Raw genomic sequence first — 55282 nt, forward strand, 5'->3', positions numbered from 1 at the left:
TTCCCCCTGCGAGAGTAGAACGTTGCCGGGCAGTAGAAAAGCGCAGGCGAGTCGAACAGAAGCGCGAATGTTGGAGACCTGATAAACGAAATTCCGGTCTTGGATTTCGTTATCGGGGCGAAAAATCTCGACGCTTCTACCCGCCGCAGCTAGACAATACCTCACCTTTATAGGTGGGGTTTTTTGTAATTCATTCACGCCCTTGCCTCATCAAGGCTTGTCATACATAGACACATTTTTCTTCCGCAACAGGTACAACAAGGATAGACAAAAGCAGCCGATCCTCATTTGAACTTACGCGTATATCTTCCTAGAAAGCCGCAGCAACACCTTCAATGAGGTCTATTAAAAATGAATCCGGGTCATAATTAGAGAAGAGAGTGTTGTTAGTTGAACATTTCCTTAAAAGTGGGTATAATAAAATTGAATTTAGTCAAAGATAGTCAAAGTCAGTTGCAGCAAGAAGGAGGTGGGCTAGGTGCGAAATATAACGGATCTCATTGAACAGTATTTGAAAACAACACTGACGCGGAGTGGCAAAGAGTTGCTCGAGATAAAGCGAAGTGAGCTTGCAAAACAGTTTCAATGTGTCCCCTCACAAATTAATTATGTCATTAGTACGCGATTTACACTCGAAAAAGGCTATATCGTTGAAAGCAAACGAGGCGGAGGTGGCTATATTCGGATCATGAAAGTCGAATCCCATGATGATGTAACGCTTTTTGAACAAATGTCCCATCTTGTCGGTTTAAAAATTGACCAGCAGACAGCAGAAAACATTGTTATTCGACTGTTTGAAGAGCAGGCCATTACCAAAAGAGAAGCAAATTTGATGATCAGTGCTCTAGATCGGTCCCATTTTAAAGCGACGGTCCCCCATCGAGATGAAATTCGTGCAAACTTGCTAAAAGCGATGCTCCAGACGCTTAAGTATAAAGAGAATCGGTAATAGAGGGAGTGAGGTGAATCGTCATGTTGTGTAAAGAGTGCCAAAAGCGGCAAGCAACGCTCCATTTCACTAAAATCATTAATGGAGAGAAAACGGAAATGCATGTGTGCGAGCAATGTGCACGAAGTAAAGGCGAATCGATTCCCGGTTCAGATAGTTTCTCCATTCATCATCTATTCTCCGGATTGTTTAATTTGGAGGCAAATGAGCCTTCGGAAGGAAGGAAACAACAGAAGGAAAAAGAATGTCAAAAATGCGGAATGACGTATGAAAAGTTTCAAAGAGTAGGTCGCTTTGGGTGTGCAGAGTGTTATACCACCTTTGGAAATAAACTTGACCCGATTTTCAGACGAGTGCATGCAGGGAACGACACGCATTACGGAAAAATCCCAAAGAGAATTGGCAAAACCATTCAAGTTGAAAAAGAAATTCAGAAGCTTCGTGATCAGCTAAAGATCCATGTGGAACGTGAGGAATTTGAGGATGCTGCGGAGCTGAGGGATCAAATTAAAGAGTTAAAGAATCCACCTGAGCAGGCTGGAGAGGAGGAGTGAGCCCCTTTGAGTTCAGACCGGTTTTTGCAAGACGCGATTAGTCCCTGGATGAAAAAGGACGGGGAGAATTCGGATATCGTGCTAAGTAGCCGAATAAGATTAGCGAGGAACCTTAAAGACTATACGTTTCCGCTACTAGCGTCTACAGAAGAGTCTTACGCTGTGGCTAACTATGTGAGTGAAGTCCTGCAAACGGATGATCACAGCGTGTTCGGGGCTATAGAGCATCTGAAGATGGATGAAATGAAGACCAACGACAAGCGCATTCTGGTGGAGAAGCATCTTATTAGTCCCCACTTAGCGGAGCGCTCGAAGTATGGAACAGTGTTGCTGAGCGAAGATGAATCCATGAGCATTATGATTAACGAAGAAGACCATCTCCGCATCCAATGCTTGTTTCCAGGATTTGAGTTAGAGCAGGCGTTGCACGCCGCCAGTTCCGTCGATGATTGGATTGAAGAACATGTCACCTATGCGTTTGACGAAAAACACGGATACTTAACAAGCTGTCCAACAAACGTAGGGACGGGGATTCGTGCCTCTGTGATGATGCACTTGCCAGCGCTAGCCATCACCAAACAGTTAGGAAGAATTTTGCCAGCAATTAATCAATTAGGGCTTGTTGTTAGAGGAATTTATGGGGAAGGCAGCGAAGCTTTAGGAAACCTGTTTCAAATCTCGAATCAAATGACGCTTGGAAAGTCGGAACAAGACATTGTCAATGATCTCCAGGATGTCGCAGGTCAGCTGATTCGTCAAGAACGTGGAGCAAGGGAAGCGCTGATGGAAAATTCCAGTTTGAAGCTTGAGGATAGGGTGAAACGATCGTACGGCATATTGGCGTATAGCCGCATTATCGAATCGAAGGAAGCGACACGCCGGCTCTCAGATGTTAGGCTTGGGATTGATCTTGGGTTTATTGAGAATGTCTCCGGAAAGATTCTCAATGAGCTGACCATCTTAACGCAGCCTGGGTTCCTGCAGCACTATGCCAATTCTGTTCTTACCCCTGAGCAAAGAGACGAACGAAGGGCCACCTTAATTCGAGAACGGCTTAACATGGAAGAAGAAAAACCAGCAGACTGATTACTATGGAGGTGGGCAAACATGATGTTTGGACGTTTTACAGAAAGAGCGCAGAAGGTACTTGCCCTTTCACAGGAAGAAGCCATTCGATTAAGCCATCATAATATTGGCACAGAGCATATTCTCCTTGGTCTTATTCGTGAAGGAGAAGGGATTGCGGCCAAAGCGCTGCAACAGTTAGGGCTTGGTTCGGAGAAGTTACAGAAGGAAGTAGAGGCTCTTGTAGGCAAGGGTCAAGAGGGAAAAAAAAGCATACATTCAACCCCACACTATACGCCGCGTGCCAAGAAAGTGATCGAACTTTCTATGGACGAAGCGCGTAAACTCGGTCATTCCTATGTCGGCACAGAGCATATTCTTCTAGGCCTTATAAGAGAGGGAGAAGGCGTAGCCGCTCGTGTCTTGAATAATCTAGGGGTTAGCTTAAATAAAGCGCGTCAGCAAGTGCTTCAACTGCTTGGGAGCAACGAAGGCGGGAGTTCCTCACAGTCGAGTGGTTCGATGTCCAATGCGAATACGCCAACGCTTGATAGCTTGGCTCGAGATTTAACCGCTATTGCTCGAGAGGAAACGCTTGATCCAGTCATTGGCCGTAGCAAAGAAATTGAGCGCGTCATTCAGATTTTAAGCAGAAGAACGAAGAACAACCCTGTGCTCATTGGGGAGCCCGGTGTTGGGAAAACGGCGATTGCTGAAGGGCTTGCACAGTCGATCATCGCGAATGAGGTCCCAGAGACGCTTCGCAACAAGCGCGTCATGACCCTTGATATGGGAACGGTTGTAGCAGGGACGAAATACCGTGGGGAATTTGAGGATCGCTTGAAAAAGGTGATGGATGAAATTCGCCAAGCGGGCAACGTCATTCTCTTTATTGATGAGCTTCATACACTGATCGGCGCAGGCGGTGCAGAAGGCGCAATTGATGCTTCAAACATTTTGAAACCTTCCCTTGCTCGTGGAGAGCTTCAGTGCATTGGAGCAACAACATTGGATGAGTACCGCAAATATATTGAGAAAGATGCCGCTTTGGAACGTCGTTTCCAACCCATTCAAGTCGATGAGCCAACGCTTGAAGAGTCCATGCTGATTTTAAAAGGGTTGCGTGATCGCTACGAAGCGCATCACCGTGTGACCATTACCGATGAGGCGATTGAAGAATCGGTCAAACTATCGGATCGGTACATTTCTGATCGGTTCCTTCCTGATAAGGCGATTGATCTTATTGATGAAGCTGCTTCAAAAGTGCGTTTGCGTTCGTATACGGCTCCGCCAAATCTGAAAGAGCTGGAGTCGAGACTAGAGGAAACGCGCAAAGAAAAAGACGCATCTGTGCAAAGTCAGGAGTTTGAAAAAGCAGCTTCGCTTAGAGATTCAGAGCAGCGCCTACGTGAAGAGCTTGAAGAAATGAAGAACGAGTGGAAGAAAAAGCAGGGCCAAGAAAACACCGAGGTCGTCGTTGAAGATATTGCTCAAGTCGTCGCGCTCTGGACAGGAATACCCGTTTCTAAACTAGCAGAGGAGGAGACGGAGCGTCTTTTGCGGATGGAATCTATTCTTCATGAACGCGTGGTCGGTCAGGAGGAAGCCGTTAAATCGATTTCCAAAGCCGTACGCCGCGCGCGTGCTGGGTTGAAAGATCCTAAACGCCCGATTGGTTCGTTTATCTTCTTAGGTCCAACCGGTGTAGGGAAGACGGAGCTTGCTCGCGCTGTTGCTGAGACATTGTTTGGGGATGAGGATTCCGTTATTCGCATTGACATGTCCGAGTACATGGAGAAACATGCGACGAGCCGCCTCGTGGGTTCCCCTCCAGGTTATGTGGGGCATGAAGAGGGCGGACAGTTAACGGAGAAAATTCGCCGTAAACCGTATTCGGTGATTCTATTTGATGAAATTGAAAAGGCTCACCCTGATGTGTTCAACTTACTGTTGCAAGTATTGGAAGACGGTCACTTGACCGATTCGAAGGGGAGAACCGTCGATTTCCGCAACACTGCTGTAATTATGACGTCCAATGTTGGTGCTTCCCAGCTTCGTCGCAACAAGTACCTTGGGTTTACGATTGAATCGGAAGACCAGGAGTACAAAGACATGAAAGATCGTGTGATGTCAGAGCTGAAAAATAGCTTCCGTCCGGAGTTTTTAAACCGCATTGACGAAATTGTAGTCTTCCACGCGCTTGAGAAAAAACATGTGCGGGAAATTATTACCATGATGGCAGATCAGCTTAAGGCAAGGTTATCAGAACAAGGCATTGAATTTGAGTTGACCGAGGAAGCGAAGGATAAGATCACCGATATTGGGTATGACCCTGAGTACGGGGCGCGTCCTCTCCGTCGCGCCTTGCAAAAAGAGGTCGAGGACCGTTTGTCAGAGGAACTCTTAGCTGGAACCATTGTCAAAGGACAAAAAGCAGTAATTTATTTGGAAGATGGAGAGCTTGCCGTTCAAGCAAAAGAGAACGCAAAAGTGTAGAAACAAAAACCGGGGGATTTACATAATCCGCCGGTTTTTTCTAAAAGTGATTTCAAGCGCGGGTTCCTCTTTTTTGATACACTAGAAATAGAAATACGTAGAGGAGAAAGGCATGTCGAAACATAAGTCGAAATTTGTCTGTCAAGAGTGTGGGTATGAATCAGCGAAGTGGATGGGGAAATGTCCTGGCTGCCAAAGCTGGAATACGATGGTCGAAGAATTGCAGCAAAAGACGGCGCAGAAAAGCCGAAGCTTTGTCACTTCTGGAGAAACGGTCTCGAAGCCGCAAGCGATCACGTCCATTGTCAGTGAGCAGGAGCCCCGCATAAGCACGACGATGCCAGAATTGAATCGTGTGCTGGGTGGCGGTATTGTACCTGGATCGCTTGTCCTTGTAGGGGGCGACCCTGGAATTGGGAAGTCAACGCTACTTTTGCAGCTTTCGGCAAAACTAGCGAAGACGAAAGAGCGTGTCCTTTACATTTCTGGTGAGGAATCCGTGAAGCAAACCAAGCTAAGGGCGGACCGTCTTGAGCTAGCCTCCGAAGATTTGTATGTACTTGCAGAGACGGACGTCGCATTGATTGAGCGCGCCATAGACGAGGTAAGCCCTACGCTGGTCGTCATCGACTCGATCCAAACCGTGTACCAAGAAGAGATCACATCTGCTCCAGGCAGCGTTGCGCAAGTTCGAGAGTGTACATCGCTTTTCATGAGACTTGCGAAAACACGTGGGATGGCTATTTTCATTGTTGGGCATGTGACAAAGCAAGGTTCGATAGCGGGACCGAAAATGCTTGAGCATATGGTGGATTCCGTGCTTTATTTTGAAGGGGAGCGCCATCATACGTACCGGATCTTGCGAGCTGTTAAAAACCGTTTTGGTTCAACCAACGAAATGGGGATCTTTGAAATGAAGGAGCTCGGGCTTGAAGAGGTGTTGAACCCTTCGGAAATCTTCTTGGAAGAACGTTCGCAGGGAGCGTCAGGGTCTGTGGTGGTAGCGTCGATGGAAGGGACGCGGCCTGTTCTTGTGGAGCTTCAAGCGTTGATTTCTCCCATGGGTTTTGGAAATCCTAGACGAATGGCAACTGGGCTTGACCACAACCGTGTGTCGCTTCTAATGGCTGTGCTTGAGAAGCGCGTCGGCATGCTTCTGCAAAATCAGGACGCGTACCTTAAAGTGGCAGGCGGAGTGAAGCTCGATGAACCAGCGATTGACTTGGCGATCGCGCTGAGCATTGCTTCGAGCTTTCGCAATCAGCCAACCGAAGCGATGGACGTTGCCATTGGAGAAGTCGGGTTGACAGGAGAGATTAGACGTGTCTCTCGAATCGACCAGCGCGTGAATGAAGCGGTGAAGCTCGGGTTTAAACGAGTTATCATTCCAGAAAAGAACATTGGCGGGTGGCGAGTGCCAGAAGGGATAGAAGTCATTGGGGTACCGACTTTGGAAAGGGCCCTAGAGGTTGTTTTAGGGAGGTAGAGACGATGGAAGAACGGAATCGAGGCATGTTTGTTCAACAGTTATTAACGCTCATAGCCCCGGGCACCCCGCTTCGTGCCGGGATTGATAACGTCCTTCGAGCAAACACCGGGGGGCTCATTGTTCTTGGCTACAACAATGAAATGATGAACATTGTAGACGGCGGATTTTTTATCAATAGTGATTTCTCGCCCGCCTATCTATATGAACTGGCGAAGATGGACGGGGCCATTATTTTAAGCGAAGATGGAAAGAGAATCTTATATGCCAACACGCAGCTTGTGCCAAATAACGGGATCGAATCGAGTGAGACGGGGATTCGTCACCGCTCAGCTGAACGCGTCGCGAAACAGACGGGAAACCTGACGATATCAATTTCCCAACGTCGAAACGTTATAACGCTGTATCAAGGGGAATATAGGTATTCCTTAAAGGATATTGGCGTCATTCTAACGAAAGCCAATCAAGCCATTCAAACGCTTGAAAAATATAAGTCCGTACTTGATCAAGGGATTACGAATTTAGGTGCGCTTGAATTTGAACAGCTCGTTACATTCGGGGACGTCGTGCAAGTCATTCATCGTGTGCAAATGGTTCTCAGAATTAAGCGCGAAATTCAGAATTACATTCACGAGCTTGGCAACGAAGGCCGACTGATTACGATGCAGCTAAAGGAGCTTGTCACCAACACCGAAAAGGAGGCTCTTTATTTACTACGTGACTACGTGAAAGATCGGTCTCAGGATGTTTCCAAGACATTAGATGAGCTAACGGCATTGCAAACCGAAGATCTCCTTGATGAACAAGCGATTGTGAAGGCGCTCGGGTATGGACGAAGCACGAATCTTCAGGAACAATCCCTTTCGCCACGAGGGTACCGTGTCTTAAACCGAATTCCCCGCTTGCCAGCACAGGTCATTGAAAATTTAATTGATGAGTATGGACATCTTTCAAGTATGATGGTCGCGACCATTGAGCAGCTGGATGAAGTAGAAGGTATCGGCGAGGCACGTGCCAAGATGATTAAAGATGGACTCAATCGCATCCAAGAGCAATTGTTTGTCGATCGTCATATTTAGTTTTTTGCCACCTAAGAGGGTTCTCCCTCTTACTAGGAAACTGTTTCAGAAAGTTCGGTCATTATAAACGTATTTTTTATAGGAAATTCAGTTTGCTAGGTTTGAGAGTTGCGATCTTGTCTATAATACCTAAAAGGAGGTGGATGTGTGAATGCTTAAGTGGATTGTTCGTTTGTTTTTCATTTTGGCTGGTGTGACCCTTGGTTCCGTTTATATCCCAGATTTATTTGAGGCGATTTCGTTGGATGTCCCTCAATGGATGATGAGTGCTTATTTTGGAGGCACGGTTGGGGCACTCGTACTGTATGGCGTTTCCGTTTGGTTATCAGACCTTATTGTTAATTCATTTCGATATATAGAGGAAACGGTGGTAAAAGCTCCTGTCGCAGATGTCTTTTCTGGGTCTATGGGGTTGATTGTCGGTTTGGTTGCTGGCTACTTGCTGGGTAGCCCGCTGAGTGGTCTGCAGATCCCTGTTGTGAACAATATCCTTCCTGTTTTTATTACGATACTCGTTGGATACCTCGGTTTCCAAGTAGGGTTTAAAAAGAGGGATGAATTAATGCAGCTATTCATGTCTGTTCGAAATAGCTCAAGGGATACAAAAGAGAAAAAGAAAGAGGAAACGGAGTCAATAGAGGAAAAAGGGGATCTAAAGATACTCGATACAAGTGTGATTATTGATGGACGAATTGCTGATGTTTGTCAAACCGGGTTTCTAGAAGGAACGCTTGTCATTCCGGGCTTTGTGCTAGAAGAGCTTCAGCATATTGCAGATTCCTCAGATGCCCTTAAGCGCAACCGCGGACGAAGGGGTCTAGATATTTTAAATAAGATTCAAAAAGAATTGCCGATTCATGTGGAAATTTACGATGGGGATTTCGAAGAGATTCAGGAAGTCGACTCGAAGCTCGTGAAGCTAGCGAAATTAACTTCCGGGATGGTGGTCACCAACGATTTTAACCTGAACAAGGTTTGTGACCTTCAAGGTGTTCAAGTACTAAACATCAATGACCTTGCGAACGCCGTCAAACCCGTTGTTCTACCAGGGGAGAACTTAAATGTTCAAGTCATTAAGGACGGGAAGGAACATCATCAAGGCGTCGCCTATTTGGATGATGGCACCATGATCGTTGTAGAAGGCGGCAGGGAATACATCAATAAGCATATTGATGTGATTGTCACTAGTGTTTTGCAAACAAGCGCCGGACGTATGATCTTTGCCAAGCCCAAGTCCTTAGAAAAAGCCCAGTGACAAAAAAAGCGGAGGCGGGTTGGACAGGAGCGAGGATTTTGGAAGGCCTGACAAGAAATCCTGGTTTTGGATTTCGCGTCAGGACTGAAAAATCCCGAGCTTCTACCCGCCGCAGCTAGACAAAGAAAAGCGGAGGCGCCCTGCACACGAGCGACAAGTTCTGGAGCGACGGCAGGATCAAGCCCGGTCTTGGCTTGATCTAGCGGCGTGAAGAAACCTCGAGCGAGTGGGGGCGGGCGGGATTTTCTAAAGGTATACAGCTAGTGAACAACGTGCTTTTCGTCCAGACGAAAAGCACGTTGTTTTGAATAGAAGGCTACCTATGTGTAACTCCCAAAATCATGCTAAAATAAGAAGCAATGAAGAGCAGGATAAGGGGAGTACATATGAATTATAGCGTCATTGTTTTGGCCGCTGGACAAGGGAAGCGGATGGAGTGCGGATACAATAAGCAACTCATAAAATTAGCGGGAACCCCGCTGATCGTGCATTCGCTGCGAGCGTTTCACGACGACCCGCGCTGTGCGGAGATTGTTCTCGTGGTCAGCGAGCCCGAAAAGCGAGAAATGGAGGCTCTTGTAAAGGAGTACGCCATACAGCGGGTCACGCGTATTGTGATTGGCGGAGTGGAGCGACAGAACAGCGTGTATGCCGGCTTGCAGCAGGTTAGCGCCGCAGAGATCATCCTCATCCATGATGGAGCAAGGCCGTTCGTCCGCAAGCGCGTGGTGCACGCACTTGCGGACGCAGCGAGGGAACACGGGGCGGCGATTGCCGCGGTACAAGTGAAAGACACGGTCAAAGAAGTAGAGCAAATGACTATTCAAAAGACGGTTGATCGCTCAAAGTTATGGGCGGCACAAACCCCACAGGCTTTCCAAAAGGATCTTATCTGTAAGGCGCATGAGGAAGCGGCTAGCGAAAAGATCATAGGAACGGATGATGCAAGTCTGGTAGAGCGCCAGGGGAAGCTTGTGGCCATTGTGCAGAGCGATTACACCAATATTAAATTAACCACGCAGGAAGATGTTTTATTTGCGGAAGCGATTTTACAACAAAGGAGTTAAGAGACTATGATTCGGATTGGACAAGGATTTGATGTACATCGACTCGTGGAGGGGAGGCCGCTGATTCTAGGTGGAGTGACGATTCCCTATGAAAAGGGGTTGCTAGGCCACTCGGATGCGGATGTGCTGCTTCATACGATTACAGATGCAGCGCTTGGCGCCATAGGGGCGGGTGATCTTGGCAAGCATTTTCCTGACACGGACGAAGCGTTTAAGGACGCAGACTCTAAGGACCTCTTGCGTCAAGCCTGGTCACTTGTGAAAGAAGCAGGGTATAAAATTGGCAATGTGGACTGCACAGTGATGGCAGAAATGCCAAAGATGGCTCCGTACATCGGAGAGATGCGCACACAAGTTGCCGAACTGCTGGAGACTGATGCAGCAAATGTAGGGGTAAAGGCGACAACAACAGAAAAGCTAGGGTTTACAGGCCGCGGTGAAGGAATTGCGGCCCAGGCAGTGCTTCTTCTTGTGAAGGCAGAGTAGCCTTTTTGTAGTTCTTGTGGTTTAATGCTAGAATAGATGAAGAAATTGAGGACGACGGGAGTGTATAGCAGGATGGCAAACGATGTACGCGTACGTTTTGCTCCGAGCCCAACCGGTCATTTGCATATAGGTGGCGCTCGCTCAGCACTGTTTAACTATTTGCTTGCCAAAAATACTGGAGGCACCTTTGTACTCCGGATTGAAGATACCGACCAGGCACGAAATGTGGAGACAGCGACAGAGAAACTGATGGAGAGTCTGAAGTGGCTTGGCCTCGAGTGGGATGAAAGTGTAGATACCGAGGGAGAATTCGGCCCGTATCGTTCGATGGAACGGATTGATATTTACAAGAAATACGTTGATCAGCTTTTAGAAGAGAAGAAGGCCTATTACTGTTACATGACGGAAGAAGAGCTAGAGGCGGAGCGAGAAGCACAGAAAGTACGGGGCGAGATGCCGAAGTACAGCGGGCGTGACCGCGATCTAACGGAAAAAGAGAGAGCGGCTTATGAAGCGAAGGGCATCGAGCCTGTGATTCGCTTCCGGGTCCCAGAAGGGCAGACCGTGACATTTGCCGATGCTGTTCGTGAAGAGGTTTCCTTTGAAACGGAGGGAATCGGTGATTTCGTCATTGCCCGGAAAGATGGCGTGCCGATGTACAACTTTGCCGTCGTTATCGATGACCATCTGATGAAAATCTCCCATGTGATCCGGGGGGAAGAGCATCTTTCCAATACGCCTAGGCAAGTGCTTTTATTTGAAGCATTTGGGTGGGAAGTCCCTACATTTGCGCACGCTTCGCTTATTTTGAATGCAGAACGTCAAAAGATGAGCAAGCGGGACGAGTCCATTATCCAATTCGTTGAACAGTATAGAGACCTTGGGTATATGCCAGAGGCGATTGTGAACTTTCTCGCGCTTCTTGGGTGGTCTCCGGTTGGCGAGGAAGAACGATTCTCCCTGCAAGAGCTCAGTGAACAGTTTAGTTTAGAACGTGTCTCCAAAGCACCTGCGGTTTTCGATACGGACAAGCTCGCCTGGATGAATAACCAGTATATGAAACAGGCAGAGTTAGACACTGTCGTCGACCTTGCTCTCCCTCATTTAGTGGCAAGTGGCCGGGTTTCAGAGGAGCTAAACGAAGACCGCCTCGAGTGGGTTCGCCGCCTGATTGGACTGTACCAAGAACAGTTGCACTACGGGGCTGAAATTGTGGAGCTCACGGAATTGTTCTTTAAGCGAGAAATTGAGTATAATGAAGAAGCACTTCAGGTTTTGAATGAAGAACAAGTATCGGAAGTATTAACGCAATTTGACAAAGAGCTTGAAGAGGTGGAGTCGTTCACAGCCGCAGACATCAAAAAAGCGATTAAAGCGACACAGAAGGCGACAGGGCAAAAGGGCAAGAAGCTCTTTATGCCGATTCGAGTGGCTGTAAGTGGCCAAACCCATGGCCCAGAGCTTGGCGATACGATTGAGCTTCTCGGGAAAGCGGTGGTCTCCACACGTCTTCAGGCTGCTGTTCGTCCATCATAAAAGGCAAAGCGTCGAAAGGGAAAAGTAAGATGTCGCGCACCTGCACAGAGAGAGTGGCCCCGGCTGAAAGTCACTTCAGAACGCGCATTTGAACATGCACCCTGGAGTCTTTTCTCGAACGTGTGACTAGTAGAGAGAAGCGGTTGGCTGCGTTAAAAGCCGTTAAAGAGTGTAATGATTGTTATTACATCTGACAGAGTGGAACCGTGCAGTGGAATGCGCCTCTGTACCCGAGTGGGGTGCAGGGGCGTTCTTTTCGTTTAGGAGAAAAAGCGGCCGAATCTTCTTTGTCTATGAAGAGTTTAAAGAGGGGAGGGAAGGGCATATGAGTATTTGGCGCACGCTTATGAACGACGTTGATGTCGTGTTCGATCAAGACCCAGCGGCAAGAAACCGGCTTGAGGTTATTTTTACGTACTCAGGGGTTCATGCCATTTGGAGTCATCGTCTCGCTCACTGGCTCTGGGGGAAAAAGGTCTTTTTTCTGGGTAGGCTTCTGTCACAAATCAGTCGCTTCTTCACGGGCATCGAAATTCATCCGGGCGCTGTGATTGGCCAGCGTGTCTTTATTGACCATGGGATGGGCGTGGTGATTGGAGAGACGTGTGAAATTGGCAACAACGTGACGATTTTTCAAGGGGTCACGCTCGGAGGAACAGGAAAGGAAAAAGGAAAACGTCATCCGACTGTTGAAGACGGAACCCTTATTGCCTCTGGTGCAAAGGTATTAGGCTCTTTCACCATTGGGAAAGAAGCTCGTATCGGTGCAGGTTCCGTCGTCCTTAACGAAGTTCCACCCCATTCGACGGTGGTTGGAATTCCTGGCCGGATAGTTGTCCAGAATGGAGTGAAAGTAGACCGAGCTCACTCGCTCGACCACGATCGGTTGCCAGACCCGGTGGCGGACAAATTGAAAGAGCTTGAAGCTGAATTAGAGAAGCTAAAAACGGAATACGATGAACTGCGAAAAAGCAGCATCATGGACTAGTCTATTGTCTATGATGTAGTAGAGAGCACGAGGCAATCAAAGCGGAAGGGACGAACGAACCATGATCCGGCTGTTTAACAGTTTAACGAAACAAAAAGAAACTTTTGTGCCAATCGAAGAAGGCAAGGTAAGCATGTACTTCTGTGGACCAACGGTATACAACTACATCCATATCGGAAATGCTAGACCACCGATCGTCTATGACATGGTGCGCCGTTACCTGCAGTACAGAGGCTATGAGGTAACGTTTGTGTCCAACTTTACAGACGTGGACGATAAGATCATTCGCGTTGCGGCTGAACTTGGGGAGGGAGTGTTTGATGTCGCCGAGCGCTTTATTGACGCCTACCACTCGGATACAGAAGCGCTTAATGTAAAAGAGGCCGATATCCACCCGCGTGTAACCAACACGATGGAAGAGATCCTCTCGTTTATTCAAAAGCTCGAGGAAAAAGGGTTTGCGTACGCTTCAAGTGGAGATGTCTATTTCCGAACGCGCAAGTTTGACACCTACGGCAAGCTCTCTGGCCAGCCGCTTGATGAGCTTAGAAGCGGAGCCAGAGTGGATGTTGACGAGCGAAAGGAAGACGCTCTTGATTTTGTTCTCTGGAAAGGGGCGAAAGAGGGAGAAATCTCCTGGGAGAGCCCGTGGGGATTAGGGCGACCAGGTTGGCATATTGAATGTTCAGCGATGATCAAAAAAAATCTAGGGGAAACGATTGATATTCATGCAGGAGGAAAAGACTTGACGTTTCCTCATCATGAGAATGAAATTGCTCAATCCGAAGCACTTACCGGAAAAAAACTAGCGAATTATTGGATGCACAACGGCTTTGTTAACATAAACAACGAGAAAATGTCGAAATCCCTCGGAAACTTCTTGCTTGCACGTGACATCGTTCAACAGCATTCGCCAGAAGTTGTGCGGTTCTTCATGCTCACGGCCCATTACCGGACGCCGATCAATTTTAGCGATGAATTGCTTGAAGGGGCGAAGGCTGGGCTTGAGCGACTGCGGACAGCGGTCACTTCTCTAGAGCATCGGTTAAGTGAAACGATCGATCTCGGTGAGGTGGCAGGCTGGGTCGAGCAAAACGCTGAGACGAAGAAGCGTTTCATCGAAGCGATGGACGATGACTTTAACAGCGCGAACGGTATTAGCGTTTTGTTTGATTTGGCGAAGGAAGCGAATCGGTACACGCGCGAAGAGCAAACGTCGAAACAGGTGCTTGAGTCCTTTCTCACCTTGTTCGATGAAATCGCAGGCGTGCTAGGAATTTCGCTTCGTGCAGAAACGGAATTGCTGGATGAAGACATAGACGCACTGATCGAGGAGCGCAATGAAGCACGCAGGCGACGGAATTTTGCACGTGCTGATGAAATTCGCGATGAGTTAAAGGAACAACAGATTATCCTTGAAGATACACCTCAAGGCGTTCGCTGGAAGCGAGGGTGAGATGAAAAAAGCCAACTCAAGTACAGACTGGCGCCAGTTAAACGGTCTTGCACTCGCTTATATGGGGGACGCAGTATTTGAAATGCACGTCCGCTATGAATTGCTCGCTCGTGGGAAAGTTCGACCAAACCGACTGCATAGGGAAGCAACCTCTTTCGTTTCAGCAAAGGCACAGGCAAACATCTTGTACCGCCTTGAAAATGCCGGTCTCTTGAGGGAAGAGGAGCTGGCGGTGGTCCGCCGAGGTCGTAATGCAAAATCTCATACCGTGCCTAAAAACACAGACGTAGCAACCTATCGAAACTCAACAGGCTTTGAAGCACTCTTAGGTTATCTCTATGTCACGGACAAGGAAGAGCGTCTAGATGAGATTCTAGAGGCGGCCATGCAAGGAGCTTTTGAGATTGAAGGAGAGAATCAACATGAAAAATGAGTCGAAGGGTGAAATGATTATTGGAAAAAACCCGGTCATAGAGGCGATTAAATCCGGGCACACGATTCATAAACTATGGATTGCTGACAACTCTGGGAAGGGGCAAATGGGAAAGTTGATTACGCTCGCTAAACAACATGGAGTGATTATACAAAACGCCCCTAAACGAAAGCTGGAGCAGCTTGTTGGTAATGCGAACCATCAGGGAGTCGTGGCTTCCGTTGCCGCCTATGAGTATGCCTCCATCAATGATCTGTTCAGGCGAGCCGAAGAAAAACGAGAGGACCCCTTCTTTCTTGTCCTTGATGAGATTGAGGACCCGCACAATTTAGGTTCCATTATGAGAACGGCGGATGCAATCGGTGCCCATGGCATTATTATTCCCAAACGACGTTCGGTCGGACTCACGCAAACGGTAGCAAAAGCCTCAACCGGAGCGATTGAGTATGTTCCTGTCGTGAGAGTGACGAACCTTGCACGGACGATGGATGAATTAAAAGGGCGGGGCGTTTGGTTTGCTGGAACGGATGCCGAGGCGAGCGATGATTATAGCAAGGCTTCCTTTGATTTACCTCTTGGTTTGGTCATTGGAAGTGAAGGAAAAGGAATGAGCCGGCTAACAAAAGAGAAGTGCGACTTTCTCCTTAGCATCCCGATGCGCGGGAATGTCACCTCGCTGAATGCTTCTGTGGCGGCTAGTCTACTCATGTACGAAGTGTACCGCAAACGCATGAGATCTGGAGAATAGCGATGAAGGATATTTTGCTTGTCGATGGCTACAACATCATAGGTGCATGGCCATCCCTGCAGGCACTTAAGGAGTCAGATTTAAGCCTTGCAAGGGACAAGCTCGTTGACTTAATGGCTGAATATGCAGCGTATACAGGCGAGGAAGTCAAGGTCGTGTTTGATGCGCACATGGTTTCTGGGGTTGGAAAGGCCTACCATCAACACCGGGTCGATGTCATCTATACACGGAAGAAAGAAACGGCTGATGAGCGGATTGAGAAGCTGGTTCATGACTTAAAGCGGATCGACCGTCGCATTCATGTGGCCACATCTGACTTTGCGGAGCAATCCTTGATTTTCGGCAGTGGTGCTTTGCGTAAGTCTGCTCGTGAGCTTTTCATTGACACTGAGCTTGCGACAAAGGGTATCGACAAAATCGTACAAAAAACGCGAAATCGACAGAAATCGACAAAATTACAGCTTACGGATGAAATTGCTGAAACTTTTGAGAGATGGCGTCGAGGGAACAAATAGCAGGTTGACCAGTTAGAAATTTGTGCTATATACTGAAAATAACTTTTCACAACATTAAGTCGAGGCTAACGCGAGGGGTGAAACGTTTTGAGCGCAAAACTATTTGAGGAACCTGTAATCTTCACAGAGAGGCATTTTGCTGAATGGGAGGACGATCTCATCATTCATGAGGTGCACAACGGAAACACGCTGGCCCTGGAACATCTGATTTCGAAGTACAAGAGTTTTGTTCGCGCAAAAGCGCGGTCGTATTTTCTCATTGGAGCTGACCACGAAGACATCGTGCAAGAAGGAATGATTGGGCTCTATAAAGCTGTCCGGGACTTCAAAGGGGACAAGCTGTCGTCCTTTAAGGCATTTGCTGAGCTATGTATTACCCGTCAAATTATTACGGCCATTAAAACGGCTACGCGCCAAAAGCATATCCCTCTCAATTCATATGTATCCTTGGACAAGCCTCTTTATGACGAGGAGTCAGAGAGGACGCTTCTAGATGTGATTTGCGGAAACCGTGTCACGGATCCGGAGGAACTGCTCATCAACCAAGAGGAGTTCGCTTTCATCGAAGGGAAAATGAGTGAAATCTTAAGTGAGCTGGAACGACAAGTTCTCACGCTTTACTTAGATGGTCGGACGTACCAGGAGATTTCCGTGGACCTAGACCGGCATGTGAAATCGATTGATAACGCTCTCCAACGGGTAAAGCGTAAGCTGGAGCGTTATGTAGAACTGAAAAGTGTTGTCTTATAAGGGGGAGATGGTGCCTGATCGGGTGCCGTCTTTTTTTGAAGAGGACTCGAGGTGTGTAAAATATAAGGCATTGCTGTTACCGGATCTCCAAAATCCTCGCTCCTGCCCAACCCGCCCCCGCTTTTCTGTGTGTCTAGCTGCGGCGGGTAGGAGCTTCGGGATTTTTCGCTCCGCTAGCGAAATCCAAGATCGGGATTTCTTTTATCGGGTCTCCAAAATCCTCGCTCCTGTTCGACCCGCCTCCGCCTTTCTGTGTCATTGACACTTTTTTTGTGCTGTGCTAGAGTCAAAGAGTATGTGCTATAGTAGCGGGGTGCCGTGTTGAACAAGAAATGCAGTACGGGCTTGCGATGTTTGTAAGTCTTGTAATTATGCAATGCCTAAACAAAATCAATGCGATGTGAGCCGCCTAGAGGTGAAGAAGTTTTGCAAACGATGTACCGCTCATACGATTCATCTCGAAACGATTTAGTTGAACTAAAGAGCGGTTCTTTTTTTATTGGTGCGATTTAATGATACGGCTATTCATTCGATAGACGCTAGCCTTATGAAAGGCGTCTATCTTGTCTATAATGTGTAGTGCTGGAGGTGTACGGAAACATCATGGCTAGCGAGAAAAAAGGACCTGTAACGTTCTTGAAAAGTGTTGGACAAGAAATGAAACGTGTGACTTGGCCGACGCAAAAGGAACTGACAAGGTATACACTTGTAGTACTGGCCACGCTTGCTTTTATGGTCGCTTTCTTTTATGTTGTGGACCTTGGTATTTCAGAACTTGTCCAGCTTCTACTTTAATAGTGAACAGCATAAGTAGCAGCGAAAAAGGAGGGAAGGACTCAACCGTCCTGAACAATGGAGAAAAATTGGTTTGTAGTGCACACATATTCTGGCTACGAGAACAAGGTGAAAACCAATCTTGAAAAACGAGTAGAGTCGATGGAAATGACGGACAACATTTTTCGAGTACTTGTTCCGGTGGAAGAAGAAACAGAAACAAAGAATGGAAAAACGAAGCAAGTGACACGCAAGGTGTTCCCAGGCTATGTGTTAGTGGAAATGGTCATGACGGATGATTCCTGGTACGTGGTTCGTAATACGCCGGGGGTCACAGGGTTTGTCGGATCAGCAGGAGCTGGATCCAAGCCAACCGCGCTTATGCCAGATGAAGTGGACAATATCCTCAGGCAAATGGGTGAAAATGAGCTTCATACAGAGGTCGACTTTGACATAAAAGAATCAGTGAAGGTGAAAACGGGGCCATTTGCAGATTTTGTTGGCACGATTGAAGAAATTCAAGTGGAGAAGAAAAAGTTAAAAGTCCATGTTAATATGTTCGGTCGTGAAACGCCGATTGAACTAGAGTTTAATCAGGTCGAAAAGATTTCTTAAAAACAGCTTGATCTTTGGGCTTTTTGGTGATAAGATTCTCATGTTTAGTATGGAATATCCAAACTACGCAGTCGGATGCGCAGCTAGCATCCGTTTTTTTGAGTGGGAGGGTGCGCGCGTAGTACCCGGGAACCACATCACGGACTTAAGGAGGTGTGTCACGTGGCTAAAAAGGTAATCAAAATGGTTAAATTGCAAATTCCTGCGGGTAAAGCCAATCCGGCACCACCAGTTGGACCGGCACTCGGTCAAGCAGGTGTGAACATCATGGGATTCTGTAAAGAATTTAACGCTCGTACGTCTGATCAGGCGGGTCTTATCATTCCAGTTGAAATCACTGTGTTTGAAGATCGCTCGTTTACATTCATTACAAAAACGCCACCAGCTGCAGTTCTTCTTAAGAAAGCAGCAGGAATCGAGTCTGGTTCTGGTGAGCCAAACCGCAATAAAGTTGCAACGGTTAAGCGCGATCAAGTACGCGAAATCGCTGAAACGAAAATGCCGGATTTGAATGCGGCGAATGTCGATAATGCAATACGCATGGTAGAGGGTACGGCTCGCAGCATGGGTATTACGATTGAAGACTAATGAGTCCGTTTGCTGAAAGGTTGCGCTCGTCTAGGGTCGCAGCCTTTCAAATAGTGGGAGGTTCTGCCGTTACTACCACATACGAGGAGGAAATAGTATGGCTAAAAGAAGCAAGAAATACACAGATGCTTTGAAGCTTGTAGACCGTGATGCGTCCTATCAGGCGGAAGAAGCAATCGAACTAGTAAAGAAAACATCCATTGCTAAATTTGACGAGACGGTTGAAGTAGCGGTTCGTCTTGGTGTTGACCCTAAAAAAGCAGACCAGCAAATCCGTGGAGCAGTTGTTTTGCCGAACGGTACAGGTAAAACGCAGCGCGTGCTTGTCTTTGCAAAAGGTGATAAGGCAAAGGAAGCGGAAGCTGCGGGCGCTGACTTCGTTGGGGAAGACGATTTGATCAACAAAATCAACCAAGGTTGGTTTGAGTTTGATGTGATCGTTGCAACTCCAGACATGATGGCTCAAGTGGGTAAACTTGGTCGTGTTCTTGGACCAAAAGGCCTTATGCCAAACCCTAAAACGGGTACCGTAACGTTCGATGTGGAGAAAGCCGTTGGCGAAATCAAAGCCGGTAAAGTGGAATACCGTGTGGATAAATCCGGAAATATCCATGTTCCGATTGGAAAAATTTCATTTGATACAGTGAAACTAATGGAAAATTTCAAAACGATCATGGAAACACTGCATAAGGTCAAGCCGACAGCAGCAAAAGGAACGTATGTAAGAAACATCGCAGTAGCTTCAACCATGGGCCCTGGAGTTCGTGTTGTGACTTCTGCCTATGCAAAATAAACCATTGACACTATACGTTCTTACATGGTATTGTAACTAGCGTGTGTTAATAAAATAGTCATACCGTAGACAGCAGGTGCCCCTAAGCTTAATTTCCTGCCGAGGTGCAGAAAATAGATTCTTTGAATTTATATGCCCTCGTGCGGTTGCGCGAGGGCTTTCTATATGTCTTGCGGTGTGCGAACAAGCCTTACAGGAGGTGTTACAATGAGCAATGTGCTCGAGCAAAAAAAGCAACTGGTCGCTGATATTGCGACAAAACTACGTGATGCAAGCTCTGCAGTGATCGTTGACTATCGCGGGCTGAACGTGGCACAGGTAACTGAGCTTCGTAAACAGCTTCGTGAAGCGGGTGTTGAGTATAAAGTATACAAGAATACACTGATCCGTCGTGCAACGGCAGAAGCAGATCTAACAGGTCTCGATGAGCATCTTGTGGGGCCAACGGCGATTGCGTTTGGAACCGAAGATGTAATCACACCTGCGAAAGTGATTAACGAGTTTGCTAAGAAGAACGACGCGCTTGAAATTAAAGTGGGTGTTATCGAAGGCAATGTCTCAACGGCAGCGGAAGTCAAAGCACTAGCGGAGCTTCCTTCTCGCGATGGACTTCTTTCAATGCTGGCAAACGTCTTGCAAGCACCTGTACGCGGTTTTGCAATTGCGACAAAAGCAGTGGCAGACCAAAAAGAAGAGCAAGGGGCATAAGGTTCACTTGCAGCAAAACGATTTCATAACAGAATTATATTAGGAGGATTTAAAATGAGTAAAGATCAAATCATTGAAGCGATCAAAGAAATGACTGTTCTTGAACTAAACGATCTTGTTAAAGCAATTGAAGAGGAGTTCGGTGTAACAGCAGCAGCTCCTGTCGCTGTAGCTGGCGGTGCAGCAGAAGGTGGCGTGGAAGAGCAAACAGAATTCGACGTCGTTCTTGAATCTGCTGGCGGTTCCAAAATCAACGTGATCAAAGTGGTTCGTGAAATCACTGGCCTTGGCCTTAAAGAAGCGAAGGCACTTGTTGACGGTGCTCCAGCCCCAATTAAAGAGGGCATTGCTCAAGAAGAAGCTGACGAAATCAAAGGCAAACTTGAAGAAGCGGGCGCTAGCGTAGAAGTTAAGTAAGGTCTGCTGAATAGGAAGAAGGTCCGCGAGAAACGCGGGCCTTCTTTTGTCTAGCTTCGGCGGGTAGAAGCTCGGGATTTTTCAGTCCTGACACGAAATCCAAAACCGGATTTCTTTGTCAGGCCTTCCAAAATCCGCGCTTCTGTTCGACCCGCCTGCGCTTTTCGGTATTGTCTAGCTTCGGCGGGTAGGAGCTTGAGATTTTTCGCCCCGATAACGAAATCCAAAAATCGGGATTTCTATTATCGGGTCTCCAAAATTCTCGCTCCTAGGCAACCGGCCTACGCTTTTCGGTTACCGTTTAATCCTAGAAGGAGGGAGTAAGCAAATGTCGGAGCACTATTATAGCCGCACGCCCACATCCACGCACGAAGAGAGAACATGGGCATATGAGCTGCGGGGGGAGACGCTAACGTTTACCACGGATCGCGGCGTGTTTTCGCGAGGCGAAGTGGACTATGGAAGTCGATTTCTAATCGAATCCTTTCTGTACCCGGACGTACATGGGGGTATTTTGGATGTTGGCTGTGGATACGGGCCGATAGGATTAGCGCTTGCTAAGCAAGACGAAGGGCGTCAAGTTCATATGGTCGACGTGAATGAGCGTGCCGTAGAGCTTTGTGAGAGGAACCGTAAACAAAATCAGGTAAAGAATGCGAAAGTCTATGTAAGTGATGGGCTTGAAGGCGTAGAGAAACATGATTTTGCAGCGATTGTTACGAATCCTCCGATACGAGCCGGAAAAAAAGTGGTTCATCGACTGTTAGAGCAGGCCTATGATCACTTAACGACGAATGGGCAGGTGTGGGTGGTGATTCAGAAGAAGCAGGGTGCGCCTTCGGCGAAAGAAAAGCTAAGGCAATGCTTTGGAAATGTAGAAACTGTGGCGAAAGACAAAGGGTATTATTTGCTTTGCGCAGAAAAGGTTTGACTGCATTTTTTAACTGTGGTATTGTTATTTAATGCGTATAACTGCCTAAATTACCGTTTTCAATTTCAAGGGGATGAAGACTCATTGATTGGAACGGTTCATTTTTGGTTATGCTAGTACAATCGGTTATGTTAGAAAGAGGGCGTATAAAGAGTAGGTTACGATAAAGCAACACGCTCGGTAGAAGTGATGATTTTCGCTGAACGGTTGTTTTTTTACCGCTTTGTATATGCTTAGTGAGGGTACCATCCTCTTGCAAAACGTTTATGTTTATTTCACTATACGTAACCCGCGTATATCTGCAAAGGTTTATCTGTTAAAAGGCGAGAGATACGCTTTTTAACAGTTGATTTAGATACTATAACGCAAGATTTAAGGGGTGAATCAGTTGACAGGTCAACTAATTCAGTATGGACGTCACCGTCAGCGGAGAAGCTATGCGCGAATTAATGAAGTGCTAGAGCTGCCAAACTTGATTGAGATTCAAACGGCTTCTTATCAATGGTTCCTTGATGAGGGCTTGCGAGAAATGTTTCAGGACATCTCTCCGGTTCAAGACTTCACTGGTAATTTAGTTTTAGAGTTTATTGACTATAGTCTAGGAGAACCAAAGTACCCTGTCGATGAGTCAAAAGAACGAGATGTCACCTTTGCTGCTCCTCTCAGGGTGAAAGTTCGCTTGATTAATAAAGAAACAGGCGAAGTAAAGGAACAAGAAGTGTTCATGGGCGATTTCCCATTGATGACGGAAACAGGAACATTCATCATTAACGGTGCTGAACGAGTGATTGTTTCACAGCTTGTTCGTTCCCCAAGTGTCTATTACAGCCAAAAGCTCGACAAGAATGGGAAGAATGCTTTTACAGCGACAGTGATCCCAAACCGTGGAGCGTGGCTTGAGCTTGAAACAGATGCGAAGGACATCGTGTATGTACGTATCGACCGTACACGCAAGATCCCGGTTTCTGTTCTCTTGCGTGCGCTTGGTTTTGGATCGGACCAAGAAATCGTTGATCTGCTTGGCGAAAACGAATACTTACGAAATACGCTAGAAAAAGACAATACGGACTCAACAGAAAAAGCCCTCCTTGAAATCTATGAGCGTCTTCGCCCTGGAGAGCCTCCAACGGTCGATAACGCGAAAAGTTTGCTTGAATCTCGTTTCTTTGATCCGAAACGCTATGACTTAGCGAATGTCGGACGCTATAAGATGAACAAAAAGCTACACATTAAGAACCGACTTTTCAACCAGCGCCTGGCTGAGACGCTTGTCGACCCCGAAACAGGAGAAGTCTTGGCTGAAGAAGGAACTGTTTTGGATCGTCGTGTTCTCGATAGGCTCATTCCACATCTGGAAAAGAATGTTGGGTTTCGCACCGCGCGTACATCAGGAGGCGTCCTCGATGAAGCCGATGTGGATATTCAATCCATTAAGATCTATGCCAACGATGATTATGAAGGAGAACGCGAGATTTCCGTTATTGGAAACGGCATGGTTGAGCAAAATGTTAAGCATATTTCCGCTTCTGACATCATCGCTTCGATCAGCTACTTCTTTAATTTGTTGCACGGTGTTGGCGATACCGATGACATTGACCATCTAGGGAATCGCCGCCTTCGTTCGGTCGGTGAGCTTTTGCAAAACCAATTCCGCATTGGCCTTTCTCGCATGGAGCGTGTGGTGCGTGAGCGGATGTCGATCCAAGATCCAAACGCGATTACGCCTCAGGCGCTGATTAACATCCGGCCCGTGATCGCTTCGATTAAAGAGTTCTTTGGAAGCTCTCAGCTATCCCAGTTCATGGACCAAACCAACCCGCTTGCAGAGCTCACGCACAAGCGTCGACTCTCCGCGCTCGGGCCTGGTGGTCTAACGCGTGAACGTGCAGGGATGGAAGTACGTGACGTTCACTATTCCCACTACGGGCGTATGTGTCCGATCGAAACGCCAGAGGGGCCAAACATTGGGTTGATTAACTCTCTTTCTTCCTATGCGAAGGTCAACGAGTTCGGCTTTATGGAGACTCCTTACCGCCGAGTCGACCCGGAAACAGGGAAAGTAACAGCGCGTATTGATTATCTTACAGCGGATGAAGAAGACCATTATGTTGTGGCGCAAGCGAATGCGAAGCTGAATGACGATGGCTCTTTCGTCGACGCTAACATCATTGCTCGTTTCCGTGGAGAGAACACAGCAGTTCCTTTCGAGCGTATTGACTACATGGACGTATCGCCGAAGCAGGTAGTCTCCGCGGCAACCGCTTGTATTCCGTTCCTAGAAAACGATGACTCGAACCGTGCGTTGATGGGTGCGAACATGCAGCGTCAAGCGGTTCCGCTTCTTGTACCGGAAGCACCGCTCGTTGGAACAGGGATGGAGCATATGTCTGCCAAAGATTCAGGGGCAGCTGTTGTATCAAAATATGCGGGTGATGTTGAGCGAGTCACAGCAAAAGAAGTGTGGGTACGTCGAATAGAGGAAGTGGACGGCAAAGAAACCAAAGGCGACCTTGATAAGTACCGCATGCAAAAGTTCGTGCGCTCCAACCAGGGCACGAGTTATAACCAGCGTCCAATCGTTCGTGAAGGCGATCGTGTGGAAAAACGTGAGATCCTTGCCGATGGGCCTTCAATGGAAGAAGGAGAAATGGCTCTTGGCCGGAATGTTCTCGTTGGTTTTATGACATGGGAAGGGTACAACTATGAGGATGCCATTATCTTAAGCGAACGCTTGGTTAAAGATGATGTCTACACATCTGTTCACATTGAAGAATATGAATCCGATGCTCGTGATACAAAACTCGGACCCGAAGAGATTACTCGTGATATTCCAAACGTCGGTGAAGATGCGCTTCGTAACCTTGATGAGCGAGGAATTATCCGTGTTGGCGCTGAAGTAAAGGATGGCGATATTCTCGTTGGGAAAGTAACGCCTAAGGGTGTGACGGAACTAACGGCAGAAGAGCGACTCCTGCACGCAATCTTTGGTGAAAAGGCTCGTGAAGTTCGTGATACGTCCTTGCGTGCCCCACACGGTGGCGATGGCATCGTTCTTGACGTGAAGATCTTTAATCGCGAAGACGGAGATGAATTGCCTCCTGGTGTGAACCAGCTCGTGCGTGTGTACATTGTACAGAAGCGTAAGATCAATCAGGGCGATAAAATGGCCGGGCGTCATGGGAACAAAGGGGTTATTTCACGGATTTTACCGGAAGAAGATATGCCGTACCTCCCAGATGGAACACCCATTGATATTATGTTGAACCCACTCGGCGTGCCATCGCGAATGAATATCGGACAAGTGCTTGAACTTCACCTTGGGATGGCCGCTCGCAAGCTCGGTATTCACGTGGCTACACCTGTATTTGACGGAGCACGGGAAGAGGATGTTTGGGGTACGATTGAAGAAGCAGGGATGGCCCGTGATGGAAAAACGATTCTATATGATGGGCGTACAGGTGAGCCGTTCGACAACCGGGTTTCAGTAGGAATCATGTACATGATCAAGCTGGCACATATGGTTGACGATAAACTTCATGCCCGCTCCACAGGTCCTTACTCTCTCGTTACACAGCAACCACTTGGCGGGAAAGCGCAGTTTGGTGGTCAGCGTTTTGGTGAGATGGAGGTTTGGGCACTGGAAGCGTACGGGGCTGCCTACACGTTGCAAGAGATCCTTACGGTTAAGTCGGATGACGTGGTCGGCCGTGTGAAAACGTACGAATCGATTGTTAAAGGGGAGAACGTACCAGAACCTGGCGTTCCTGAGTCCTTTAAAGTTCTCATTAAGGAGCTTCAGGCCCTTGGAATGGACGTGAAAATGCTTTCCAGCAACGAAGAAGAAATTGAAATGCGTGAGCTTGATGACGAGGATGAACAAACAACAGAAAAGCTCAACTTAAATTTAGAGACAAACGAGTCTCAAGTATAAGCAGTGATCGATGGTAGGGGAGAGGCATGGCTTCTGCCCCTTCACCGTCTCAAGACTTGCGCCATTCTTACGCAATGGGTCCACAGGAGTGGAAAATCATAAGGGAGGTTGGCCCCTTGATAGATGTAAACAACTTCGAATACATGAAAATTGGCCTCGCATCACCAAAGAAGATTCGTTCTTGGTCTCGAGGCGAAGTGAAGAAGCCGGAAACGATTAACTATCGCACGTTAAAACCAGAAAAAGACGGTTTGTTCTGTGAGCGGATTTTCGGACCGCAAAAGGACTGGGAGTGTCACTGCGGGAAATACAAGCGTGTGCGCTACAAAGGCGTCGTTTGTGATCGTTGCGGGGTAGAGGTTACACGTGCCAAAGTACGGAGGGAACGCATGGGTCATATTGAACTCGCAGCCCCCGTTTCTCATATTTGGTACTTTAAGGGCATTCCAAGCCGCATGGGGCTCGCACTCGACATGTCGCCTCGCTCTCTTGAAGAGGTCATTTACTTCGCCTCGTATGTGGTGACGGAACCAGGGGATACGCCGCTTGAGAAAAAGCAGCTACTCTCTGAAAAAGAGTACCGTGCTTATTATGACAAGTATGGCCGTTCTTTCACAGCATCCATGGGAGCAGAAGCGATTCGTAAGTTACTCTCTGACATCGATCTGGAGAAAGAGGTTAACGCGCTAAAAGAAGAACTCGAAACCGCACAAGGTCAGCGCCGTACGCGTGCCATTAAGCGATTGGAAGTGCTTGAAGCTTTCCGGAACTCTGGCAACGAACCGCCTTGGATGATCATGGATGTTCTTCCAGTAATTCCACCAGAACTTCGTCCGATGGTTCAACTAGACGGCGGTCGGTTTGCGACGTCCGATTTAAACGATCTGTATCGTCGTGTAATCAACCGCAATAATCGCTTGAAGCGCCTCCTTGACCTCGGGGCGCCGAACATTATCGTGCAAAATGAAAAGCGTATGCTTCAAGAGGCAGTCGATGCTTTGATTGACAACGGCCGTCGTGGTCGACCTGTTACGGGCCCTGGGAACCGTCCGCTAAAGTCTCTCTCTCATATGTTAAAAGGGAAACAAGGTCGTTTTCGTCAAAACCTTCTTGGTAAACGCGTCGACTATTCCGGTCGATCGGTGATCGTTGTCGGACCAAATTTAAAAATGTATCAATGCGGTCTGCCAAAAGAAATGGCGCTGGAGCTCTTTAAGCCTTTTGTTATGAAAGAACTTGTCTCCAAAGGGTTTGCACACAACATTAAGAGCGCGAAACGGAAAGTAGAACGCGTGCATCCGGAAGTATGGGACGTTCTTGAAGAAGTGATCCGTGAGCATCCTGTACTGCTTAACCGTGCCCCGACGCTCCACCGTCTTGGGATTCAAGCGTTTGAACCCGTTCTGGTTGAAGGTCGTGCCATCAAACTACATCCGCTAGTATGTACGGCGTACAACGCTGACTTTGATGGGGACCAAATGGCGGTCCACGTACCATTATCGGCGGAAGCGCAGGCGGAAGCGCGCATTTTAATGCTTGCCGCTCAAAACATCTTGAATCCGAAAGACGGAAAGCCAGTTGTGACCCCTTCACAGGATATGGTTCTCGGGAACTATTATTTAACCATGGAAAATGAAGAGGCCAAAGGCGAAGGGTCGGTCTTTAAAGATACGAACGAAGCGTTGATTGCCTATCAAAATGGGTTTGTCCATTTGCATACACGCGTGGCAATACCTGTGGCGTCTCTAAACAAGTCGACGTTTACGGAAAAAGAGCAAAGCATGCTGCTTCTAACAACAGTAGGGAAGTTGATTTTCAATGAAATCATGCCGGAGTCGTTCCCATATATCAATGAACCGACAAATAGCAACTTGGAAATTGAAACACCTGCCAAATATATGGTGCCAAGCGATACAGATGTGAAGGAACTCCTCAAAGGACGCGAGCAAGTCCCGCCGTTCAAGAAAGGATTCCTAGGAAATGTGATCTCAGAAGTCTTCAAGAAATTTAAGATCACAGAAACCTCTAAAATGCTCGATCGCATGAAGGATCTTGGTTTTACGTATTCAACAAAGGCCGGCATTACGGTTGGTGTAGCGGACATTGTTGTGCTTGCCGAGAAGAAGGAAATTCTTGATGATGCCGAAAATAAAGTCGCTCGTATTGTGAAGCAGTTCCGTCGGGGTCTCATTACAGAAGAGGAACGCTATGATCGCGTAATTTCCATCTGGAGTGAGGCGAAGGACATTATTCAAAGTAAACTCATGGGCACGCTTGATAAAAGCAACCCAATCTTTATGATGAGTGACTCTGGAGCCCGTGGGAACGCTTCGAACTTTACACAGCTAGCTGGAATGCGTGGCTTGATGGCGAACCCATCTGGTCGCATTATCGAACTTCCGATCAAGTCGAGCTTCCGTGAAGGTTTGACCGTCCTCGAGTACTTTATTTCAACCCACGGGGCGCGTAAAGGACTTGCGGACACCGCTCTGAAAACAGCGGATTCAGGATACCTCACTCGCCGTCTCGTTGATGTTGCGCAAGATGTGATCGTTCGTGAAGACGACTGCGGCACCGATCGGGGACTTGAGGTAGCAGCGATTAGAGAAGGCACGGAAACGATCGAGAACTTGTATGATCGCCTTGTCGGTCGTGTTGCCTTTAAAACCGTCTACCACCCTGACACAAAAGAAGTGATTGTGAACCGCGGTGAACGGATGAATGAAGACCTTGCAAAGCAAGTTGTCGATGCAGGCGTTGAACAAGTAACGATTCGTTCTGTCTTTACATGTAATACGCATCATGGCGTTTGCAAAGCTTGCTACGGACGCAACCTTGCGACCGGAAGTGATGTTGAAGTCGGAGAGGCCGTTGGCATCATTGCAGCCCAGTCGATCGGCGAGCCTGGTACACAGCTAACGATGCGCACCTTCCACACAGGTGGGGTTGCCGGGGATGACATCACGCAAGGTCTTCCGCGAATTCAAGAGCTGTTTGAGGCAAGAAACCCGAAAGGTCAAGCGGTTATCACGGAAATTGAGGGCGAAGTTGTTGACTTCAAGGACGGAGATAAGCGAGAAGTGGTCGTTCAGAGCGAGTTGGAAACGAAAAACTATGCGATCCCTTATGGTGCGCGTCTTAAAGTAGCCATCGGAGAGAAAGTCTCCCCTGGTCAAACGCTCACGGAAGGTTCCATTGATCCGAAAGAGCTGCTTAAAGTGACGGGCATGGGCGGTGTGCAAGAATACCTTCTTCGTGAAGTGCAGAAAGTCTATCGCCTTCAAGGCGTAGAAATTGGGGATAAGCACGTTGAAGTCATGGTTCGCCAAATGCTACGCAAAATCCGCGTCGTTGATGCTGGTGATACAGGGGTTCTCCCAGGATCGCTTGTTGAAATCAAGCACTTTAACGACTCGAATAAAGATGTACTCTTGAAAAACACTCGTCCAGCGACAGGGAAGCCGGTTCTCCTTGGAATTACGAAGGCTTCTCTTGAAACAGACTCCTTCCTCTCTGCTGCTTCCTTCCAGGAAACGACGCGAGTTCTTACGGATGCAGCGATCAAAGGAAAGCGCGACGGATTGCTTGGTCTGAAAGAGAACGTGATCATCGGGAAACTTGTTCCAGCAGGTACGGGGCTGGAGCGCTACCGCCAGCTTGGCATCCATTCCGATCATGATGAACACGCGGAGAATCTTGAAACCGCAAAAGAAGAGCTGGTTACTCAGGAGTAGAAGGTTAAAAAATTCACCCACGCAGGCTGTTGACACAGCCTGCGTCGTGGTGATACTATATCAAAGTGTGCCAAAGAGCCTGTTGCTTTGGAGGATGAGCAAATGTCATATGAAAAAGTAGAGCAGGCGAAACATCCGATTATCGGAAGCAAACAGACACAAAAAGCGTTACACGCTCGTTTAGTCGATGAACTGTACGTTGCGCGCGACGCGGAACCACATGCAGTGGAAGAAGTGATCGCCTTAGCATCATATACAGGGGTTGCGGTCGTGTATGTTGACTCAATGAAGCGGCTTGGAAGAGCGGCGAATATTGACGTTGGCGCGGCCACTGTGGCGTTAAGGAAATGATAAATCCCTTGTAGAATGCCTTAGTGCATTCACGGGAGATATTCATCATGCCTAAACATGAACCACCTGGAACAGTGGTCTTAATGATTACGATAACGAAGGGAGGAAACGATACAATGCCTACAATTAATCAGCTTATCCGTAAAGGACGCGTAGATAAATTGAAGAAGTCAGACTCACCAGCGCTCAACAAAGGTTTTAACAGCTTTAAAAAAGCACAAACCGACGTATCTTCTCCGCAAAAACGCGGGGTTTGTACACGTGTTGGTACAATGACGCCGAAGAAACCAAACTCGGCACTTCGTAAATATGCGCGTGTTCGCTTGACGAACGCGATTGAGGTAACAGCATACATCCCAGGAATTGGACACAACTTGCAAGAGCACAGTGTGGTACTTATTCGCGGCGGTCGTGTGAAAGACTTGCCAGGGGTGCGTTATCACATCGTGCGCGGAGCACTAGATACGGCCGGTGTTCAAAACCGTATGCAAGGTCGTTCTAAGTATGGAACAAAGAAACCAAAAGCAGCAAAATAATCAGCTCGTATCGTAGTTGAAAGGAGGGGAAAACATGCCTCGAAAAGGTCCAGTACCACGTCGTGACGTATTGCCTGATCCGATTCACAATTCAAAGCTTGTTACCCGTCTCATCAACCGTATTATGGTTGACGGGAAGCGCGGAACAGCACAAACAATTCTATACAATGCGTTTGATCTAGTGAAAGAACGCAGTGGCAATGACCCAACAGAAGTCTTCGACCAAGCGCTAAAAAACATCATGCCTGTGCTTGAAGTCAAAGCACGCCGAGTTGGTGGTGCAAACTACCAGGTGCCGATCGAAGTGAAACCAGAGCGTCGTACAACGCTAGGTCTTCGTTGGTTAGTAAACTATGCGCGTAATCGCGGTGAAAAGACGATGGAAGAACGTCTTGCAAACGAAATTCTTGATGCAGCGAACAACACTGGTTCAGCGGTCAAAAAACGTGAAGAAACGCATAAAATGGCAGAAGCGAACAAAGCATTCGCTCACTACCGTTGGTAAGAAACATTCGAATCTAGATGTTCAGGAAGGAGAAATACAGCATGGCAAGAGAATTCTCCTTAAAAGATACGCGTAATATCGGCATCATGGCTCACATCGATGCCGGTAAAACGACGGCGACTGAACGGATTTTGTTCTACACAGGTCGTGTGCATAAGATTGGTGAAACGCACGAAGGTGCTTCTCAAATGGACTGGATGCAGCAAGAGCAGGAGCGTGGAATTACGATCACCTCTGCCGCTACAACCGCTCAGTGGAAAGACCATCGTATCAACATCATCGACACACCTGGACACGTAGACTTCACCGTGGAAGTTGAACGTTCTTTGCGCGTACTCGATGGGGCCGTCGCGGTTCTTGATGCTCAGTCTGGCGTAGAACCGCAAACAGAAACTGTATGGCGTCAAGCGACGACATATGGTGTACCGCGAATTGTATTTGTCAATAAGATGGATAAATTGGGCGCGGACTTCATGTATTCAGTAAGCACGTTACGTGATCGTTTGCAAGCAAACGCTCATCCCATTCAGATCCCAATTGGTGCGGAAGATGATTTCACTGGAATCATCGACCTTATTGAAATGAATGCTCACATTTCTAAGGATGATCTTGGGCAAAAGTGGGAAACGACGGAAATTCCTGCTGAATATAAAGAGCAAGCAGACAAGCTTCGTGAATCACTTCTTGAGGCTGTGGCAGAGCTCGATGAAGATCTTATGATGAAGTATCTTGAAGGTGAAGAATTAACCAACGAAGAAGTCAAAACAGCGATCCGTAAAGGGACATGTGACGTTGATTTCTATCCGGTTATTTGTGGTTCAGCCTTCAAAAACAAAGGCGTACAGCTTATGCTAGATGCTGTTCTTGATTACTTGCCATCTCCGCTAGACGTTCAAGCGATTAGAGGGCATATCCCTGAGACGGAGGAAGAAGTCACGCGTGAGCCTGGCGATGATCAACCTTTCTCTGCTCTTGCATTTAAAGTTATGACGGACCCTTACGTTGGGAAGTTGACGTTCTTCCGTGCGTACTCTGGAACGCTTGATTCCGGTTCGTACGTACGAAACTCGACAAAAGGAAAGCGAGAGCGTGTCGGCCGTATCTTGCAAATGCATGCGAATTCTCGTGAGGAGATCTCTACGGTTTACTCCGGGGATATTGCAGCAGCCGTTGGTTTGAAAGACACGACAACTGGAGACACTCTATGTGACGAGAAGAACCATGTTATTCTAGAGTCCATGGACTTCCCAGATCCAGTTATCCATCTGTCTGTTGAGCCTAAGTCGAAAGCTGACCAGGACAAGATGGGGATCGCACTTGCGAAGCTCGCGGAAGAGGACCCAACATTCAAAACGCATACAGATGAAGAAACAGGACAAACGATCATTGGTGGTATGGGTGAACTTCACCTTGATATCATTGTTGACCGGATGAAACGGGAGTTCAAAGTCGATGCGAACGTTGGGGCACCACAAGTGTCTTACCGTGAAACGATTCGTCAATCCGCACAGGTCGAAGGGAAATTCGTTCGCCAGTCCGGTGGCCGCGGACAATTCGGTCACGTATGGGTGGAGTTCTCTCCTAACGAAGAAGGAGCAGGCTTCGAATTTGAAAATGCCATTACTGGTGGGGTTGTTCCACGTGAATATATCGGTTCCGTACAAGCGGGGATTGAAGAAGCACTCGATAATGGCTTGGTAGCTGGCTACCCACTGATTGATATTAAGGCTCGCCTTTACGACGGTTCTTATCATGACGTTGATTCCAGTGAGATGGCGTTTAAGATTGCCGGTTCGATGGCTTTCAAAAATTCAAAGACCAAAGTAAACCCTGTACTTCTTGAGCCATTAATGAAAGTGGAGATCGTTGTTCCTGAAGAATATATGGGAGATGTCATGGGCGACGTTACCGCACGTCGCGGACGTGTAGAAGGCATGGAAGCACGAGGCAACGCCCAGACTGTTAAAGCGTTCGTCCCTCTTGCTGAAATGTTTGGCTATGCAACGTCTCTTCGTTCTCGTACGCAAGGTCGCGGGACGTACACCATGTTCTTTGATCACTATGAAGAAGTGCCAAAGAGCGTATCTGAAGAGATCGTCAAGAAGCAAACAGGAGCGTAAGCTGTTCCTGATTGTTTAAGAACCACTTTTGTTGTAAGCTAAGAAAGGAGCTGACTGTACGCGGTTCAGCAACCTTTCTTACCGATAAAATTTAATTGTATTTAAGGGAGGAAATGAATCATGGCTAAAGAAAAATTCGATCGTTCCAAAACGCATGCCAATATTGGCACAATTGGACACGTTGACCATGGTAAAACGACGCTAACTGCTGCAATCACTACTGTACTTGCAAAACGTTCTGGTAAAGGTAGTGCAATGGCATACGACGCAATTGACGGTGCTCCTGAAGAGCGCGAACGTGGAATCACAATCTCAACTGCACACGTTGAGTATGAAACAGACTCTCGTCACTATGCGCACGTAGACTGCCCAGGACACGCAGACTATGTTAAGAACATGATTACTGGTGCTGCACAAATGGACGGCGGGATTCTTGTTGTATCCGCAGCTGACGGCCCAATGCCACAAACTCGTGAGCACATCCTGCTTTCTCGTCAAGTAGGGGTTCCATACCTCGTTGTATTTATGAACAAATGCGACATGGTAGATGACGAAGAACTTCTTGAGCTTGTAGAAATGGAAGTTCGTGATCTTCTTTCTGAGTATGACTTCCCTGGTGATGACATTCCTGTTATCCAAGGATCAGCTCTTAAAGCGCTAGAAGGCGATGCGGATTACGAAGAAAAGATCGTTGAACTAATGGCTGCGGTTGATGAGTACATTCCGACTCCAGATCGCGATAAAGACAAACCTTTCATGATGCCAGTTGAGGATGTATTCTCCATTACTGGTCGTGGCACAGTGGCGACTGGTCGTGTAGAGCGTGGCCAATTGAACGTTGGTGACAATATTGATATTCTCGGTATTACGGAAGAGAAAAAATCAACAACGGTCACAGGCGTTGAGATGTTCCGTAAGCTTCTTGACTACGCTGAAGCTGGGGACAACATTGGTGCGCTTCTGCGTGGTGTAGCACGTGAAGACATCCAACGTGGCCAAGTACTTGCGAAGCCGGGTACAATCACGCCACACACAAACTTCAAAGCTGAAGTCTATGTTCTATCAAAAGAAGAGGGAGGACGTCACACTCCATTCTTCTCAAACTACCGTCCACAGTTCTACTTCCGTACAACGGACGTAACAGGCATCATTCACCTTCCTGAAGGAACAGAAATGGTTATGCCTGGAGACAACATCGAAATGACGGTTGAGCTTATCGCTCCAATCGCGATTGAAGAAGGTACAAAGTTCTCAATCCGTGAGGGTGGTCGTACAGTTGGTGCTGGTGTTGTAGCAACAATCGAGAAGTAATAAGCTGCTAGACAGTGATTAAGAAACGCCAAATAGACGCTCACTCGCTGAGCGTCTATTTCCTTTTGTCTAGCTGCGGCGGCTGGCACCTTGGGATTTCTCGTGCAGGCATTCCGAAATCCTCGCTTCTCTTCGACCCGCCTGTGCTCTTTGGTTATCGTTACGAATATACATGAGCGCGCAAAAAATATTCTGCTTGCCCTTGCATTCAAGGGCAAGAATCTATATAATAGTAAAAGTGTGCCCGAGATCCGTGTTTTGATCTATTAGAGTCGAAACGATAATCTTGGTTGTTCGCACGGGCATCGATGATGCGGAAGGTTGCTGACACACCCGGCCCCTTTGCCATGGGAGGGTGAGGAAATTTCCGCGGAGTATGTCTATTTCTAAAATGGACGATAAAGGAGGGCTATCATGGCAAAGCAGAAGATTCGCATTCGTTTAAAAGCGTTCGATCACCGTGTGCTGGACCAGTCGGCTGAGAAGATTGTAGAAACGGCAAAACGTTCAGGTGCGGGCGTTTCGGGACCGATTCCGCTTCCGACTGAAAGATCCGTGTATACTGTGCTTCGTGCGGTTCACAAGTACAAAGATGCGCGTGAACAATTTGAAATGCGTACACACAAGCGTTTGATTGACATCGTGAATCCAACACCACAAACAGTGGATGCGCTCATGCGTTTGGATTTACCATCAGGCGTCGACATTGAAATCAAGCTATAACTTTGAGATAAAATTGCTTATTTATTAGGAGGTGTAACGGATGACCAAAGGAATCTTAGGTAGAAAAGTCGGCATGACTCAAGTGTTTGCTGAAAACGGTGAAGTCATCCCAGTAACAGTAATTGAAGCTGAACCTAATGTTGTGCTTCAAAAGAAATCAGTAGAATCTGATGGCTATGAAGCGTATCAACTTGGGTTTGCTGATGCGAAAAAGCCGAACAAACCAGCACAAGGTCATGCAGTCAAAGCAGAAACGGCCCCTAAGCGCTTCATCAAGGAAATCCGTGGCGTTAACCTTGACGACGTAACGGTCGGCCAAGAAATTAACGTAACTACATTTGCAGCAGGAGATACGGTAGACGTAATTGGAACGTCAAAAGGGAAAGGGTTCCAAGGTGCGATTAAGCGTCATAATCAAGCGCGTGGACCGATGACACACGGCTCACGTTATCACCGTCGTCCTGGTGCAATGGGACCTGTAGCGCCTAACCGTGTGTTCAAAGGGAAGCTCCTTCCTGGACGTATGGGTGGCGAACAAGTCACGATGCAAAACCTAGAAATCGTAAAAGTAGATGCGGACCGTAATTTGCTGCTTGTAAAAGGAAACGTACCTGGAGCTAAGAAAAGCTACGTTGCCGTCCAAACAGCAGTAAAAGCGTAACAATCTAAGAAAGGAGGCCGATTGGAATGCCGAAAGTAACACTTTTAAATCAAACAGGTTCACAAGTAGGAGATATTGAACTCTCCGACACAGTATTTGGCATTGAGCCTAATACAAGTGTTCTTCATGACGCTGTTGTTATGCAGCAAGCATCGCTTCGTCAAGGGACACACAAAACAAAGGGGCGTTCTGAAGTGCGTGGTGGCGGACGTAAACCGTGGCGTCAGAAAGGAACTGGTCGTGCCCGTCAAGGCTCCATCCGTTCCCCGCAATGGGTTGGCGGTGGCGTCGTGTTTGGACCAACGCCACGTAGCTATAGCTATAAACTTCCAAAGAAGGTACGTCGTCTAGCCATTAAGTCTGCTCTTTCTTCTAAAGTCAAAGACTCAGATTTGATCGTTCTTGACAACCTTGCATTTGATGAAATTAAAACAAAAGCAATGAAAGAGGTTCTCGAAAGTCTTCTGGTTGAGAACAAAGCTGTTGTTGTCACAGCGGATTACGACGAGACAGTTGCTCTTTCTGCTCGCAACTTGCCAAACGTCACATTCCTAACAGCAGACAGTGTCAATGTCCTTGATGTGCTTAAGCATGACAAGCTAATCATCACCAAAGACGCTGTCGATAAGGTAGAGGAGGTGCTTGCGTAATGTCAAAAGCACGTGATATCATTAAGCGCCCTGTAATCACAGAACGTTCTACAGAACTAATGGAAGATAAAAAGTACACGTTTGAAGTGGACGTTCGTGCCAATAAAACGGAAATTAAGTCTGCGGTTGAAGAAATCTTTGAAGTGAAAGTTTCCAGCGTGAAAACGATGAACTACAAAGGAAAACCTAAGCGTTTTGGACGCTACACAGGCTTCACGCCGCGTCGCAAAAAAGCGATTGTTGAACTAACACCTGAGTCGAAAGAACTCGACTTCTTTGAAGGTGCCTAAGAATTAGAGAAGGAGGGAACTTCACATGGCTATTAAAAAGTACAAACCGACCAGTGCCGGCCGTCGTGGGATGAGTGGTTCTGATTTTGCTGAGATCACGACGGATAAACCGGAAAAGTCGTTGCTTGCGCCTCTTCATAAAAAAGGTGGACGTAACAATCAAGGTCGCATGACTGTACGTCATCAAGGTGGCGGTCACAAGCGCCAATACCGAGTGATTGACTTCAAGCGTGACAAAGATGGAATTCCAGGCCGCGTTGCCACGATCGAATATGATCCAAACCGTTCTGCGAATATCGCGCTTATCAATTATGTAGATGGTGAAAAGCGTTATATCTTGGCGCCTAAAGGTCTTAAAGTCGGTACGCTGATTGAGTCTGGCGCTGAAGCAGACATTAAAGCAGGTAACGCTCTTCCACTTAAAAACATACCTGTTGGGACAGTGATTCATAACGTAGAACTTCGTCCTGGAAAAGGTGGACAACTCGTGCGTTCGGCAGGTGCAGAAGCGCAGCTTCTTGGTAAGGAAGGCGATTACGCCCTTGTAAGACTTAAGTCTGGCGAAACTCGCTACATTCTTGCCACTTGTCGAGCAACCATCGGTCAGGTAGGAAATGTCGAGCATGAGCTTATCAACGTTGGAAAAGCGGGTCGCTCACGCTGGAAGGGTGTTCGCCCTACTGTTCGTGGTTCCGTAATGAACCCTAACGATCACCCACATGGTGGTGGTGAAGGGAAAGCACCGATTGGCCGTCCGTCACCATTGTCTCCTTGGGGCAAACCAACCCTTGGTTACAAGACGCGCAAGAAAAACAAGCACTCCGACAAGTACATTGTACGTCGTCGCAAAAAATAACGTGGTTTGGCTACGGTTCTTACAATAGAACCGTGGACGAATCTCGAAGGGAGGCACTCTCATGGGTCGCAGTCTAAAAAAAGGACCTTTCGTCGATGACCATCTTATGAAAAAAGTGGAAGCATTGAACGAAGGAAATGATAAGAAAGTCATTAAAACATGGTCTCGTCGTTCCACCATCTTCCCTGATTTTATCGGCCACACGTTTGCTGTGTATGATGGACGCAAGCACGTGCCGGTATATGTTTCAGAAGACATGGTTGGACACAAACTGGGCGAATTCGCTCCAACACGTACGTATAAAGGGCATGCCGCTGATAAGAAAACTAGACGTTAAGTGAAGTAGGGAAGGAGGTCACATCCATGGAACAAGCGAAAGCTGTAGCTAAACAAGTTCGCATTGCGCCTCGTAAAGTTCGACTTGTGGTTGATTTAATTCGTGGCAAGCAAGTCGGCGAAGCGATTGCGATCTTGAAACATACACCAAAATCAGCTTCTCCAGTCGTTGAAAAACTCTTAAACTCAGCAATCGCCAACGCTGAGCACAACTATGAGATGGAGCCAAACAGCCTCGTAATTAGTGAAGCATTTGTTGATGAAGGCGTGACGCTGAAACGTTTCCGCCCACGCGCCCAAGGACGGGCAAGCCGTATTAACAAGCGTACGAGTCACATTACATTGGTTGTGTCAGAAAAGAAGGAGGGATAACACATGGGTCAAAAAGTAAATCCAGTCGGTCTACGCGTTGGCGTCATTCGTGACTGGGATTCTAAGTGGTATGCAGATAAGAAAAATTACGCTGAGCTACTTCACGAAGATATTGCGATCCGTGAGCACGTTGAAGGTCGTCTAAAAGACGCTTCTGTGTCTAAGGTTGAGATTGAGCGCGCTGCGAACCGTGTGAACATCACAATCTCTACTGCTAAGCCAGGAATGGTTATCGGTAAAGGTGGTTCAGAGGTTGAAGCATTGCGTAAGTCACTAAATAATCTTACTGGCAAACGTGTACACATCAACATTTCAGAAGTGAAGCAGGCAGATCTTGACGCTAAGCTTGTTGCTGAAAATATCGCCCGTCAACTTGAAAATCGTATCTCATTCCGACGCGCAATGAAGCAAGCGATGCAACGGACCATGCGTTCTGGAGCGAAAGGAATTAGAACACAAGTATCTGGACGCCTTGGTGGCGCCGATATCGCTCGTGCTGAGCACTATAACGAAGGAACAGTTCCACTTCACACGCTTCGCGCAGATATCGACTACGGTACAGCTGAAGCTGACACAACGTACGGTAAAATCGGCGTGAAAATCTGGATTTATCGTGGTGAAGTCCTTCCAACGAAAGGGACCAATAAAGAGGAAGGAGGCAACTAATCATGTTAATGCCAAAACGTGTTAAATATCGTCGTGAACATCGCGGCAAAATGCGTGGCCGTTCCAAAGGCGGTACATCGATTCACTTCGGTGAGTACGGGTTGCAAGCCCTGGAATCGTCATGGATTACCAACCGTCAAATTGAATCGGCTCGTATTGCAATGACTCGTTACATGAAACGTGGCGGTAAGGTTTGGATTAAGATTTTCCCTTCTAAGCCGTACACTGCTAAGCCGCTTGAAGTTCGAATGGGTTCTGGTAAAGGGGCTCCTGAAGGATGGGTAGCAGTTGTGAAACCTGGCAAGATTATGTTCGAAATTTCCGGTGTATCTGAAGAAGTTGCCCGCGAAGCCCTGCGTCTTGCCTCTCACAAATTGCCGATTAAAACGAAGTTTGTAAAACGTGTGGAAATTGGTGGTGACGTAAATGAAAGCTAATGAAATTCGTACCCTTACCACTGCTGAAATTGAACAAAAGACAGATTCTCTCAAGGAAGAGCTTTTTAACCTACGTTTTCAACTGGCAACAGGTCAGTTAGATAATCCGGTTCGTATTCGCGAAGTCCGCAAAGGAATCGCGCGTGCGAAGACCGTACTGCGTGAGCGTGAACTCGGAATCAATAACGCCTAAAGGAGGTTTGCTGCATGGACCGTAACCAACGCAAGGTTTATCAAGGACGCGTAGTGTCTGATAAAATGGACAAAACGATTTCTGTACTTGTTGAAACCTATAAGATGGATCGCCTATACGGAAAGCGTGTTAAGTACTCTAAGAAGTTTAAAGCGCATGATGAAGACAATAAAGCAAAAGAAGGCGACATTGTACGTATCATGGAAACACGTCCGCTTTCCAAAGATAAACGTTTTCGTCTAGTCGATATCATCGAAGAAGCAATCATTATCTAAAGGAACAAGTGTAGGAAGGGAGGTATATGGCATGATTCAACAAGAATCCCGTCTAAAAGTTGCTGATAACTCTGGTGCTCGTGAAGTCCAATGCATCAAAGTTCTTGGTGGTTCAGGCCGTAAAGCGGCGAACATCGGCGATGTCATCGTCTGCTCGGTAAAACAAGCAACACCAGGGGGCGTTGTTAAGAAGGGCGACGTCGTAAGAGCGGTTATCGTTCGTTCGAGAAGCGGTGTTCGTCGGAATGATGGTTCATACATCAAGTTTGACGAAAACGCTGCGGTTGTCGTGCGTGATGATAAGAGCCCGCGCGGAACTCGTATTTTTGGACCTGTTGCGCGAGAACTTCGTGATAACCAGTTCATGAAAATTGTGTCTCTTGCTCCGGAAGTACTTTAAGGAAGAGTAAGAAAGCAGCATCAAGGAGGTGCAAACATGGCAAATATGCATGTCAAAAAAGGCGATAATGTTGTTGTGATCGCTGGGAAAGACAAGGGCAAACAAGGAACGATTCTAGAAGCATATCCAAAAAAGAGTCGTGTGCTTGTAGAAGGCGTCAACATGATTAAAAAACACGCGAAGCCTTCTCAAGATAACCCACAAGGCGGAATCTTGAACCAGGAAGCACCGATTCACTCCTCGAACGTGATGCTCGTTGATCCTAAATCAGGGGAGCGGACACGTGTAGGATATAAAGAAGAAGACGGAAAAAAAGTGCGCGTAGCAAAAAAGTCTGGCGAAGTGATCGACAAGTAGTCGTCTGGTGAAAGGAGGATCCCTGAATGAACCGTTTAAAAGAGAAATACTCGAAGGAAATTGTTTCGTCACTTACGGAGAAGTTTAACTACTCTTCTGTAATGGCCGTACCAAAAATCGAGAAAATCGTTATCAACATGGGTGTTGGCGATGCCGTACAAAACGCAAAAGTTCTTGATAAAGCCGTCGAAGAACTTTCAGCCATTGCTGGACAAAAGCCTGTGATTACAAAAGCGAAAAAGTCAATCGCTGGCTTTAAGCTTCGTGAAGGTATGCCAATCGGTGCAAAAGTGACGCTGCGCGGTGAGCGTATGTATGACTTTTTGGACAAATTGGTTAGCGTTTCACTCCCTCGTGTACGGGACTTCCGCGGTGTGTCGAAGAAGGCTTTTGACGGACGTGGAAACTATACACTCGGTGTAAGAGAGCAGCTGATTTTCCCGGAAATCGATTACGATAAAGTGGACAAAGTGCGCGGCATGGATATCGTTATCGTTACAACGGCAGAGACAGATGAAGAAGCGCGTGAGTTGCTTACTCAAGTAGGCATGCCGTTCCAAAAATAATCTCTTAAAGAAGAGGAGGGAACACGTTGGCAAAAAAATCAATGGTTGCAAAGCAAAAGCGCGAACCGAAGTTTGAGGTTCAGAAGTATACTCGCTGTGAGCGTTGTGGACGTCCTCATTCAGTGCTACGTAAATTTAAGCTTTGCCGTATTTGCTTTAGAGAACTTGCTTACAAAGGGCAAATTCCTGGTGTCAAAAAAGCAAGCTGGTAACTCGATTTGGAAGGAGGTAAACGAATATGGTCATGACAGATCCGATTGCAGATATGCTCACTCGCATTCGTAATGCGAACCTTGTTCGCCATGAAAAACTGGAGCTTCCTGCTTCAATGGTGAAAAAGGAAATTGCTGATATTCTTAAGCGCGAAGGGTTTATTCGCGACTACGAGTACATTGAAGATAACAAACAAGGTGTTATCCGTATATTCCTTAAGTACGGTGCATCAAACGAGCGTGTCATTACTGGGCTTAAGCGTATCAGTAAACCTGGTTTGCGTGTATATGCGAAAGCAAGCGAACTTCCTCGCGTGCTTGGTGGCCTCGGGATTGCTCTAGTATCAACATCTAAAGGTGTCCTTACAGACAAGGAAGCGCGTCAACAGCAAGTTGGCGGCGAAGTTCTTGCATACGTCTGGTAAAGCAGTTTGAATTGAATGGAGGTGGACTTAAATGTCTCGCGTTGGTAAAAAACCTATTACAATTCCAGAAGGCGTTACGATTTCATTCAACGGGAATCTTTGCACAGTCAAAGGGCCTAAAGGCGAACTTAGCCGAGAACTTCATCCTTCCATTAAAGTGAATGTTGAAGAAAGTGAAGTAACGTTTGAGCGTCCTTCTGAACACAAAGAGCACCGCGCTCTTCACGGTACGATGCGTGCCTTGGTAAACAACATGGTTGAAGGAGTCTCAAAAGGATTTGAGCGTGCGCTTGAGCTGAACGGTGTCGGTTATCGTGCGTCTAAATCTGGCAATAAGCTTGTGCTTAATGTTGGTTACTCCCATCCTGTTGAAATTACACCTGAAGAAGGTATCGAAATCGAGGTGCCTTCTAACACAAAGGTAGTCGTTAAAGGGATTAACAAAGAACGAGTTGGAGCACTTGCTTCCAATATCCGATCCGTACGTCAACCGGAACCTTACAAAGGGAAAGGTATTCGTTATGAAGGCGAATATGTGCGTCGTAAAGAAGGTAAGACTGGTAAATAATTGAGTTCTTAAAGAAAGGAATGACGTTTCATGATTACGAAGCCTAACAAGAACACAGGCCGTAAGAAAAGACACGCTCACGTTCGTCGCGCGATTAGCGGCACTGCGCAGCGTCCTCGTCTTAACGTATTCCGTTCTTCTAAGCACATTTACGCGCAGTTAATTGACGACGTGAATGGCGTAACTCTTGCTCAGGCTTCATCGCTTGACAAAGAGCTTAAGTTAGAGAACGGTAGTAACAAAGAAGCAGCTCGCCTGGTTGGTGAACTTGTGGCGAAACGTGCCGTTAGCGCAGAGCTTGGTGCAGTTGTATTCGATCGTGGTGGCTATGTTTATCACGGGCGTGTCGCTGAACTTGCAGATGCAGCTCGTACAGCTGGACTAAAATTCTAGTTAAGAAGGAGGGAAACGATATATGCGTTCTATTGATCCAAATACATTGGAACTTGAGGAAAAGGTTGTTGCGATCAACCGTGTAGCAAAGGTTGTTAAAGGTGGTCGTCGCTTCCGTTTCGCTGCACTTGTTGTAGTTGGCGATAAAAACGGTCATGTTGGTTTTGGAATGGGGAAAGCCCAAGAAGTGCCAGAAGCCATTCGTAAAGGCGTTGAAGATGCGAAGAAGAACCTCATTGAAGTTCCACTCGTAAATACGACGATTCCACATGAAACGGTTGGCCGCTTTGGCGCTGGTCGCGTATTCTTGAAGCCAGCTTCTGAAGGTACTGGAGTTATTGCTGGCGGTCCTGTACGTGCTGTACTAGATCTTGCCGGTGTTGGCGACATTCTTTCGAAATCACTTGGCTCAAGCAACCCGATTAATATGGTTCGTGCTACGATTACAGGCCTTACAAGCATGAAGCGTGCGGAAGATGTAGCAAAACTACGTGGCAAATCCGTAGAAGAGCTGTTAGGTTAAGGGAGGGATTACGTATGGCGAAGAAGTTAGAAATCACCCTTACACGTAGCTTAATTGGTCGCCCAAGCGACCAGCGGGTGACAGTGAATACGCTTGGTTTGCGCAAAACGCACCAGACGGTTACACAGGAAGACAATGCGGCAATTCGTGGCATGGTCAACAAAGTCAAGCACTTGGTGACCGTGAACGAAATTGATGCCTAGTAGTGATGATTTTTAGCAATGAGGAGGTGTAGGTAGTATGAAACTTCATGAACTTCAAGCAGCTGAAGGATCTCGTAAGGTTCGTAATCGTGTTGGACGTGGGATCGGTTCTGGAAACGGAAAAACTTCAGGCAAAGGCCATAAAGGACAAAAAGCACGTTCAGGCGGCAAAGTTCGTCCTGGTTTCGAAGGTGGTCAAAACCCCATTTTCCGTCGTTTGCCTAAACGTGGATTCACAAACATTCATCGTAAAGAGTACACCATTGTGAACTTGGACACGTTGAACCGTTTTGATGAAGGTACAGAAGTGTCCCCAGAGCTTTTGATCGAATCCAAAGCTGTAAAGAACGTTAAGCATGGTGTGAAAATTCTAGGTAACGGCAAGCTAGAGAAGAACTTGACTGTGAAAGCACACAAGTTTTCTGCATCAGCGGTAAAAGCAATTGAGGCTGCAGGCGGAAAAACCGAGGTGGTTTAATGTTTAAGGCGATCTCCAACATTTTTTCTGTGAGAGATTTGCGTCATAAAATTATCTTTACGCTGCTACTGCTTGTCGTCTTCCGATTAGGAGCGTTTATTCCGGTGCCCGGCACGAATAGCGATGTGCTGACAATGTTCGACGAAGCCAATGCTTTTGGGTTCCTCGACACGTTTGGTGGCGGGGCACTGGGGAACTTCTCCATCTTCGCGATGGGCATTATGCCTTACATTACAGCATCGATTGTTATGCAGCTTTTACAGCTGGATGTTGTGCCGAAGTTTGCGGAATGGGCGAAGCAAGGGGAAGCGGGGCGGAAAAAGCTCACACAGGTAACTCGGTATGGAACGATCGTTTTAGGTTTTATTCAAGCTATCGCCATGTCAATTGGCTTCAATGCGATGTCAACGGGAGCGGGACCCGGACTTATTGAAAACCCGAATGTTGTCACCTATCTGTATATCGCGATTGTCTTAACCGCGGGTACAGCGTTTCTTATGTGGCTTGGTGAGCAGATCACTGCTAAGGGTGTAGGGAATGGGATTTCTCTCATTATCTTCTCGGGGATTGCCGCAGGAATTCCGAACATGTTGAATCAACTCTACGAATCCGAAATCGCAGGTGCTGGTGATCAACTATTTATTGCCATTGCGACCATCCTTGGTCTTGCGCTTGCTGTATTGATCATTATCGTTGCCGTGATCTATGTGCAACAAGCACTTAGAAAAGTTCCAGTACAGTATGCAAAGCGTCTTGTGAATCGTAGTCCAGTTGGGGGCCAATCGACTCACTTGCCGATTAAAGTGAATGCGGCAGGGGTTATTCCTGTTATCTTTGCATCAGCCTTATTCTATTTCCCATCAACCATTGCTTCCTTTGTGGGAACAGAGGATGGCGGGTTAGCTGCTTGGATTGTGGAAGTTTTTGTTCCATCTCATCCAATTGGTGCCGTTTTGTTCATTGTTCTTATCATTGCTTTTACGTATTTTTATACGTTTGTTCAGGTCAATCCGGAGAAGATGGCGGAGAACTTGAAAAAGCAAGGTGGATACATTCCTGGGATCCGTCCTGGCCAATCGACGCAAACGCACTTAACGCGCATCTTATATCGGCTGACATTTGTTGGTTCACTGTTCCTTGCAACGGTTGCAACGATTCCCGTTATTTTCATCGCGGCGCTTGGATTGCCACCTAGCGTGCAAATTGGCGGTACGGGATTGTTGATCATTGTTGGTGTAGCATTGGACACAATGAAACAGATTGATGGACAGTTGATCAAACGTTCCTATAAAGGATTTATTAAGTAGCGGAGCGAGCGGGGAAGACTGGACGACCCGTTCCCTTTTGTTGAATAGTGGGTTGGAAGGGGATTATAATGAACTTAATCTTAATGGGACTGCCGGGTGCCGGAAAGGGAACACAGGCAGAGAAAGTTGTCGCAACGTACGGCATTCCACACATCTCGACGGGTGACATGTTTCGTGCAGCGATTAAGAATGAAACAGAGCTTGGTTTGAAGGCGAAATCCTACATGGACGAAGGTGGACTTGTTCCCGATGAAGTGACCATTGGCATTGTTCGTGAGCGCCTATCTGAAGAGGATTGCAACGATGGGTTCTTATTGGATGGTTTCCCTCGTACGATTGCCCAAGCAGAAGCTCTTGAAAAGATACTAGCATCGCTTGTTCGTGAACTTGATTTTGTGTTAAACATTGACGTACCAAAGGACCTTCTGTTGGAGCGCTTAACGGGTCGTCGTGTTTCACCGTCCTCTGGTAAAACGTATCACGTGATCTATAACCCTCCTAAAGCGGAGGGGAAATGTGATGTAGATGGCAGTGACTTGATTCAACGTGAAGACGACAAGCCGGAAACGGTTAAGAAGCGCCTTGAAGTGAATGAACAGCAAGCACAGCCGTTAATTGACTTTTATAAGGCCAAAGGTTACTTTAAAAACATTGATGGGAACCGGGACATCGATGAAGTGTTTGCGGACATCCATGTACTCCTCAAGGGGACGCATGCATGATTATCATTAAGACCGGAAGAGAGCTTAACATTATGCGTGAGGCAGGGAAAATCGTGGCCCTGACCCATGCAGAACTAAAGTCTCACATCCAGCCTGGCATTACAACATATGAGTTGGATAAGATCGCAGACTCGTTTATTCGTTCTCACGGGGCGACGCCTTCTTTTCTTGGATACAATGGGTTCACAGGCAGTGTCTGTGCTTCTGTAAATGAAGAGTTGGTGCATGGTATACCGGGAGGTCGCGTTCTCAAAGACGGCGACGTTATCAGCCTAGACATAGGTGCTTATTACAATGGTTATCACGGCGACTCAGCATGGACGTATGCGGTCGGGACCATTTCAGAGGCAGATAAGCAGTTGCTTGGGGCAACGGAAGACTCTCTCTATAAAGGACTCGAACAAGCGCAGCCAGGCAGTCGCCTTTCAGATATATCCCATGCGATTCAATCGCACGTTGAGCCTCTTGGATTCTCCGTAGTTCGTGAGTATGTTGGACACGGCGTTGGGCAAAACTTACATGAAGATCCACAAATTCCTCATTATGGACCACCTGGCAAAGGCCCTAGGCTGAAGCCTGGAATGGTACTTGCGGTTGAGCCGATGATTAACGCAGGAGAGCGTTATGTGCGTACTCTCTCTGATAACTGGACAGTCGTAACGGTCGATGGGAAGAACTGTGCTCACTTTGAGCATACCATTGCCATTACAGAATCAGGCTACGAGATCTTGACGAAAGCATAGGATAGCGGTATGATTGACAGTCTGTTCGTTTGTTTTTCGACCCGGATACACAGAGCACTTACTTGAAGGGAGGAACCCATTCATGGCAAAAGAAGACGTGATTGAAGTAGAAGGTAAGATTATTGAGCCATTGCCTAACGCGATGTTCCGTGTAGAACTGGATAACGGGCATAAGATTCTTGCGCATGTTTCTGGAAAAATTCGCATGCACTTTATCCGCATCTTGCCGGGTGACAAAGTGACAGTCGAACTATCCCCTTATGATTTAACACGCGGGAGAATTACGTACCGTTATAAATAAATGACACTCCGTATACGAGGAGGTAAGTACAATGAAGGTAAGGCCATCAGTGAAACCGATTTGTGAAAAATGTAAGGTCATTCGCCGTAACCGTACCGTTATGGTGATTTGCGAAAACCCTAAGCATAAACAAAAACAAGGTTAATCAAAAAAGGAGGTGCCTAGCCTATGGCACGTGTTGCAGGTGTCGATATTCCTCGTGACAAGCGTGTTGTCATTTCACTCACGTACATCTTTGGAATCGGCAATACAAAGGCAAAAGAAGTTCTAACTGAAGCAGGCGTCGATCACAACACTCGCGTTCGTGACTTGACGGAAGAAGAGCTTGGTCGTATCCGTACAGCAGTGGATGGCTTGCAAGTAGAAGGTGATCTTCGTCGTGAAGTGTCCCTGAACGTCAAGCGTCTCATTGAAATTGGAAGCTATCGTGGCATTCGCCACCGTCGTGGATTGCCCGTTCGTGGTCAAAACTCTAAAAACAATGCTCGCACACGCAAAGGTCCAGCGCGTACGGTAGCAAACAAGAGAAAATAGTAAGGGAGGTTGTATAAGGCATGGCTAAGAAAACGAATACTCGTCCAAAGCGTCGTCAACGCAAGAATATAGATTCTGGAGTTGCTCACATCCGCTCTACGTTTAACAACACGATTGTAACGATTACGGATACGCATGGGAATGCGATTTCATGGGCAAGCGCCGGAGCCCTTGGCTTTAAAGGGTCTCGTAAGTCCACTCCTTTTGCGGCGCAAATGGCTGCTGAATCTGCTGCGAAAGTGGCGATGGAGCACGGAATGAAAACCATTGAGGTGTCTGTAAAGGGTCCTGGTGCAGGTCGTGAAGCTGCGATTCGTTCGTTGCAAGCGGTCGGACTTGATGTGAACATGATTAAAGATGTTACCCCAGTTCCGCACAACGGTTGCCGCCCGCCAAAACGTCGTAGAGTTTAATGGCATCAATCATTGTATAGAAATCCTTGTGGTGTCTATAATGGATGAGACGACATTCATTTGACAATGAAGGTAAGACAGATAGGCATTGCCTGAGGGAGCTTGGTACGTGCTTTTGTAAAAAGAAACTTTCGGAGGCGTAAAGTTTCTTCTTTTCCACTTTCTCTTTGTAGGAAACTGGAGGAGTGGCCCGTTTAGGCAATCCTTGCGTTTACCGGAGTTCGACGTTTTGAAGGAGGGTTTGTTTAATGATTGAAATTGAAAAGCCGAATATTGAGACGGTGGAAGTTAGCGAAGACGCAAAGTACGGCAAATTTGTCGTAGAACCTCTGGAGCGCGGATACGGAACAACACTTGGAAACTCCTTGCGTCGTATTCTCTTATCCTCTCTTCCTGGCGCGGCTATTTCAAGCGTACAAATTGAGGGTGTGTTGCATGAGTTCTCAACGATTGAAGGTGTTGTTGAGGATGTAACAACCGTTATCCTGAATTTGAAAAAGCTAGCCTTGAAGATTTATTCGGATGACGAGAAAATGTTGGAAGTGGACGTACAAGGGGAAGGCATCGTAACGGCGGGAGATTTAACACACGATAGTGATGTTGAACTGCTAAACCCTGACCTTCACATTGCTACGCTCACAAAGGGTGCTTCACTTCGCATGCGTCTGCAGGCAAAACGCGGTCGAGGCTACACCCCTGCTGAAGGGAATAAAGGCGATGATCAGTCGATCGGCGTTCTACCTATTGACTCGATTTTTACGCCGGTATCCCGTGTCAACTATCAAGTTGAGAATACGCGTGTTGGGCAAGTAACGAACTATGACAAACTAACCCTCGATGTGTGGACCGATGGAAGCACTCGACCTGAGGAAGCCGTTTCTTTAGGGGCTAAGATTTTAAACGAGCATTTAAATATTTTCGTAGGCTTGACCGATCAAGCACAAAATGCGGAAATCATGGTTGAAAAAGAAGAAGATCAGAAAGAGAAAGTCTTGGAAATGACGATTGAAGAGCTTGATCTTTCCGTTCGTTCGTATAACTGTCTGAAGCGTGCCGGCATCAATACCGTACAGGAGCTAACGCACAAGACAGAAGAAGATATGATGAAAGTACGGAACTTGGGGCGTAAGTCGCTTGAGGAAGTTCAAGAGAAGCTTGGGGACCTCGGACTGGGCCTTCGCAACGAAGAGTAAAAAACTCTCGGAAATTGAGACACGCACATAGCGTGGTCTAACAAGGAGGTAAGAGAGATGGCATACGCAAAACTTGGTCGTACGAGCTCACAGCGCAAGGCGCTATTGCGTGATTTGGTTACAGACCTTATCCTTAACGAGCGCATTGAAACGACTGAAGCAAAAGCAAAAGAACTACGTCCAGTTGTTGAGAAAATGGTTACACTTGGCAAACGTGGGGACTTGCATGCACGCCGTCAAGCGGCTGCTTTTGTTCGTAATGAAGTGGACGTAGAGAGTGATCAAGACGCTGTGCAAAAGCTATTCGCTGATATCGCGCCGCGCTTTGAAGAGCGTCAAGGTGGATACACTCGTATTCTAAAAGTTGGTCCTCGTCGTGGAGACGGCGCGCCAATGGCCATTATCGAGTTTGTTTAAAGGCTCATAGCACAAGACGAAGGGCAGGAGAGAACGTGCGCATGGCGCTCTGGACTCTATGCCCTTTTTTTGCATCGCTTGTATTCGTCGTGGGGAGGGGACAGGATGACGCTCATTTCGTTTGAGGATGTTTCTTATCAGTTTAGGGACACGGGTGTAAAAGCACTGTCGAATGTGTCTGTTTCCGTTGAGAAAGGGGAACACGTCGCGATCGTAGGGAGCAATGGTTCTGGAAAGTCTACATTCGGACGGCTAGTGAACGGTCTGCTTATTCCGACTTCTGGTGATGTCAACGTGAGTGGGTACACAACCGGTGTGCCTGAACAACTAGGTGCTGTTCGCCAGTCGGTAGGAATGGTTTTTCAAAATCCGGACAATCAGTTTGTGGCCACCACGGTAGAGGATGACATCGCCTTTGGGCTAGAAAATCGGCAATTGTCCCGTGATGAGATGATCCTTCGCGTGACGCGTTACAGTCAATTTCTTGGTATTGAAGACCTGCTGAAGCGGGAACCAGAGCAATTATCTGGAGGGCAAAAGCAGCGCGTGGCACTTGCGGGTGTTCTAGCCTTAGAGCCGGAAGCCATCGTTCTAGATGAAGCCACCTCCATGCTCGACCCGGTCGGAAGAGAAGAGGTCTTAGACGTTTTGCAGCTCTTGAAAAAGTCCGGGATCACTCTCCTGTCCATTACGCATGACATGAACGAAGTGCTGATGGCCGACCGTGTACTCGGCTTTAAAGAGGGGGAGTTGCTCTGTGACCAAACGCCATTTTCGCTTTTTGACGGCGCAGAACTTGTGGCAAAGCTGCAAATTGAACCTCCCTTTGTATGGCAAGCGCGGGAAGATTTGCGTACGTGTGGTCTTCACGTCCCAGCCTGTAAAACGGAAAAGGAGCTGCTTGAGGCCTTATGGACATCTCATTCAAGCAAGTAACGCATCTCTATGGAAGTCAGAAGCGCGAGAACAAAAAAGGACTAGAGGACATCACGGTTTCTGTTCCTTCGGGTGCTTTTGTCGCGATTGTAGGAAAAACGGGATCGGGAAAATCAACATTGAGTCAGCACTTGAACGGTCTTCTCGTTCCAACTTCTGGAGAAATACAGGTGGGCCCTCACCACATTCGTCCAGGGGGAGAGGGTGTGGATTTGCATAGGCTAAGGCAGCAAGTTGGCTTTCTGTTTCAGTATCCTGAACATCAATTATTTGAAGAAACCGTGAAAAAAGATCTCTTATTTGGTCCACTTGCATTTGGACAAACGAAAGAGGAGGCTGCTTCCTCGGTTGAAGCAGCGATTAATGCTGCTCAGTTAGATAGAAGTCTGCTGGAGCGATCTCCTTTTCATCTTTCTGGGGGACAAAAGCGAAGAGTGGCAATTGCTTCAATTCTCGCCCAAAATCCGAAAGTCCTTGTTCTGGATGAGCCAGTCGCAGCACTTGACCCTAAAGGGCGCTCAGAAATCTTGAAGATGCTGCACAATTTTCATCAAAGTAAGGCGACAACGACATGGCTCGTCACTCATCATATGGAGGACGTGGTCAAGTACGCGGATTATGTGCTCGTCATGAAAGCGGGACGCTTGCTTCGTTTCGGTACGGCTGAGGATGTACTAACAAGTTCGACCATTATTGACGAGGCCGGCCTCGTCTTGCCTGATACACTAAGGCTTCTCGATGGGTTTGTGAAGAGGTTTCGTTTTGGCCCGCCCCCGTTTATTCTGGACCGGGAAAAGGCCTGCGAGTGGATAGCGGGTAAGCTTCTGCGTAGGGCGGGTGAAAAGAATGAACACTAGCAACATCCTCATCGGTCAATACATAGGCGGGGACTCACTCCTGCATGAGCTGGATGCGAGGAGCAAGCTCATCAGTGTCTTTGTTTTAACGGTGGTCCTGTTTATTACGACTTCCTTTCTATCTTTATTTATTGTCACTTTAGCCATTTTAGCATTTCTATTTATAAGCCAAATTCCCTTCAGGTTGATGGCGAAGTCGTTGAGGCCTGTGGTCCCTGTTCTCTTCATACTGTTTGCGTTGCAAGCCTTTGTTGTTCGAACCGGTGAGGTATTGGTGACATTTGGACCCGTCGCGTTATACACAGGGGGGATCATCACCGCTGGCGTATTTATTTGGCGGATTCTCGCGCTCATCGTGCTTACAACGCTACTCACGCTAACAACGAGACCGCTGGACTTAACCGATGGGATTGAAAGGTTGGCCTCTCCTTTGAAAAAAGTACGCGTACCAGTGAGTGAGATGGCTTTAATGATGTCTTTGACCCTTAGGTTTATCCCTACACTGCTCAGGGAAACAGAAACGATTTCAAAGGCGCAGGCCGCCCGCGGAGTCGATGTTTCAAGCGGTCCATTAAATCGCCGCATCAAGGCGTTTGTGCCCATGCTTGTTCCTCTGTTTGTTCGTGCGTTTAAAAGGGCTGAAGACCTTGCGCTAGCCATGGAATCTAGAGGGTATAGGAGTGGAGAACAACGAACTAAGTGGCGTGAAATGCGCTGGGACAAACGGGATTCCATCGCACTAATGACTGTGGGAGTGCTTGCTTGTGCGATTGTTTGGACGTAACACGATACAAGAGAAGAAGGAGATCGACTATGGCACGACTAGCGTGTAAGCTTACGTATGACGGCACTGATTTTGCTGGTTATCAAGTTCAGCCCAATCAACGTACCGTTCAAGCGGAGTTAGAGGCAGCGCTAAGAATCATTCACAAAGGGGTTCATATCCCTGTCGTTGCTTCCGGCAGAACCGATGCCCGCGTCCATGCGGCGGGCCAAGTGATTCATTTTGACACCTCACTTGAAATCCCTGCAGAGAAGTGGCCTCAAGTATTAAACACTCGTTTGCCAGAAGACATTGGCGTGGAGGAGGTCGAAGAAGTATCGGAGGATTTTCATGCCCGCTTTCATACGGTGAGCAAAGAGTATCGGTTTTATGTGACAACCGGAACAAAGCCGAACGTTTTTCGCCGCAACCAGGCGGTCCATATTAGAGAAGAGCTTGATGTGCCGGCCATGCAAACAGCGGCCCTGGCTCTGCTCGGCACCCATGATTTTTCTACGTTTTGCGCGGCGAACACGTCCGTACAGGATAAAACGCGTACGATTACACAGATTGTCGTTCAACCGAGGGGAAAGGAAATTGAGTTTGCTGTATGCGGAAGCGGCTTCCTGTACAACATGGTACGTATTATCGTTGGTACCCTGCTAGAAGTAGGGACAGGAAAGCGCAAGGCTTCAGAAATGGCAACCATCCTTGCGTCTTGTGACCGCTTGAAAGCTGGAAAAACAGCTCCGCCGCATGGCCTCTACCTCTGGAGGGTTAGCTATGAACCGGCTTTATTTGCTGGTAGAAAATTGTCTGAAACGCCAGGGTGAGTTATTGTCTAGCTCCGGCGGGAAGGAGCTTCTGCTTTTCCGCCTTTAAAACTCGTTGACTTTATGAGTTGAATGTTATATGATGTTAGGTGGTAATTCTAGACCCACTGCCCCGGGTTACGGAATGATTCAAAAGGCGCAGAATAACCGCAAGTTGCACCGTCAGCCAGCATTGCACACTTGTAGGGGACTGCTTGAAATCGCTCGTTTTCGAGCAGTTTCACAGGAATGCTCGTTTTTATTTTAGGAGGGAAATGTAATGCGTACAACATATATGGCAAAGCCAAGCGAAATTGAGCGTAAGTGGTATGTCATTGACGCTGAAGGTCAAACGCTTGGTCGTCTTTCTTCAGAAGTCGCATCGATCTTGCGCGGGAAGCACAAACCAACGTTTACACCACATATGGACACAGGAGATCATGTGATCATCTTGAATGCAAGCAAAATCCATTTGACAGGGAACAAACTTCAAGACAAAATTTACTACCGTCACACGATGCACCCAGGTGGACTTAAGCAAACAAAAGCGCATGATATGCGTGCCAACAAGCCGGAGCGTATGCTTGAACTTGCGATCAAAGGAATGCTTCCGAAGAATACTCTTGGTCGTAAACAAGGCATGAAGCTTCACGTCTATGCAGGATCAGAACACAACCATCAAGCACAAAAACCAGAAGCGTACGAGCTTCGCGGTTAATCGATTAGGAGGAAATTACTTTGGCTCAAGTACAATACTATGGCACTGGTCGTCGTAAGCATTCAACGGCGCGCGTACGTCTAATCCCTGGCGATGGCGCTATCGTTGTTAACGGTCGTGCGCTTGACGACTATTTCGGTCTTGAAACACTAAAGCTTATCGTAAAGCAACCACTTGTGGAAACAGGGGTCACTGGTCAATACGATGTACATGTGAATGTGAACGGAGGTGGCTTCACTGGACAGGCGGGTGCGATTCGCCACGGTGTCGCTCGTGCCCTTCTTCAAGTTGACCCTGAGAACCGTCCGACCCTTAAATCGGCTGGATTCCTTACACGTGACGCGCGCATGAAAGAACGTAAGAAATACGGTCTTAAAGCCGCTCGTCGTGCGCCTCAGTTCTCGAAACGTTAATAGCTGTAAATACAGAGCCGTAACTCCATCATTGGATTGCGGCTCTTTTTTCGTTTGATCTAGCTGCGGCGCCCACTCGCTCGAGGTTTCTTCGCGCCGCCAGATCAAGCCAAAGCCGGGCTTGATGCTGCCGTCGCTTTAGAACTTGTCGCTCGTGAGCAGGGCGCCTGTGCTTTTCGTGGGATAGTTCGTTATTTGTGTGTCGGGTACGTTTTTCTAGGAAGCACAGTCAGCATTTACATGCGCCCATCTCGGATGCGTCGTCAGCCTTCTCCTCATACTAAGGAAAAAGAGGAGAGGGGAAGAACTCAAATGGAACTTATTATGACTCTTGCCGAAAAACGTCGCGAAAAACAGTGGAAGTTTGAACGGACGATGCTTCGTCACCTCTCAATTAAAGAAATGGAAGCGCAAGTAAGGACGTGGATTCATCCGCTGCTTCCGTTTCAATTTCAGTCTTACCCTTTTTTGATCGATCAATGTCTGGATGTCACCATCGATTCCTATTTACTTGGGACAGAGTACGGTCGTTTTGGGTATTACGGAGAAAGCGTGCAGGAAGCAAGAGGCCGGTGCGATGAAGAGTTGACCCACCTCTCCCACAGCCTTCACGCAATGCTTGCGGGTTGGCTCACCCACTCGGACTACGCGAGTGAGCCGCTTGCGACCACCTGTGACATGATGCTTGTCACTTGGTGGGAGCGAGGGTTCGAGGAAGCCCAAAAAGCATACCGCTTGCGCTTGCATTAATACACATATCTCCTCCTGTCCACCCGTATATATGTAAGGAGGACAAGGGAGGAGACGCGTGTGAAGAAAAAAGCGCTCGGAGTGGTGGCCGCAGCTTTTTTAATGGCGGCGGTTCTGCTTGTTTGGCGATGGGACTGGAATACAGAGGACCCATCCACAACATGGCATCTGCCGCTTGCAGGAAAGGTGATTGTGCTTGACCCTGGCCATGGCGGAATCGACGGAGGGGCCTCTTCAAAGACAGGGTTGTTGGAAAAAGAAGTGACGCTTGATGTGGCTCTCCACTTAAGGGACTATTTGCAGGAGGCAGGAGCGCTCGTGCTAATGACGCGGGAGGAAGATGTGGATCTTGCGGAAGAAGGAACGAAGAAGATCAGACAGCGAAAAACAGAAGACCTAAGAAACCGCTTGGCCGTTGTGAATGAGTCGGATGCAGACTTGTTCTTAACCCTACACATGAATGCGATTCCTGCGCAGAAATGGCACGGCGCTCAAACGTTTTATCATTTAACCAACCCGAAAAATGAAGCATTGGCTGTCTTTATACAGGAAGAGCTTAGAAGGAATTTAGAGAATACGAATCGATATGCAAAGCCGATTCATCATGTCTTTCTATTAAAGGAAGCGAACATTCCAGGGGCA

General features: G+C 47.4%; 69 protein-coding genes, 1 pseudogene and 2 other annotated features (1 of these 72 cut by a window edge). Of the genes and pseudogenes, 69 read left to right on the forward strand and 1 reads right to left on the reverse strand.

The annotated features are described in order from the left end of the window. A partial coding sequence (locus tag AVZ68_RS20605; protein ID WP_218970850.1) for a hypothetical protein occupies positions 1-198 on the reverse strand: 198 nt, incomplete at its 3' end. Between the two features lie 280 nt (positions 199-478). On the opposite strand from AVZ68_RS20605, the gene AVZ68_RS15120 reads away from it, so the two are divergent. The 69 genes and pseudogenes from AVZ68_RS15120 to cwlD form a co-directional block, all read left to right on the forward strand. After that, entirely contained in the window at positions 479-949 is a 471-nt protein-coding gene (locus AVZ68_RS15120; protein WP_059105409.1) for a CtsR family transcriptional regulator, read from the forward strand. A 23-nt stretch (positions 950-972) separates the two neighbouring features. Further along, positions 973-1503 carry a protein-arginine kinase activator protein McsA gene (gene mcsA / locus AVZ68_RS15125; protein ID WP_059105410.1) on the forward strand — a complete coding sequence of 177 codons (531 nt, stop codon included), beginning with the start codon at positions 973-975 and terminating at the stop codon, positions 1501-1503. 6 nt (positions 1504-1509) lie between these two features. After that, positions 1510-2589, forward strand: a complete 1080-nt coding sequence (gene mcsB, locus AVZ68_RS15130; protein ID WP_059105411.1) for a protein-arginine kinase McsB — start codon at positions 1510-1512, stop codon at positions 2587-2589. Between the two features lie 21 nt (positions 2590-2610). After that, positions 2611-5064, forward strand: a complete 2454-nt coding sequence (gene clpC, locus AVZ68_RS15135) for an ATP-dependent protease ATP-binding subunit ClpC (protein WP_059105412.1) — start codon at positions 2611-2613, stop codon at positions 5062-5064. 112 nt (positions 5065-5176) lie between these two features. Next, positions 5177-6550 carry a DNA repair protein RadA gene (gene radA, locus AVZ68_RS15140; RefSeq protein WP_059105413.1) on the forward strand — a complete coding sequence of 458 codons (1374 nt, stop codon included), beginning with the start codon at positions 5177-5179 and terminating at the stop codon, positions 6548-6550. A 5-nt stretch (positions 6551-6555) separates the two neighbouring features. Continuing rightward, positions 6556-7629, forward strand: coding sequence for a DNA integrity scanning diadenylate cyclase DisA (disA, locus tag AVZ68_RS15145; protein ID WP_059105414.1), 1074 nt, complete (start codon positions 6556-6558; stop codon positions 7627-7629). Between the two features lie 151 nt (positions 7630-7780). Next, complete coding sequence (locus AVZ68_RS15150; RefSeq protein ID WP_059105415.1) at positions 7781-8884, forward strand: PIN/TRAM domain-containing protein; 1104 nt, start codon at positions 7781-7783, stop codon at positions 8882-8884. A 386-nt stretch (positions 8885-9270) separates the two neighbouring features. Beyond that, positions 9271-9951: a 2-C-methyl-D-erythritol 4-phosphate cytidylyltransferase gene (gene ispD, locus AVZ68_RS15155; protein ID WP_059105416.1), complete on the forward strand. Its 681-nt coding sequence runs from the start codon at positions 9271-9273 to the stop codon at positions 9949-9951. A gap of 6 nt (positions 9952-9957) precedes the next feature. After that, positions 9958-10437, forward strand: a complete 480-nt coding sequence (ispF, locus tag AVZ68_RS15160) for a 2-C-methyl-D-erythritol 2,4-cyclodiphosphate synthase (protein WP_157404682.1) — start codon at positions 9958-9960, stop codon at positions 10435-10437. Between the two features lie 72 nt (positions 10438-10509). Further along, the gene (gene gltX, locus AVZ68_RS15165) at positions 10510-11973 is read left to right on the forward strand and encodes a glutamate--tRNA ligase (protein WP_059105417.1); all 1464 of its coding nucleotides are present in this window, start codon (positions 10510-10512) and stop codon (positions 11971-11973) included. A gap of 2 nt (positions 11974-11975) precedes the next feature. Further along, positions 11976-12202: a binding site (T-box leader), on the forward strand. Between the two features lie 102 nt (positions 12203-12304). Next, positions 12305-12961 carry a serine O-acetyltransferase gene (cysE, locus tag AVZ68_RS15170; RefSeq protein WP_059105480.1) on the forward strand — a complete coding sequence of 219 codons (657 nt, stop codon included), beginning with the start codon at positions 12305-12307 and terminating at the stop codon, positions 12959-12961. A 61-nt stretch (positions 12962-13022) separates the two neighbouring features. Further along, positions 13023-14417: a cysteine--tRNA ligase gene (gene cysS, locus AVZ68_RS15175; protein WP_059105418.1), complete on the forward strand. Its 1395-nt coding sequence runs from the start codon at positions 13023-13025 to the stop codon at positions 14415-14417. 1 nt (position 14418) lies between these two features. After that, positions 14419-14850, forward strand: a complete 432-nt coding sequence (locus tag AVZ68_RS15180; protein WP_059105419.1) for a Mini-ribonuclease 3 — start codon at positions 14419-14421, stop codon at positions 14848-14850. Then, positions 14840-15598 (forward strand): 23S rRNA (guanosine(2251)-2'-O)-methyltransferase RlmB, encoded by a 759-nt coding sequence (gene rlmB / locus AVZ68_RS15185; RefSeq protein WP_059105420.1) that lies wholly within the window; start codon positions 14840-14842, stop codon positions 15596-15598. The genes AVZ68_RS15180 and rlmB overlap by 11 nt, the downstream gene beginning before the upstream one ends. A gap of 2 nt (positions 15599-15600) precedes the next feature. Then, a complete protein-coding gene (locus AVZ68_RS15190) occupies positions 15601-16113 on the forward strand; it encodes an NYN domain-containing protein (protein ID WP_059105421.1) in 513 nt (170 codons plus the stop codon). A gap of 117 nt (positions 16114-16230) precedes the next feature. Further along, complete coding sequence (gene sigH / locus AVZ68_RS15195; RefSeq protein WP_059105481.1) at positions 16231-16863, forward strand: RNA polymerase sporulation sigma factor SigH; 633 nt, start codon at positions 16231-16233, stop codon at positions 16861-16863. 355 nt (positions 16864-17218) lie between these two features. Beyond that, a pseudogene (gene rpmG / locus AVZ68_RS19935) lies at positions 17219-17335 on the forward strand (50S ribosomal protein L33); the annotation flags it as partial. 131 nt (positions 17336-17466) lie between these two features. Then, a complete protein-coding gene (gene secE, locus AVZ68_RS15200) occupies positions 17467-17658 on the forward strand; it encodes a preprotein translocase subunit SecE (RefSeq protein ID WP_059105422.1) in 192 nt (63 codons plus the stop codon). Positions 17659-17715: 57 nt separating this feature from the next. Beyond that, positions 17716-18252: a transcription termination/antitermination protein NusG gene (gene nusG, locus AVZ68_RS15205; protein WP_059105423.1), complete on the forward strand. Its 537-nt coding sequence runs from the start codon at positions 17716-17718 to the stop codon at positions 18250-18252. Between the two features lie 162 nt (positions 18253-18414). Continuing rightward, positions 18415-18840, forward strand: a complete 426-nt coding sequence (gene rplK / locus AVZ68_RS15210; RefSeq protein ID WP_059105424.1) for a 50S ribosomal protein L11 — start codon at positions 18415-18417, stop codon at positions 18838-18840. A 97-nt stretch (positions 18841-18937) separates the two neighbouring features. Continuing rightward, positions 18938-19633, forward strand: a complete 696-nt coding sequence (rplA, locus tag AVZ68_RS15215) for a 50S ribosomal protein L1 (RefSeq protein WP_059105425.1) — start codon at positions 18938-18940, stop codon at positions 19631-19633. 45 nt (positions 19634-19678) lie between these two features. Further along, positions 19679-19806: a sequence feature (ribosomal protein L10 leader region), on the forward strand. Positions 19807-19840: 34 nt separating this feature from the next. Continuing rightward, positions 19841-20341, forward strand: a complete 501-nt coding sequence (rplJ, locus tag AVZ68_RS15220; RefSeq protein ID WP_059105426.1) for a 50S ribosomal protein L10 — start codon at positions 19841-19843, stop codon at positions 20339-20341. A 54-nt stretch (positions 20342-20395) separates the two neighbouring features. Beyond that, complete coding sequence (gene rplL / locus AVZ68_RS15225; protein WP_059105427.1) at positions 20396-20758, forward strand: 50S ribosomal protein L7/L12; 363 nt, start codon at positions 20396-20398, stop codon at positions 20756-20758. A gap of 328 nt (positions 20759-21086) precedes the next feature. Next, a complete protein-coding gene (locus AVZ68_RS15230; protein ID WP_059105428.1) occupies positions 21087-21689 on the forward strand; it encodes a class I SAM-dependent methyltransferase in 603 nt (200 codons plus the stop codon). A 388-nt stretch (positions 21690-22077) separates the two neighbouring features. Beyond that, on the forward strand, positions 22078-25620 hold the full coding sequence (rpoB, locus tag AVZ68_RS15235) for a DNA-directed RNA polymerase subunit beta (RefSeq protein ID WP_059105429.1): 3543 nt from the start codon (positions 22078-22080) through the stop codon (positions 25618-25620). Between the two features lie 116 nt (positions 25621-25736). Continuing rightward, the gene (rpoC, locus tag AVZ68_RS15240) at positions 25737-29354 is read left to right on the forward strand and encodes a DNA-directed RNA polymerase subunit beta' (RefSeq protein WP_059105430.1); all 3618 of its coding nucleotides are present in this window, start codon (positions 25737-25739) and stop codon (positions 29352-29354) included. A 102-nt stretch (positions 29355-29456) separates the two neighbouring features. Continuing rightward, complete coding sequence (locus AVZ68_RS15245) at positions 29457-29705, forward strand: ribosomal L7Ae/L30e/S12e/Gadd45 family protein (protein WP_059105431.1); 249 nt, start codon at positions 29457-29459, stop codon at positions 29703-29705. Positions 29706-29821: 116 nt separating this feature from the next. Next, a complete protein-coding gene (rpsL, locus tag AVZ68_RS15250; protein WP_059105482.1) occupies positions 29822-30241 on the forward strand; it encodes a 30S ribosomal protein S12 in 420 nt (139 codons plus the stop codon). Positions 30242-30275: 34 nt separating this feature from the next. Beyond that, positions 30276-30746, forward strand: a complete 471-nt coding sequence (rpsG, locus tag AVZ68_RS15255; RefSeq protein WP_059105432.1) for a 30S ribosomal protein S7 — start codon at positions 30276-30278, stop codon at positions 30744-30746. Between the two features lie 41 nt (positions 30747-30787). Continuing rightward, positions 30788-32866 (forward strand): elongation factor G, encoded by a 2079-nt coding sequence (gene fusA / locus AVZ68_RS15260; RefSeq protein WP_059105433.1) that lies wholly within the window; start codon positions 30788-30790, stop codon positions 32864-32866. Between the two features lie 120 nt (positions 32867-32986). Then, a complete protein-coding gene (tuf, locus tag AVZ68_RS15265; RefSeq protein WP_059105434.1) occupies positions 32987-34177 on the forward strand; it encodes an elongation factor Tu in 1191 nt (396 codons plus the stop codon). Between the two features lie 414 nt (positions 34178-34591). Beyond that, positions 34592-34900: a 30S ribosomal protein S10 gene (rpsJ, locus tag AVZ68_RS15270; RefSeq protein ID WP_059105435.1), complete on the forward strand. Its 309-nt coding sequence runs from the start codon at positions 34592-34594 to the stop codon at positions 34898-34900. 40 nt (positions 34901-34940) lie between these two features. After that, entirely contained in the window at positions 34941-35561 is a 621-nt protein-coding gene (rplC, locus tag AVZ68_RS15275) for a 50S ribosomal protein L3 (protein WP_059105436.1), read from the forward strand. 26 nt (positions 35562-35587) lie between these two features. Further along, a complete protein-coding gene (gene rplD, locus AVZ68_RS15280; RefSeq protein WP_059105437.1) occupies positions 35588-36211 on the forward strand; it encodes a 50S ribosomal protein L4 in 624 nt (207 codons plus the stop codon). Continuing rightward, a complete protein-coding gene (rplW, locus tag AVZ68_RS15285) occupies positions 36211-36501 on the forward strand; it encodes a 50S ribosomal protein L23 (protein ID WP_059105438.1) in 291 nt (96 codons plus the stop codon). Before rplD ends, rplW begins: the two co-directional genes overlap by 1 nt. A 25-nt stretch (positions 36502-36526) precedes the next feature. Further along, a complete protein-coding gene (rplB, locus tag AVZ68_RS15290) occupies positions 36527-37357 on the forward strand; it encodes a 50S ribosomal protein L2 (protein WP_059105439.1) in 831 nt (276 codons plus the stop codon). A 61-nt stretch (positions 37358-37418) separates the two neighbouring features. Then, positions 37419-37694, forward strand: coding sequence for a 30S ribosomal protein S19 (gene rpsS / locus AVZ68_RS15295; protein WP_059105440.1), 276 nt, complete (start codon positions 37419-37421; stop codon positions 37692-37694). A gap of 26 nt (positions 37695-37720) precedes the next feature. Beyond that, positions 37721-38065, forward strand: a complete 345-nt coding sequence (rplV, locus tag AVZ68_RS15300; protein ID WP_059105441.1) for a 50S ribosomal protein L22 — start codon at positions 37721-37723, stop codon at positions 38063-38065. Positions 38066-38068: 3 nt separating this feature from the next. Further along, entirely contained in the window at positions 38069-38731 is a 663-nt protein-coding gene (gene rpsC / locus AVZ68_RS15305) for a 30S ribosomal protein S3 (protein ID WP_059105442.1), read from the forward strand. Between the two features lie 2 nt (positions 38732-38733). After that, positions 38734-39168 carry a 50S ribosomal protein L16 gene (gene rplP / locus AVZ68_RS15310; RefSeq protein WP_059105443.1) on the forward strand — a complete coding sequence of 145 codons (435 nt, stop codon included), beginning with the start codon at positions 38734-38736 and terminating at the stop codon, positions 39166-39168. Next, entirely contained in the window at positions 39158-39361 is a 204-nt protein-coding gene (gene rpmC, locus AVZ68_RS15315) for a 50S ribosomal protein L29 (RefSeq protein WP_059105444.1), read from the forward strand. Before rplP ends, rpmC begins: the two co-directional genes overlap by 11 nt. Before the next feature lie 14 nt (positions 39362-39375). After that, positions 39376-39636 carry a 30S ribosomal protein S17 gene (gene rpsQ / locus AVZ68_RS15320; protein WP_059105445.1) on the forward strand — a complete coding sequence of 87 codons (261 nt, stop codon included), beginning with the start codon at positions 39376-39378 and terminating at the stop codon, positions 39634-39636. Positions 39637-39667: 31 nt separating this feature from the next. After that, entirely contained in the window at positions 39668-40036 is a 369-nt protein-coding gene (gene rplN / locus AVZ68_RS15325; protein ID WP_059105446.1) for a 50S ribosomal protein L14, read from the forward strand. A 45-nt stretch (positions 40037-40081) separates the two neighbouring features. After that, positions 40082-40393 carry a 50S ribosomal protein L24 gene (gene rplX, locus AVZ68_RS15330; RefSeq protein ID WP_059105483.1) on the forward strand — a complete coding sequence of 104 codons (312 nt, stop codon included), beginning with the start codon at positions 40082-40084 and terminating at the stop codon, positions 40391-40393. Between the two features lie 26 nt (positions 40394-40419). Then, positions 40420-40959: a 50S ribosomal protein L5 gene (rplE, locus tag AVZ68_RS15335; protein ID WP_059105447.1), complete on the forward strand. Its 540-nt coding sequence runs from the start codon at positions 40420-40422 to the stop codon at positions 40957-40959. A 26-nt stretch (positions 40960-40985) separates the two neighbouring features. Continuing rightward, positions 40986-41171, forward strand: coding sequence for a type Z 30S ribosomal protein S14 (locus AVZ68_RS15340; RefSeq protein ID WP_059105448.1), 186 nt, complete (start codon positions 40986-40988; stop codon positions 41169-41171). A 26-nt stretch (positions 41172-41197) separates the two neighbouring features. Further along, positions 41198-41596, forward strand: a complete 399-nt coding sequence (gene rpsH / locus AVZ68_RS15345; protein WP_059105449.1) for a 30S ribosomal protein S8 — start codon at positions 41198-41200, stop codon at positions 41594-41596. Between the two features lie 31 nt (positions 41597-41627). Further along, positions 41628-42164 (forward strand): 50S ribosomal protein L6, encoded by a 537-nt coding sequence (rplF, locus tag AVZ68_RS15350; RefSeq protein ID WP_059105450.1) that lies wholly within the window; start codon positions 41628-41630, stop codon positions 42162-42164. A 30-nt stretch (positions 42165-42194) separates the two neighbouring features. After that, positions 42195-42557 (forward strand): 50S ribosomal protein L18, encoded by a 363-nt coding sequence (gene rplR, locus AVZ68_RS15355; RefSeq protein WP_059105451.1) that lies wholly within the window; start codon positions 42195-42197, stop codon positions 42555-42557. A 22-nt stretch (positions 42558-42579) separates the two neighbouring features. Beyond that, entirely contained in the window at positions 42580-43080 is a 501-nt protein-coding gene (gene rpsE, locus AVZ68_RS15360) for a 30S ribosomal protein S5 (protein ID WP_059105452.1), read from the forward strand. Positions 43081-43094: 14 nt separating this feature from the next. Next, entirely contained in the window at positions 43095-43283 is a 189-nt protein-coding gene (gene rpmD, locus AVZ68_RS15365) for a 50S ribosomal protein L30 (RefSeq protein WP_059105453.1), read from the forward strand. Positions 43284-43320: 37 nt separating this feature from the next. Then, entirely contained in the window at positions 43321-43761 is a 441-nt protein-coding gene (gene rplO, locus AVZ68_RS15370; protein WP_059105454.1) for a 50S ribosomal protein L15, read from the forward strand. Then, positions 43761-45068 (forward strand): preprotein translocase subunit SecY, encoded by a 1308-nt coding sequence (gene secY, locus AVZ68_RS15375; RefSeq protein ID WP_059105455.1) that lies wholly within the window; start codon positions 43761-43763, stop codon positions 45066-45068. Before rplO ends, secY begins: the two co-directional genes overlap by 1 nt. Positions 45069-45136: 68 nt before the next feature. Beyond that, on the forward strand, positions 45137-45790 hold the full coding sequence (locus AVZ68_RS15380; protein ID WP_059105456.1) for an adenylate kinase: 654 nt from the start codon (positions 45137-45139) through the stop codon (positions 45788-45790). Next, positions 45787-46533, forward strand: a complete 747-nt coding sequence (gene map, locus AVZ68_RS15385; RefSeq protein ID WP_059105457.1) for a type I methionyl aminopeptidase — start codon at positions 45787-45789, stop codon at positions 46531-46533. Before AVZ68_RS15380 ends, map begins: the two co-directional genes overlap by 4 nt. A gap of 82 nt (positions 46534-46615) precedes the next feature. Further along, positions 46616-46834: a translation initiation factor IF-1 gene (gene infA, locus AVZ68_RS15390; RefSeq protein WP_059105458.1), complete on the forward strand. Its 219-nt coding sequence runs from the start codon at positions 46616-46618 to the stop codon at positions 46832-46834. A gap of 31 nt (positions 46835-46865) precedes the next feature. Continuing rightward, the gene (gene rpmJ / locus AVZ68_RS15395) at positions 46866-46979 is read left to right on the forward strand and encodes a 50S ribosomal protein L36 (RefSeq protein WP_059105459.1); all 114 of its coding nucleotides are present in this window, start codon (positions 46866-46868) and stop codon (positions 46977-46979) included. A gap of 23 nt (positions 46980-47002) precedes the next feature. Next, complete coding sequence (gene rpsM, locus AVZ68_RS15400) at positions 47003-47368, forward strand: 30S ribosomal protein S13 (protein ID WP_059105460.1); 366 nt, start codon at positions 47003-47005, stop codon at positions 47366-47368. A gap of 20 nt (positions 47369-47388) precedes the next feature. After that, complete coding sequence (rpsK, locus tag AVZ68_RS15405; RefSeq protein WP_059105461.1) at positions 47389-47781, forward strand: 30S ribosomal protein S11; 393 nt, start codon at positions 47389-47391, stop codon at positions 47779-47781. A 248-nt stretch (positions 47782-48029) separates the two neighbouring features. Continuing rightward, positions 48030-48974 carry a DNA-directed RNA polymerase subunit alpha gene (locus AVZ68_RS15410; protein WP_059105462.1) on the forward strand — a complete coding sequence of 315 codons (945 nt, stop codon included), beginning with the start codon at positions 48030-48032 and terminating at the stop codon, positions 48972-48974. A gap of 57 nt (positions 48975-49031) precedes the next feature. Next, positions 49032-49391 carry a 50S ribosomal protein L17 gene (rplQ, locus tag AVZ68_RS15415; RefSeq protein ID WP_059105463.1) on the forward strand — a complete coding sequence of 120 codons (360 nt, stop codon included), beginning with the start codon at positions 49032-49034 and terminating at the stop codon, positions 49389-49391. Positions 49392-49496: 105 nt separating this feature from the next. Beyond that, complete coding sequence (locus AVZ68_RS15420; RefSeq protein ID WP_059105464.1) at positions 49497-50327, forward strand: energy-coupling factor transporter ATPase; 831 nt, start codon at positions 49497-49499, stop codon at positions 50325-50327. Then, the gene (locus tag AVZ68_RS15425; protein ID WP_059105465.1) at positions 50303-51184 is read left to right on the forward strand and encodes an ATP-binding cassette domain-containing protein; all 882 of its coding nucleotides are present in this window, start codon (positions 50303-50305) and stop codon (positions 51182-51184) included. The genes AVZ68_RS15420 and AVZ68_RS15425 overlap by 25 nt, the downstream gene beginning before the upstream one ends. Then, positions 51174-51968 carry an energy-coupling factor transporter transmembrane component T family protein gene (locus AVZ68_RS15430; RefSeq protein WP_059105466.1) on the forward strand — a complete coding sequence of 265 codons (795 nt, stop codon included), beginning with the start codon at positions 51174-51176 and terminating at the stop codon, positions 51966-51968. The genes AVZ68_RS15425 and AVZ68_RS15430 overlap by 11 nt, the downstream gene beginning before the upstream one ends. Before the next feature lie 29 nt (positions 51969-51997). Then, the gene (gene truA / locus AVZ68_RS15435) at positions 51998-52780 is read left to right on the forward strand and encodes a tRNA pseudouridine(38-40) synthase TruA (RefSeq protein ID WP_059105467.1); all 783 of its coding nucleotides are present in this window, start codon (positions 51998-52000) and stop codon (positions 52778-52780) included. 259 nt (positions 52781-53039) lie between these two features. Further along, positions 53040-53477 carry a 50S ribosomal protein L13 gene (gene rplM / locus AVZ68_RS15440; protein WP_059105468.1) on the forward strand — a complete coding sequence of 146 codons (438 nt, stop codon included), beginning with the start codon at positions 53040-53042 and terminating at the stop codon, positions 53475-53477. A gap of 20 nt (positions 53478-53497) precedes the next feature. Beyond that, entirely contained in the window at positions 53498-53890 is a 393-nt protein-coding gene (gene rpsI, locus AVZ68_RS15445) for a 30S ribosomal protein S9 (RefSeq protein ID WP_059105469.1), read from the forward strand. 312 nt (positions 53891-54202) lie between these two features. Further along, positions 54203-54640 carry a DUF2521 family protein gene (locus AVZ68_RS15450; RefSeq protein WP_059105470.1) on the forward strand — a complete coding sequence of 146 codons (438 nt, stop codon included), beginning with the start codon at positions 54203-54205 and terminating at the stop codon, positions 54638-54640. 102 nt (positions 54641-54742) lie between these two features. Then, positions 54743-55282, forward strand: the 5' portion of a protein-coding gene (gene cwlD / locus AVZ68_RS15455; protein WP_059105484.1) for an N-acetylmuramoyl-L-alanine amidase CwlD. The gene runs 144 nt beyond the window's last position; 540 of the gene's 684 nt are visible here — the first part of the coding sequence; it begins with the start codon at positions 54743-54745; its stop codon lies off the right edge, out of view.

The sequence above is a fragment of the Shouchella shacheensis genome, from assembly GCF_001484965.1.
Taxonomy (GTDB): domain Bacteria; phylum Bacillota; class Bacilli; order Bacillales; family Bacillaceae_D; genus Shouchella; species Shouchella shacheensis.

Excerpts from the sequence above, each read along its gene's own strand:
- disA (WP_059105414.1), top strand. The coding sequence starts at position 6,556 with ATGGAAGAACGGAATCGAGGCATGTTTGTTCAACAGTTATTAACGCTC.
- rplP (WP_059105443.1), top strand. The coding sequence starts at position 38,734 with ATGTTAATGCCAAAACGTGTTAAATATCGTCGTGAACATCGCGGCAAA.
- cysS (WP_059105418.1), top strand. The coding sequence starts at position 13,023 with ATGATCCGGCTGTTTAACAGTTTAACGAAACAAAAAGAAACTTTTGTG.
- rplL (WP_059105427.1), top strand. The coding sequence starts at position 20,396 with ATGAGTAAAGATCAAATCATTGAAGCGATCAAAGAAATGACTGTTCTT.
- rplB (WP_059105439.1), top strand. The coding sequence starts at position 36,527 with ATGGCTATTAAAAAGTACAAACCGACCAGTGCCGGCCGTCGTGGGATG.
- rpsJ (WP_059105435.1), top strand. The coding sequence starts at position 34,592 with ATGGCAAAGCAGAAGATTCGCATTCGTTTAAAAGCGTTCGATCACCGT.
- rpmC (WP_059105444.1), top strand. The coding sequence starts at position 39,158 with ATGAAAGCTAATGAAATTCGTACCCTTACCACTGCTGAAATTGAACAA.
- rpsM (WP_059105460.1), top strand. The coding sequence starts at position 47,003 with ATGGCACGTGTTGCAGGTGTCGATATTCCTCGTGACAAGCGTGTTGTC.
- rplO (WP_059105454.1), top strand. The coding sequence starts at position 43,321 with ATGAAACTTCATGAACTTCAAGCAGCTGAAGGATCTCGTAAGGTTCGT.
- rplV (WP_059105441.1), top strand. The coding sequence starts at position 37,721 with ATGGAACAAGCGAAAGCTGTAGCTAAACAAGTTCGCATTGCGCCTCGT.
- rplA (WP_059105425.1), top strand. The coding sequence starts at position 18,938 with ATGGCTAAAAGAAGCAAGAAATACACAGATGCTTTGAAGCTTGTAGAC.
- rplE (WP_059105447.1), top strand. The coding sequence starts at position 40,420 with ATGAACCGTTTAAAAGAGAAATACTCGAAGGAAATTGTTTCGTCACTT.
- fusA (WP_059105433.1), top strand. The coding sequence starts at position 30,788 with ATGGCAAGAGAATTCTCCTTAAAAGATACGCGTAATATCGGCATCATG.
- truA (WP_059105467.1), top strand. The coding sequence starts at position 51,998 with ATGGCACGACTAGCGTGTAAGCTTACGTATGACGGCACTGATTTTGCT.
- rpsH (WP_059105449.1), top strand. The coding sequence starts at position 41,198 with ATGGTCATGACAGATCCGATTGCAGATATGCTCACTCGCATTCGTAAT.
- rpsG (WP_059105432.1), top strand. The coding sequence starts at position 30,276 with ATGCCTCGAAAAGGTCCAGTACCACGTCGTGACGTATTGCCTGATCCG.
- rpsS (WP_059105440.1), top strand. The coding sequence starts at position 37,419 with ATGGGTCGCAGTCTAAAAAAAGGACCTTTCGTCGATGACCATCTTATG.
- rpsE (WP_059105452.1), top strand. The coding sequence starts at position 42,580 with ATGCGTTCTATTGATCCAAATACATTGGAACTTGAGGAAAAGGTTGTT.
- rplQ (WP_059105463.1), top strand. The coding sequence starts at position 49,032 with ATGGCATACGCAAAACTTGGTCGTACGAGCTCACAGCGCAAGGCGCTA.
- secY (WP_059105455.1), top strand. The coding sequence starts at position 43,761 with ATGTTTAAGGCGATCTCCAACATTTTTTCTGTGAGAGATTTGCGTCAT.
- secE (WP_059105422.1), top strand. The coding sequence starts at position 17,467 with ATGGCTAGCGAGAAAAAAGGACCTGTAACGTTCTTGAAAAGTGTTGGA.
- nusG (WP_059105423.1), top strand. The coding sequence starts at position 17,716 with ATGGAGAAAAATTGGTTTGTAGTGCACACATATTCTGGCTACGAGAAC.
- rpsK (WP_059105461.1), top strand. The coding sequence starts at position 47,389 with ATGGCTAAGAAAACGAATACTCGTCCAAAGCGTCGTCAACGCAAGAAT.
- rplX (WP_059105483.1), top strand. The coding sequence starts at position 40,082 with ATGCATGTCAAAAAAGGCGATAATGTTGTTGTGATCGCTGGGAAAGAC.
- rplM (WP_059105468.1), top strand. The coding sequence starts at position 53,040 with ATGCGTACAACATATATGGCAAAGCCAAGCGAAATTGAGCGTAAGTGG.
- rpsQ (WP_059105445.1), top strand. The coding sequence starts at position 39,376 with ATGGACCGTAACCAACGCAAGGTTTATCAAGGACGCGTAGTGTCTGAT.
- mcsA (WP_059105410.1), top strand. The coding sequence starts at position 973 with ATGTTGTGTAAAGAGTGCCAAAAGCGGCAAGCAACGCTCCATTTCACT.
- rplC (WP_059105436.1), top strand. The coding sequence starts at position 34,941 with ATGACCAAAGGAATCTTAGGTAGAAAAGTCGGCATGACTCAAGTGTTT.
- AVZ68_RS15180 (WP_059105419.1), top strand. The coding sequence starts at position 14,419 with ATGAAAAAAGCCAACTCAAGTACAGACTGGCGCCAGTTAAACGGTCTT.
- AVZ68_RS15425 (WP_059105465.1), top strand. The coding sequence starts at position 50,303 with ATGGACATCTCATTCAAGCAAGTAACGCATCTCTATGGAAGTCAGAAG.
- ispF (WP_157404682.1), top strand. The coding sequence starts at position 9,958 with ATGATTCGGATTGGACAAGGATTTGATGTACATCGACTCGTGGAGGGG.
- AVZ68_RS15420 (WP_059105464.1), top strand. The coding sequence starts at position 49,497 with ATGACGCTCATTTCGTTTGAGGATGTTTCTTATCAGTTTAGGGACACG.
- AVZ68_RS15410 (WP_059105462.1), top strand. The coding sequence starts at position 48,030 with ATGATTGAAATTGAAAAGCCGAATATTGAGACGGTGGAAGTTAGCGAA.
- ispD (WP_059105416.1), top strand. The coding sequence starts at position 9,271 with ATGAATTATAGCGTCATTGTTTTGGCCGCTGGACAAGGGAAGCGGATG.
- rplW (WP_059105438.1), top strand. The coding sequence starts at position 36,211 with ATGTCAAAAGCACGTGATATCATTAAGCGCCCTGTAATCACAGAACGT.
- AVZ68_RS15380 (WP_059105456.1), top strand. The coding sequence starts at position 45,137 with ATGAACTTAATCTTAATGGGACTGCCGGGTGCCGGAAAGGGAACACAG.
- rplR (WP_059105451.1), top strand. The coding sequence starts at position 42,195 with ATGATTACGAAGCCTAACAAGAACACAGGCCGTAAGAAAAGACACGCT.
- infA (WP_059105458.1), top strand. The coding sequence starts at position 46,616 with ATGGCAAAAGAAGACGTGATTGAAGTAGAAGGTAAGATTATTGAGCCA.
- tuf (WP_059105434.1), top strand. The coding sequence starts at position 32,987 with ATGGCTAAAGAAAAATTCGATCGTTCCAAAACGCATGCCAATATTGGC.
- AVZ68_RS15450 (WP_059105470.1), top strand. The coding sequence starts at position 54,203 with ATGGAACTTATTATGACTCTTGCCGAAAAACGTCGCGAAAAACAGTGG.
- rplD (WP_059105437.1), top strand. The coding sequence starts at position 35,588 with ATGCCGAAAGTAACACTTTTAAATCAAACAGGTTCACAAGTAGGAGAT.
- AVZ68_RS15245 (WP_059105431.1), top strand. The coding sequence starts at position 29,457 with ATGTCATATGAAAAAGTAGAGCAGGCGAAACATCCGATTATCGGAAGC.
- AVZ68_RS15230 (WP_059105428.1), top strand. The coding sequence starts at position 21,087 with ATGTCGGAGCACTATTATAGCCGCACGCCCACATCCACGCACGAAGAG.
- map (WP_059105457.1), top strand. The coding sequence starts at position 45,787 with ATGATTATCATTAAGACCGGAAGAGAGCTTAACATTATGCGTGAGGCA.
- rplN (WP_059105446.1), top strand. The coding sequence starts at position 39,668 with ATGATTCAACAAGAATCCCGTCTAAAAGTTGCTGATAACTCTGGTGCT.
- radA (WP_059105413.1), top strand. The coding sequence starts at position 5,177 with ATGTCGAAACATAAGTCGAAATTTGTCTGTCAAGAGTGTGGGTATGAA.
- rlmB (WP_059105420.1), top strand. The coding sequence starts at position 14,840 with ATGAAAAATGAGTCGAAGGGTGAAATGATTATTGGAAAAAACCCGGTC.
- rpsC (WP_059105442.1), top strand. The coding sequence starts at position 38,069 with ATGGGTCAAAAAGTAAATCCAGTCGGTCTACGCGTTGGCGTCATTCGT.
- rplJ (WP_059105426.1), top strand. The coding sequence starts at position 19,841 with ATGAGCAATGTGCTCGAGCAAAAAAAGCAACTGGTCGCTGATATTGCG.
- AVZ68_RS15430 (WP_059105466.1), top strand. The coding sequence starts at position 51,174 with ATGAACACTAGCAACATCCTCATCGGTCAATACATAGGCGGGGACTCA.
- rplF (WP_059105450.1), top strand. The coding sequence starts at position 41,628 with ATGTCTCGCGTTGGTAAAAAACCTATTACAATTCCAGAAGGCGTTACG.
- gltX (WP_059105417.1), top strand. The coding sequence starts at position 10,510 with ATGGCAAACGATGTACGCGTACGTTTTGCTCCGAGCCCAACCGGTCAT.
- AVZ68_RS15150 (WP_059105415.1), top strand. The coding sequence starts at position 7,781 with ATGCTTAAGTGGATTGTTCGTTTGTTTTTCATTTTGGCTGGTGTGACC.
- rpmJ (WP_059105459.1), top strand. The coding sequence starts at position 46,866 with ATGAAGGTAAGGCCATCAGTGAAACCGATTTGTGAAAAATGTAAGGTC.
- rpsL (WP_059105482.1), top strand. The coding sequence starts at position 29,822 with ATGCCTACAATTAATCAGCTTATCCGTAAAGGACGCGTAGATAAATTG.
- rpmD (WP_059105453.1), top strand. The coding sequence starts at position 43,095 with ATGGCGAAGAAGTTAGAAATCACCCTTACACGTAGCTTAATTGGTCGC.
- clpC (WP_059105412.1), top strand. The coding sequence starts at position 2,611 with ATGATGTTTGGACGTTTTACAGAAAGAGCGCAGAAGGTACTTGCCCTT.
- AVZ68_RS15190 (WP_059105421.1), top strand. The coding sequence starts at position 15,601 with ATGAAGGATATTTTGCTTGTCGATGGCTACAACATCATAGGTGCATGG.